Below are 56,636 nucleotides of genomic sequence, written 5' to 3'. Positions count from 1 at the left end.
CGTGGTCCTGGTCGGCCACGACGGCGCCATGGGCGACGTGCTCGTCCCCAGCCCCGCGCTGGGCGAGCGGCTCATCGAGAAGGTCAGGGACCTCGAAGCCGCCGAGTGGGACCGCGAGACCGTCGAGGCGGCGAAGATCGGGCACGCGCACCGCGTCAAGATGGGCGGCCGCGCCCGCGGCTGAGTCGAACGCCCGGCTCGGGCGGCCCTGCGGAGGGCGCGCCCGAGCCGTTCGATCCGCGTGGCGCGGCCACCCGTGACTTCGCCGAGTTCCCGCTGCTCAGCCGCGGGTGACCAGGACCCGGTCTGACCCCGGGCGCACCAGCGGGCGCTCGCGCGTCCCGTCCCACAGGCTGGCCGTGGCCGCGATGACCGCCGTGGCGCCGAGGACGTGCAGCGACACCAGCAACTCCGGGACACCGGTCCAGTACTGCACGAAGCCCAGCGCCCCCTGGGCCAGCACCACCGCGATCAGCACCGTGAACCGCCGCCACAGCACCGGGGGAGTGCCCGCGTCGGTTTTGATCATCACGCCGACGGCGATCAGGATGCCCAGGTACAGGAACAGGAACGCGGCGTGCACGTGGGCCAGCGTGTCCACCGGCAGTGCCAGCCGGGGGGTGTCGGGGTCGCCCGCGTGCGGGCCCGCGCCGGTCACCATCGTGCCGACGGCCAGCAGGCCCACCAGGACCACGACCATCACCGGGAACAGCCCGCGCAGCGCCGCTGGGCCGCGGTGCACCGCGGGGCCGTCGCCCTGTTCGATCGCGTGCAGGAGCAGCGTGGCCAGCCACACCATCACCGCCGAGGCGAGGAAGTGCACCGCGACGGTCCACCAGAGCAGGTCGAAGCGGACCGTCAGGCCGCCGATGATCGCCTGCACGACCACGCCCGCGGGCATGATGAAGCCGAGGCGCACGTAGCGGCGGCGGCGCGGGCGGTCGAGGTAGGCCAGGGCGAACGCGGCGAAGGCGATGATGCCCACCACCCCGGTCAGCAGCCGGTTGCCGAACTCGATCCACTGGTTCAGCGCGGCCAGCTCGGGGTGCTCGACCGGGACCATGCTGCCGGGCTGGCACTGCGGCCAGGTGCTGCACCCGAGGCCGGAGCCGGTGACCCGCACGACCGACCCGGTCACGGCGATCAGCGCCTGGGTGATCAGCACCCCGACCGCCACCGTGCGCTGCGTGCGCACACTCGCCCCGGGGAGCCGATCGATGCGGTTCTTCAGTGTCTCCAGCGCCACGGGCCGATGGTAAGCGCGGGTGGCTGAGAACCCGCCGATGGGCCGCTTTAGCGTGCCGTGGCTCTCATCGCCGGGTGAACCGTGAAAGTGTGTGCATCTTCGCGGAAGTGCTCCACGCAACGATCATGGCGGACTACACTGCGTCGTCGGAGGGCGAACTCCCCCATCGCCTTCCCGTGGGCTGCCGCCGGACGGGTCACTCCCCCCACGACCCGTCCGGCGGTAGCGTTCCCCCAGGCGGGGTGAACATATACTCCGCCTGCGCAGGGTTTCAACAGTAGTGCAACGACCGGTGCTTGTTTTCGACAGGTGTCGAACACCATTCGCCGTGAGGTGGGGGAGATGGACCACGGGGATCTGGGGCTGTCCGCGAAGCTGAACCGCTTGGTGGCCACGGTCCACCCGGCCGGGCGGGGCCCGTTCACCAACGAGGAGATCGCCGCCTCGATCCGCACCGAGCAGTCGGTCGACATCTCGCACAGCGCGATCTCGGCCTGGCGCCGCGGCACCAGGGACAACCCGAGCTTCCGGCACCTGTCGGCGCTGGCCCGGTTCTTCGGCGTGCCGCTGGGCTACTTCTCCGACGACGCCGAGTCCGCCCGCGTCGACGAGCAGCTCGACCTGGTCGCCGCCTGGCGCGACGCGCAGGTGCGGGCGATCGCGATGCGCGCCGGGGAGCTGTCGGAGGCCGGGCGGGCGGCGATCCTGGAGATGGCCAACCGGGTGTGCGAGATCGAGCGCGCGCACGCGCGCCCGGAGCGCAGGCCCGAGAGCGGGAAGCCCGAGCTGAGGTGAGGGCACCGCGACGGCGCGGCGGCAGCGCGGCGGTGACACCGTGAGGGGCTTGGCCGAGCACCGCAGGCTGCGCAGGCGGGTGCGGGAACTGCTGGCCGAGGTCGGCGTGCCGCGGCCGTGGGACCTGGGGGAGTTCTGCGCCAGGGTCGCCGCGCACCGCGGCAGGCCGATCCACGTGCTGCCGATGGTCATGCCCCCGGGCGCCCCGGACGGCGCCTGGCTCAGCGGCCCCACGGTCGACCTCATCGTGCACGACGCCGACAGCCCACCGCTGCGCGCCGAGCACATCGTCTGCCACGAGCTGGGCCACATCCTGCTCGGCCACGGCGGCACCGGCCTGGGCCCGGAACTCACCCCGGACGTGTCCCCGGACCTGCTGCGCCGCATGGGCGTGCTGCACCGCGCGGGCTACGACGACGTCATGGAGCAGCAGGCCGAGGTGGCCGCGTCGCTGATCTGGCGCCTGGCCGACCGCAGGCTCGTCCCCGACCGGCGGGCCCTCGACCCCACCGAGGCCGCCGTGGTCGACCGGTTCGCCGAGGTCATGGAACGCCGCGCCGACGGGGGCGGCGGTGTCGGCTGAGGCACTGCACCTGGCGGTGATCGCGGTCGTCGGCCTCGCCGTCGCCTACAAGGCCGCCGACCTGCTGCGCGCCCCGCGACCGGGCCACTGGGCGCTGTGGTCGGCCCTGCTGGCCCTGCTGCTCGCCCTGGCGGTGGGCCTGCGCACCGTGGGCGGCGTGCTCGACGCGGTCCTGCCCGGCGCGGGCTGGATCGTGCAGCACGAACTGGTGGTCGGCGGCACCTTCGCGTTGCAGGCGTTCTTCGTGCACTCCACCCACCCGCCCCACCGCGTGCCCGCCGCCCTCCGGTCCCGGGCCGCGCTGACCGGCACCGGGATGGTCGTGCTGTTCGCGGCCTGGCTGGTCGCGGCCCTGGTCGAATCCCCGGACTGGAGCCGGGTCGACTGGGGGCGGCAACCGTGGACGTCGGCGGCGAACCTGCTGTTCGTCCTGGGTGTGGCCGGGTGCCTGCTGGTCAACGCCCGGCTCACCGCCCACTGGGCCCGCATCGCCGACCGCCGCTGGCTGCGCCGGGGCCTCTGGCTGCTCACCACCGGCGGCTGGTGCTGCGTCGCCTGGGCGGGCCACCGCGCCTGCTTCATCCTCGGCGGCCGCTTCGGCACCCCACCGCCGTGGAAGCAGACCTTCCCCGAACTGACCATGCTCGCCATCGGCCTGAGCACGGCGATCGTCGGCATCACCCTCCCCGCCTGGGGGCCCCGGGTCGACGCCGCCCGCACCTGGCTCGCCCACTACCGCTCCTACCGCCGCCTCACCCCGCTCTGGCACGCCCTGCGCACCGCCACCCCCACCATCGAACTGCGCTCACCCACCCCGTGGTGGCACATGGAATACCGCCTCTACCGCCGGGTCATCGAGATCTGGGACGGCCGAGCCGCCCTGCGCCCCTACCGCGACCCGACCCCGGGTGAACTGTGCGCCACAGCCGAAGCCGAATCTCTCCGAGCCGCCCTGCGCGCCAAGCTCGACGGCGCCGACCCCCACCCCACCCCGGCCCCGGAAACCCACCGGGGCACAACAGACCTCGCCGCCGAGGTCGGCTGGCTGGAGTCGGTCGCCGCGGCGGGCGACTGGCGCTCCCCGATCTTGTCATAGTCAGTTGATCGGTATATACAACCGGTATGGCTGATGAGGCGGTGCGGGAACCGACGTTCCTGATCATGACGGCGCTCGCCGACCGGGAGCAGCACGGCTACGGAATCCTGCTCGACGTCGAGGCGATCTCCGGGGGCCGGGTGAAGCTGCGGGCGGGAACGCTCTACGCGGCGTTGGACCGGCTGGCGTCGAACGGCTGGGTGGCCGTCGACCGGGAGGAGGTCGTCGACGGGCGGTTGCGCCGCTACTACCGGCTGACCGACGAGGGGGCGACCCGGTTGCGGGCCGAGGTGGACCGGGTCCGGGCGCACACCCGCGCGGCGGCGAGCAGGCTGCGGCTGCGGCAGGCGGGGGGAACGGCGTGAGCGACCTCGAACGCCGCTACCGGCGCCTGCTCGCCCTCTACCCCCGCGACCACCGCGAACGCCGGGGCGAGGAGATGCTCGCCGTCCTCCTGGAGAGCGCCGACCCCGGGTGGCGCGAATCCGCCGACCTGGTCCGGGGCGCCCTCCGCCTGCACCTGCGCCGCGTGTTCGCCCTCGACGGCGGTGTGGACCCCCGCGACGTCCTGGCCGTCGTCAGCCTCCTCGCGCCGGTCGCCGTGCTCGCCGGGGCGACGACCGCCGTGCACGAGGTGGCCTGGTGGGTGCGCAACGACGCCCTCGGAGACCTGTCCTGGACCCAGCAGGTCCCCGACGCCCCGGTCTGGGCGATCTGGCTGCTCACCGCCGTGCTCAGCGCTTTCGGGCTCCGCCGGGCCGCCGCCGCGGGCGCCTGGCTGGGCGCGATCGGCTTCCTGGTCCTGTCCGTCAACCCGCACTGGATTCCGGCCCCCCACGCGGGCTCCACCCTCCTCGGCCTGCTGACCGCGATCTCCCTGACCTGGTCGCCCGGGCCCCGGAGCGGTCGGGAACGCGTGGGTGGGGCCGCGGTCCCGATCGTGGCCGCCGCCGTCGTCGCGCACGTCGCGGTGGGCACCCTCGCCCACGGATCGCCGTCGGTGGAGTTCGTCGAACTGGCCGTCCTCGCGGTGGGCGCGCTCTTCGCCTGTGGAGCGGGATCGCGTGTCGGCCGCCGGGCCGCGCTGGTGCTGGTGGTGCCCGTCGCGACCGCCCTGCTGACCGCCGTTGTGCAGGACGTGTCGGGCCGCCTGCCCGACATCGCCCAGTACGCGCTCCTCTACGGGCTGCCGCTGGTGGTGCTGGTGCTGCTCGGTGCGATGCCCCGCAGCGTCAAGCGGCGGACGGGGCGGTGACCACCGGAGTGCAGCCGCCGCCGTCGAGGTCGGCCTAGACCAGTTTGGTCGTGCGGGCGGCGGCGACCCCGCCCACCGCACCCCACGCCGCCAACGTCACCCACACCCACCACGACGGCGTGACCCCGTCGACCAGAGCCTGCGTGAACCCCTCCGTCAACGCCCCGGAAGGCAGCAACCGCACCACAGCGGCCATCCCGCCGGGCAACGCGTCCACCCGCAGCACGATCCCGCCGGCCAGCAGCAGCACGAACCAGATCACGTTGGCCAGCGCCAGCACGACCTCCGCCTTGAGCGCGCCCCCCAGCAGCACCCCCAGCGCCCCGAAGGTCAGCGTCCCCAGCACCACCAGCAGCACCGTCCACCCCAGACCCGCCGCCGACGGCGACCAGCCCAGCGCCAGCGCCACCGCGCCCAGCACCACGAGCTGCACCGCCACGACCGCCAGCGCCGCCGCGACCCGCCCGGCCACCAGCAGCCAGCGCGGCAGCGCCGTCGCCGCGAGCCGCTTGAGCACGCCGTAGCGGCGGTCGAAGCCCAGGGCGATGGCCTGCCCGGTGAACGCCGAGGACATGATCGCCAGGGCGAACACCCGCGGGGTCACCGAGTCGACCCGGGGGGCAGGCATGGTGATGACGTCGAGCAGGCTCAGGCCGACCAGCAGCGCCAGCGGGATGAGCAGCGTCAGCAGCACCTGCTCGCCGTTGCGCAGCGTCAGCACCGCCTCGGTGCGCGCGTGGACCAGCAGCATCCGCCCGGTCCGGCCGCGGCCGGGTGCGGGGGTGAAGGTGCCCGCGGGGAAGGTCACGACCGCAGCTCCCGTCCGGTCAGCTCCAGGAACACGTCCTCCAGGCTGCGCCGACCGACGTTCAGCTCCTCGGCCAGCACCCCCTGCTGGGCGCACCACGCGGTCACCGTCGAGACCACCTGCGGGTCGACGGTCCCGGTGACGAGGTAGCCGCCCGCGGTGGGCTCGGTGACCCGGCAGCCCTCCGGCAGCGCGGCCAGCAGCAGCGCGGTGTCCATGCCCGACTTGGCGCGGAACCGCAGCCGCTGGTCGTCGGGGCGTTCGGCGGTCAGCTCGCCGGGGGTGCCGTCGGCCACCACCCGGCCGTGGTCGATGATCACCACCCGGTCGGCCAGCGCCTCGGCCTCCTCCATCAGGTGGGTGGTGAGCAGCACGCTGACGCCGTCCGCGCGCAGCGCCGCGACCAGGTCCCACACCAGGCGCCGGGCCTGCGGGTCCATCCCCGCGGTGGGCTCGTCGAGGAACACCAGCTCCGGGCGGCCGACCAGGGCGCAGGCCAGCGACAGCCGCTGCTGCTGCCCGCCGGAGAGCCGCTTGTACGGGGTCTTCACCGCGCCGGACAGGCCCAGCACGTCGATCAGCCAGGCGGGGTCGAGCGGGTTCGCCGCGCACGCGGCGACCAGGTCCAGCATCTCCGCCGCCCGCACCCCGGGGTAGGCGCCGCCGCCCTGGGGCATCACGCCGATCCGGGGGCGCAGCGACGCCGCGTCGGCGACCGGGTCGAGGCCGAGCACCCGCACGGTGCCCGAGTCCGCCCGCAGGAAGCCCTCGCAGGTCTCCACCGTGGTCGTCTTGCCCGCGCCGTTGGGGCCGAGCAGCCCCAGGACCGCGCCGCGCTCGACCCGCAGCGACAGACCGTCCACGGCTGTGGTGGACCCGTATCTCTTGACCAGGTCGGACACCTCGACGGCGGGGGCGCTCACGACTGTGCAGCCTAGGGCGTGGTTGCCGTCACCCGCCGCCCGGGCAGCCACTCGCCGCGCGGAATCCGCCTGCGGACCACCACCACGGCGATCACCGTCACCACGACGGCGCCGATGATGGCGTAGGGCAGCACGAACACCCGGCCGTCGAAGGTCTGCCCGGTCGGCGCCAGCGCGACCGCCAGCCCGGCGCTGATGATCGTGGCCGCGGTGCGGAACTTGGTGTTGCCCGCCGCCGCGGCCAGCGGCACCGCCGCCCACAGCAGGTACCAGGGCTGCACGGTGGCGCCGAGGACCAGCACCGCGCCCATCCCGACGCCGAGGCCGGTCAGCGGGCGCAGCCGCCAGCGGAACGAGTCCAGCAGCAGCTTCGCCGCCAGCAGCGGCCCGAGGACCCCGCCGACGGCCCGGCTGACGGTGATCGCCGCCTCGATGTGGTTGCCCAGGCCCAGCAGCACGCCCAGCCCGCCCGCGCCGAAGCCGAGCGCGGTCATCGGCGCCATCCAGCTCTTGATCGTCGAGGCGGTGTTCAGGGTGGCCACCCAGCCGTAGCCCAGGCCGCTGCCGAACGAGCAGGCGCTGAGCACCACGGCGAACACCACGAACAGCCCGCCCGCCGTGGCGAACAGGTGCGACCACCGGCCGCCCACCCGCCGGGCGATCATCACCCCGAGGAAACCCAGGGCCAGCGCCGCCGGGATCTTCACCGCCGCGCCGAGGGTGATCACCGCCGCGCCGATCGCGTACCAGAGCAGTTCGCCGCGCTGCCACGGCGGGAACGGCCCGTCCGGGGTCACCCTCGGCATGTTGCGCAGCGCCAGCTCGAACCCGACGAGCATCAGCCCGATCGCCAGCGCCTCGTTGTGCACGCCGACGACCAGGTGGAACAGCACCAGCGGGTTGGCCGCGCCCAGCCACAGCGCGCTGACCGGGCTCACCCCGAACCGGCGGGCCAGCCGGGGCAGCGACCACACGATCATCGCCAGCCCGACGAGCGCGATCAGCCGGTGCGCGGCCACGCCCATCACCACGTGGTCCCCGGTGAGCCAGCTCACCGCCTTGCCCAGGGTCAGGAACAGCGGCCCGTACGGCGACGGGGTCTCCCGCCACATCGTCGGCACGCCCAGGGTCAGCGGGTTGTTCAGCCCGAGCGCCTGCGCCGGGCCGACGGTGTACGGGTCCTGGCCGAGGTTCACGATCTCGCTCTGCGCCAGGTAGCTGTAGACGTCGCGGCTGAAGCTGGGCACGGTGAACACCAGCGGGGTGATCCACATCGCCAGGGTGCGGCCCATCTGCGGCACCGACACCGCCCGCGCCCGCCCCGGCCGCGACAGCCGCCCCAGCGCCAGCCAGGCCAGCACGATCATGAACACGCCGGTGAACGCGAACGCCAGCGCCACCGTCGTCATCCGGCTGAACAGGCCCAGCACCGGCAGCCGGAACACCGGGTTGAACACCGGGGCCGCGCCCGCGCCGAGCGAACCGATGGTCAGCAGCAGCGAGCCCACCGTGCCGAACCGGCGCACCGTGTCCAGTTGCGCGCGCTCCACCCGGTCCAGCGGTGCCGATTCCCCCGGTGCGCGACCGCGCTCCGCCTGCTCCTGCGTGTCCGCTGCCACCACGTGGCGAAGGGTAGCGGGGTGGCCGCGGCGGTGAAGCCGGTCACGCGATCGGGGGGTGCCTTTGCGGGCCTCCGGGAAATAAGACACACTTGTGTTGTGAAAAAGACCGAACCAGCTCCACCAGCACCGGGGGTGACCGTCCCCGGTCCCGTCGGCGCAGGTCAGCAGGTCGACGGTCGCACCAGGCACGGTGTGGCCCGACTGCTGCTGGAGCGCGGGGAGGTCACGGCGGCCGCGATCGCCGAGGCGCTGGGGCTGAGCCCGACCGCCGTCCGCAGGCACCTGGACGCCCTGGTCGCCGACGGGGAGGCGTACACCCGTGACGCACCCCGCCGCGGTCAGCGGGGCCGCGGACGCCCGGCCAAGCTCTTCCTGCTGACCGAGTCCGGGCGCGCCCGGTTCGGCCACGCCTACGACGACCTGGCGATCTCCGCCCTCCGGTTCCTCGCCGAGTCCGGCGGGGAGCAGGCGGTGCGGGCGTTCGCCGAGCGCCGGGTAGCCACCCTGGTCGACCCGCACCGCGAGGCCGTCACCGCGATCGCCGACCCCGCGGCCCGCGCCGAGGCCTTGGCCACGGCACTGACCCGCGAGGGCTACGCCGCCTCGACGCGCAGCGTCGGCATCGGTGAGCAGCTCTGCCAGCACCACTGCCCGGTCGCGCACGTGGCTGCGGAGTTCCCGCAGCTCTGCGAGGTCGAGACGGCGGTGTTCGCGGACCTGCTCGGTACGCACGTGCAGCGGTTGGCGACCATCGCCAACGGCGACGCGGCGTGCACCACGCACGTCCCGCACGTGCCCGACCAGCAGCGCGCGCGGCGCACCACAGCTCGAGAAGTTCCGGATGGAGGGAAGTCCCTATGACTGCCGCTGCCGAGCAGCGAACCACCACAGCGACCCCGATGACCCAGGAGCAGACCCTGGACTCGCTCGGGCGCTACGAGTACGGCTGGGCCGACTCGGACTTCGCTGGCGCGAGCGCCAAGCGCGGCCTCTCGGAAGCCGTCGTGCGGGACATCTCCGCGAAGAAGAGCGAACCGGCGTGGATGCTCGAGTCGCGCCTCAAGGCGCTGCGCCTGTTCGACAAGAAGCCGATGCCGACCTGGGGTTCGGACCTCTCCGGGATCGACTTCGACAACATCAAGTACTTCGTGCGCTCCACCGAGAAGCAGGCCGCGAGCTGGGAGGACCTGCCCCAGGACATCAAGAACACCTACGACAAGCTGGGCATCCCGGAGGCGGAGAAGGCCCGCCTGGTCTCCGGTGTCGCCGCCCAGTACGAGTCCGAGGTGGTCTACCACAAGATCAACGAGGAACTCGAGAAGCAGGGTGTCATCTTCCTCGACACCGACACCGCGCTGCGCGAGCACCCGGAGCTGTTCGAGGAGTACTACGGCTCGGTGATCCCGCACGGGGACAACAAGTTCTCCGCGCTCAACGGCGCCACCTGGTCCGGCGGCTCGTTCATCTACGTCCCCAAGGGCGTGCACGTCGAGATCCCGCTGCAGGCCTACTTCCGGATCAACACCGAGAACATGGGCCAGTTCGAGCGCACGCTGATCATCGTCGACGAGGGCGCCTACGTGCACTACGTCGAGGGCTGCACCGCGCCGATCTACTCCTCGGACTCGCTGCACTCCGCGGTCGTGGAGATCATCGTCAAGAAGGGCGGCCGCTGCCGCTACACGACCATCCAGAACTGGTCGAACAACGTCTACAACCTGGTCACCAAGCGCGCCAAGGCCGAAGAGGGCGCGACCATGGAGTGGATCGACGGCAACATCGGCTCCAAGGTCACCATGAAGTACCCGGCCGTGTTCCTGATGGGCGAGCACGCCAAGGGCGAGGTCCTCTCCATCGCCTTCGCGGGCGAGGGCCAGCACCAGGACGCGGGTGCCAAGATGGTCCACATGGCACCGCACACGTCCTCGACGATCATCTCCAAGTCGGTGGCGCGCGGCGGCGGCCGGACCTCCTACCGCGGCCTGGTCCAGGTCAACAAGCGGGCGCACCACTCGAAGTCCACGGTCAAGTGCGACGCGCTGCTGGTCGACCAGATCAGCCGCTCGGACACCTACCCCTACGTCGACATCCGCGAGGACGACGTGGCGATGGGCCACGAGGCCACCGTGTCCAAGGTCAGCGACGACCAGTTGTTCTACCTGATGTCGCGCGGCCTGACCGAGGACGAGGCCATGGCGATGATCGTGCGCGGGTTCGTCGAGCCCATCGCGCGCGAACTCCCCATGGAGTACGCCCTCGAACTGAACCGTCTCATCGAGCTCCAGATGGAAGGAGCGGTCGGCTGATGTCGGCAGCACAGCCCGCGGTCATCGAGAACACCGCGGCCAAGCCCCACTCCCACGGGGCTGTTGTCCCGGAGTCCTCCCGGGCCGAGTGGTTCACCTCCTACGACGTCAACGCGTTCGAGGTGCCCACCGGCCGGGAGGAGATCTGGCGCTTCACCCCGATGAAGCGGCTCGCCGGGCTGCACACCGGTGCCGCGGCGACCGGCTCCGCGTCGATCGCGGTCGACACCCCGGCCGAGGTGACCCACGAGGTGGTCGGTCGCGACGACGCCCGCCTCGGCGCGGGCGGTGTCCCGGCCGACCGGATCGCCGCGCAGGCCTACAGCTCGTTCACCGAGGCCACCGTGCTGACCGTGACCAAGGAGGCCGTCGCCTCCGCGCCGGTCTCGGTCACGATCACCGGCCCCGGTGCGGGCCAGGTCGCCTACGGGCACCTCCAGGTGCGCGCGGAGCGGTTCGCCGAGGCCACCGTCGTGCTCGACCACCGGGGTTCCGGGGTCTACGCCGACAACGTGGAGTTCGTCCTCGCCGACGGCGCCAAGCTCACCGTGGTGTCCATCCAGGACTGGGCCGACGACGCCGTGCACGTCTCCGCGCACCACGCGACGATCGGCCGCGACGCGGTGCTCAAGCACACCGTCGTGACCCTCGGCGGCGACGTCGTGCGGGTCTCGCCGACCGCGAAGTTCGCCGACAAGGGCGCCGAGGTCGACCTGTCCGGTGTGTACTTCGCCGACGCGGGCCAGCACTTCGAGCACCGCACCTTCGTCGACCACAACCAGGCGAACTGCACGTCGAACGTGACGTACAAGGGCGCGTTGCAGGGCCGTGAGGATCAACCTGCCGCGCACGCAGTATGGATTGGCGACGTGCTCATCCGCGCGGTCGCCGAGGACACCCAGACCTACGAGCTCAACCGCAACCTGCTGCTGACCGACGGGTGCCGCGCCGACTCGGTGCCGAACCTGGAGATCGAGACCGGCGAGATCGTCTCGGCGGGCCACGCCAGCGCGACCGGCCGCTTCGACGACGAGCAGCTCTTCTACCTGCAGGCCCGCGGCATCCCCGAGGGCCAGGCCCGGCGCCTGGTCGTGCGCGGCTTCTTCCACGAGCTGATCCACAAGATCGCCGTCCCCGAGGTGCGCGAGCGCCTGGAAGCGGCGATCGAGGCGGAGCTGGAAGCCGTCGGCGCATGATCCGCGCCGACGTACTCCCCGCCGCGGAGGCGAGATGAGCAGGGCGTGTGCGTTGACCGACCTTGACGACAGCAAGCCGTTCGCCGTCGAGGTCGACGACGTGCCCGTGGTGCTGGTGCGCCGGGGCGAGCAGGTGCACGCGCTGCGCGACTCGTGCAGCCACGCCGAGGTGTCGCTGTCGGAGGGCGAGCTGACCCGCAAGGGCCTGGAGTGCTGGCTGCACGGGTCGTGCTTCGACCTGCGCACCGGCGCACCGTCCTCCCCACCGGCCACCGACCCGGTCGAGGTCTTCCCGGTCACCGTGAACGGTGACGACGTCCTGGTCGACGTGACGACCACCCTGAACTGAACCACCACTGGAGAGATGAAGAGAATGGCCACCCTGGAGATCAAGGACCTGCACGTCTCGGTCGCCACCGAGGACGGTCCCAAGGAGATCCTCAAGGGCGTCGACCTCACCGTGAAGGCGGGCGAGACGCACGCGATCATGGGCCCCAACGGGTCCGGCAAGTCGACGCTGTCCTACGCGGTCGCGGGCCACCCCAAGTACGAGGTGACCTCCGGCACGATCACCCTCGACGGCGAGGACGTGCTCGCCATGTCCGTCGACGAGCGCGCCCGCGCTGGCCTGTTCCTGGCCATGCAGTACCCGGTCGAGGTCCCCGGCGTGTCGATGTCGAACTTCCTGCGCACCGCCGCCACCGCGGTCCGCGGCGAGGCCCCCAAGCTGCGGACCTGGGTCAAGGAGGTCAAGCAGCAGATGGGCGAGCTGGAGATCGACCCGGCCTTCTCCGAGCGCTCGGTCAACGAGGGCTTCTCCGGCGGTGAGAAGAAGCGCCACGAGATCCTGCAGCTCGCGCTGCTCCAGCCGAAGATCGCCATCCTGGACGAGACCGACTCCGGCCTCGACGTCGACGCGCTGCGCGTGGTGTCCGACGGCGTGAACCGGTACAAGGCCTCCGGGGAGACCGGTGTGCTGCTGATCACGCACTACACCCGCATCCTGCGCCACATCACCCCGGACTTCGTGCACGTCTTCGCCGGTGGGCGCATCGTCGAGTCCGGCGGCGCCGAGCTGGCCGACGTCCTGGAGAACGAGGGCTACGTCAAGTACGCCGCGATCCAGGAAGCCACGACGGCCTCCTGACGTTGCACCCGAGCAGCCACCCGAACTGACAGACAAGGAGGTGCCGGTCAGGTGACCACCACAGTCTCCGCACCGCTGGACGTCGACGCCCTCCGCGCCGACTTCCCGATCCTGGGCCGCACCGTCCGCGAGGGCAAGCGCCTGGTGTACCTGGATTCCGGCGCCACCTCGCAGCGCCCGAGGCAGGTCCTCGACGCCGAGCGCGAGTTCCTCGAGCAGCACAACTCGGCGGTCCACCGCGGCGCGCACCAGCTCGCCGAGGAGGCCACCGACGCCTACGAGGCCGCCAGGGCGCGCATCGCCGCGTTCGTCGGCACCGACGCCGACGAGCTGGTGTTCACCAAGAACGCCACCGAGGGCGTCAACCTGGTCGCCTACGCCATGGGCAACGCGGCCACCTCCGGGCCGGAGGCGGCGCGGTTCGCCCTCGGCCCCGGCGACGAGATCGTCACCACCGAGATGGAGCACCACGCGAACCTGGTGCCCTGGCAGCAGCTCGCGCAGCGCACCGGGGCGACCCTGCGCTGGTTCCCGGTGACCGACGAGGGCAGGCTCGACCTGTCCGACCTCGACGGGATCGTCAACGAGCGCACGAAGCTGGTGGCGTTCACCCACCAGTCGAACGTGCTCGGCACGGTCAACCCGCCCGCGCCGATCGTCGCGCGGGCCAAGGCCGTGGGCGCGCTCACGCTGCTCGACGCCTGCCAGTCGGTGCCGCACCAGCCGGTCGACCTGCGGGCGCTGGACGTGGACTTCGCGGTCTTCTCCAGCCACAAGATGCTCGGCCCGTACGGCCTCGGCGTGCTCTACGGGCGCCGCGAGCTGCTGGCCGCGCTGCCGCCGTTCCTGACCGGCGGCTCGATGATCGAGACGGTCCGGATGGAGGCCAGCACCTTCGCCGCGCCGCCGCAGCGGTTCGAGGCGGGCACGCCGATGACCTCGCAGGCGGTGGCCCTCGGCGCGGCCGTGGACTACCTGTCCGCGCTGGGCATGGCGGAGGTCTCCCGGCACGAGCACGACCTGACCCTGGCGACCCTGGCCGGTCTGGCCGAGATCCCGGGCATCCGGGTCCTGGGCCCGGGGCTGGACCCGGCGGGTGCGGTGACCGACCGGGGCGGGGCCGTGGCGTTCGTCGTCGACGGGGTGCACCCGCACGACGTCGGGCAGGTCCTCGACGACCAGGGCGTGGCCGTGCGGGTGGGCCACCACTGCGCGTGGCCGCTGCACCGGCGCCTGGGCGTCCCGGCGTCCGTGCGGGCCAGCTTCTACGTCTACAACGACCTCGCCGACGTCGAGGCGTTCCTCGCCGGGGTGCGCGAGGTCCAGCGGTTCTTCGGGGTGGTCTAGGTGCAGTTGGAGTCGCTGTACCAGGAGATCATCCTGGACCACTACAAGAACCCGCACGGCCGCGGCCTGCGCGACCCGTTCGACGCCGAGTCCTTCCAGGTCAACCCGACCTGCGGGGACGAGGTCACGCTGCGGGTGCGGCTCGACGGCGAGCAGGTCGCCGACGTCTCCTACGACGGGCAGGGCTGCTCGATCAGCCAGGCCTCGACGTCGGTGCTGACCGACCTGGTGGTCGGCAGGCCGGTGGGGGAGGCGTTCAAGAAGCTCGACGCGTTCGTGGAACTGATGCAGGGGCGCGGCAAGGTCGAGCCGGACGAGGACGTGCTGGAGGACGGCATCGCCTTCGCCGGTGTGGCCAAGTACCCGGCGCGCGTGAAGTGCGCGCTGCTGGGCTGGATGGCGTTCAAGGACGCGGTCGTCCGCGCCGAAGGGGAGGGTCGAGCATGACCGAGCAGAGCACGCAGGACACGGACACGGTGCCCGAGGTCTCCGCCGAGGAGGTCGTGCGCGGCGCCGCCGGGATGACCGACCAGGTCGCCGCCCCGCGCGCCGACGTGGCCTCGGTGGAGGACGTCGAGGAGGCCATGCGCGACGTGGTCGACCCCGAGGTCGGCATCAACGTCGTCGACCTGGGCCTGGTGTACGACATCCGGGTCGAGGACGACAACACCGCCACCCTGGACATGACGCTGACCTCGGCCGCGTGCCCGCTCAGCGACGTGATCGAGGAGCAGACCCGGGTCGCGCTGAGCGGGTCCGGGGTCGTCGACGACTTCCGGATCAACTGGATCTGGATGCCGCCGTGGGGCCCGGAGAAGATCACCGACGACGGGCGCGAGCAGTTGCGCGCCCTCGGCTTCACCGTCTGACGGAAAAAGCCCCGGGCAGGCCCCGGGGCTTTTCTCATACCTTCAATATCGATCATAATCTATTCACTATAAAGATATCAAGATCCTCGGATCGGCGGGGAACCCCCGGGGTGGGGGCACAGTCGGAATCCACATGGGGGAGTGGGGGTGAAGCGCTGCGCGGGAAGCAAAGGAAGCGGCCGCCGCACGGATTGCCTCTTTGTGACAAAAGGTGTCCCGCCGGTGGGGTGACCCGTTCGTCGGCGGACGACAGGTTCGGACCAGTCCGGCCGACCCGGTGGCAGCCGTGATCGACTTCTGTTCCCATGGGGTCGTGCCCAGACCCACTCGTGACGAACTCGCCGCCGCCCACGACCGCACCATCCCCGACGTCCTCGCCCCCGACCTGGACGTCCTGTTCTGTGGCATCAACCCCGGCCTGTACTCCGGTTTCACCGGCCACCACTTCGCCCGGCCGGGCAACCGCTTCTGGCCCGCCCTGCACGCCTCCGGCTTCACCCCCCGGCTGCTGCGGCCCGCCGAGCAGGAGGAGCTGACCTCGTTCGGCCTGGGGCTGACCAACCTGGTGGCGCGGGCGACCGCGCGCGCCGACGAACTGTCCGACGAGGAACTGCGCGCGGGCGGGCAGCGGCTGGTCGAGGTGGTCCGGCAGTACCGGCCCGGGATGCTGGCCGTGGTCGGGATCACCGCCTACCGCACGGCCTTCGGCGTGCCCAAGGCGACGATCGGCCGCCAGGGCACCACGATCGGCGACGCGGGGGTCTGGGTGCTGCCGAACCCGAGCGGGCTCAACGCCCACTACCAGTTGGAGGCGCTGGCGGCGGAGTTCAGGCTGCTCCGCGAAGCGCTGCGCTGAACCCGCCCACCGCCATCGCCGCCCGCAACCGCCACGGCACCCCCCGGAACAGCTCGGTCATCGCCCTGGTCGTCCCCGCGACGTCCTCCCGCCCGGTCAGGTACGGCAGGCGCACCTCGGTGGGCAGCGCGAAGAAGGCGTCGAAGAACTCCGGCAGCGCGGCGGCGGGCAGCGACCGCAGCACCCGGGCGCCGTGCGCGCGCAGGGCGTGCACGGCCCGGGCCGCCGGTGTCCACACCACGTCCCGGCCCGTCCCGCCCGCGGCGATCGCGTCGGCCAGCCGGGGCGCCACCGCGAGGGAATCGGCGACGCTGTAGCCGGTGGCCGGGTGGACCATGCCCGCGGCGGCGCCGATGGCGGCGGTCCGGGGCCGGGGGAGGTCCATGGGGAAGCGGACGTTCTCCGCCGCGGTCGCGGCCCCGGGGTCCACCCCGGCGGCGCGCAGCCGGGCGATCAGCCGCTGCCGCAACCGCTCCACGGGCACACCGGGCTTGGCGACGAGGGAGGTCTCCTCCACGAGGGTCCGTCCTCCCGGGAGCGGGACGGCGTAGAGGAAGGTGGCCAGCCCGTCCTGTGTGGACCAGTCGTCCATGAAGATCGCCTGCCCCGGCGGCACCAGATCAGCGACCGCCTCGGCGGGGAACACCAGTCCGTGGGCGGTCTGCTCCGCGCGGTGGCCGCCGGGCCGTCCACCCGAGAGCACCCGCAGCGCGCCGCTGGCGTCCACCGCGACCCGGCACGCCAGGCGCCGCCCGGACGCGAGCACCACCGTGGACCCGCGCGGCCCGTGGTCGGCCGAGGCGACCCGGTCGGCGATCGGGGTCACGGACCCGCGCGCGTAAGCGGCCTGCGTGGCGGCGTTGTCGAGTACGACGTACCCCTGGTCGAGGAGCCGCCCGGCCGCGCGCACGCCGGTGGCGGCCGTCGTCGCGGCCCCGTCGGGCAGCACCGCGGCCTGCTCGGCCCACATCCCGTAGGTCGCGGGCCACAGGGTCAGCGGAGCGGGCGCCACCAGCGCCACCTCCAGCCCGCGCCTGCCGCAGGCGTCGGCCACGGCCCACCCCGCCGGACCCGATCCCACCACCACGACGTCCATGCCCCGATCCGACCACACCCCGGCCGTCGCCGCCGATCCCACCCCGACCGCCGACCGTGACCTGTGGACGGATTCCGACCCGTGTCGGTGCCGCGCCCTAAGCTCTGCGGCATGTCCGAACCAGCCGACACCCCGGCCAGGGAAGCCCGCCGCGACCGCGGCGCGGGCGCGGCCGACCTCGCCACCAGCCCGTACCGCGCCGACCGCGACCGCATCGTCGCCTCGCCGTTCTTCGCCCGGCTGGGCGGGGTGACGCAGGTGGTCAGCGTCAGCGGGTCGGGCCTGCTGCACAACCGGCTCACCCACAGCCTCAAGGTGGCCCAGGTCGCCAGGGCCATCGCCGAGCGGCTGGCCGCCGACGCGGACCTGGTCCCGCTGCTGGACAAGCTGGGCGGCTGCGACCCGGACGTGGTGGAGGCCGCCGCGCTGGCGCACGACCTGGGGCACCCGCCGTTCGGGCACCTCGGCGAGCAGGTCCTCGACCGCATCGCCCGGCACCGGTTCGCCCTCCCCGACGGTTTCGAGGGCAACGCCCAGAGCTTCCGGATCATCACCACCACCGACACCCGGGGCCCCCGCGCCGCGGGCCTCGACCTCACCGCGGCGGTGCGCGCGGCGGTGCTCAAGTACCCGTGGGCCCGCCTGGCCGGGGCTCCGCCGCACCCCAGTGCCCTGGCCGACCCGCCCCGCGGCGCCGCCGAGCCCAAGGACGCCCCGGGCACGGGGTCGAGCAAGTTCTCCGTCTACGTCACCGAACTCGACGACCACGCGGGCGCCCGCCTCCCGTTCGCCGGTCGCATCCCCGACTGGCAGCAGACCGTCGAGGCCTCGGTGATGGACAACGCCGACGACATCGCCTACGCCATCCACGACCTGGAGGACTTCCACCGCATCGGCGTCCTGCAGCACGCCCCGGTCTCCGCCGAACTGGGCCAGTGGGAGGCCGACCGCGCGGGCTTCGCCGCCCTCGACGACGCGGCCCTGCGCTCCGACGAGCGCCGCCCCGGCCGCTCCCTGGAGGTCCTGCGCAGGCGCCTGCACGCCCGCGACAGTTGGATGGTCGACGACGACGCGTTCGGCGAGGCGGTGTCCAGGGTCCGGGCCGAACTGGTCGACTCCCTCCTGGCCGTCCCCTTCGACGGCTCGGTCGACGCCGAACAGGCCTTCGGTCGCTTCTCCTCTGGTTGGACCGCGCGCCTGGTCGCCGGGATGCACGTGCTGCCCGATCCCCCGACCCGTTCCGGCCACGTCCTGCTCGGCCGCACCCAGTGGCACGAGGTCCAGGTCCTCAAGTTCGTGCACCGCCGCTTCGTCCTCCTCCGCCCCGACCTCGCCCTCTACCAGCGCGGCCAGGCCCGCCTCCTGACCAAGCTCGTCGAAGCCCTCGACCAGTGGCTCGACGACCGCTTCGAGGCCGACCGCCTCCCCCGCCGCCTCAACGACCTGGTGGAGCTGGCCCACACCGAGTACAGCGCCCTGGCCGCCGACCACCCGGAAACCCTCATCGGCGCCACCGGCGAGGGTCCTGCGGGCCGCTCCGGCGTCCTGGCCCTGGCCAGGGGCCGGGCGGTCATCGACTTCGTCGCCTCCCTCACCGACACCCAGGCGGCCTCCCTCCTGGAGGCCCTGTCCGGCCGCACCGCCCAACCCTGGTCCGACACCTTCGTCCTCTGATCCACTCGCCAACGCCCTCGATACGGAGACCACACATCCCCGAGGCGCACCATGAGACATGGCCGACACCCCGAACCCCGACCCCGAGCGGCCCGACCCCACCCCACCGCTCCCGGCCCCCACCCCCACCGAGCCCACCCCCACCCTGCCCGGCTCCAGCTCGCCCGCCGGCGCAGGCTCTGCCATGCCCGGCTCCAGCTCGCCCGGTGGTGCAGGCCCTGCCCTGCCCGGCTCTGCCGGGCGTGGCCCGGCCCAGCCGGACTCCGCTCAGCCCGATGCAGCCCGGAGCGGCACACCCAACCCCGGCTCCACCGCCCAGCAGGTGTTCCCCCCGGCCGCGGCACCGCCGATGATCGCGGCGACGGGCTCCACGCCGCCGCGCACCGTCAGCCTCCTGGTCGCCGCCCTGCTCAGCGCGACCCTGCTGCTCGTCGGCGGCATCGCGGGCTTCGCCATCGGCGCCGCGGGTGACGACCACGGCAGGCACGGCGGCCACGCCCGCCACGAGCGCGGCCAGGACAACCGGGACCCCGGCGACCGCGGCCCCGGCCGCTTCGACCGCCCGGGTGATCGCGGCGGCCAGGGCCCGCCCCGACCGCCCCGCCAGGCCAGGGCACCCCGACCGCCCCGCCCTCCACTGCCCCCAGCACCACCACCGGCTGACCCCCGCCCCGCCCGCAACGCTGCCGACTGCACCGCGAACCGCCGGCCCGGCTGCCGGCTACGCCGAACCCCACTGGCGCAGCCGCCGACCACCCCGAAACCGCCAGCCCGGTGACCGCAATGCCCGGGTGGGTGGATGTGTTTGGTCGGGGGTGGCGATCATGTGCAAGCCTGTCCGGGCGGTGGGGCATCCCTTCAGCCCCACCCTGTCACGCTGGGCCGCATGATCGCCGTAGGGGCCCCGACCAAGCACATCCACCCAGCCGGGCACCCCCACAAAAACCGGCGACCAGGAACACGGCTCAGCCGAGCGTGCCCGTGGCCAGCAGCCCGCCGTCCACCCGCACCGTCTCCCCGGTGATCCACGACGCCCGCTCCGACGCCAGGAACGCGATCAGCTCAGCCACGTCCTCCGGCGTGCCCAGGCGCTTCATCGGGTAGGCCGCCGCCGTCTGCTCCTCGCCCTCGGCGTACAGCGCTTCGGCGAACTTGGTCTTCACCACGCCCGGTGCCACGGCGTTGACCCGGATCTTGGGTCCGAGCTGCCAGGCCAGTTCCTCCGTGAGCCGGATCAGCGCCGCCTTGCTGGTGCCGTAGGCGGCGATGACGCCGGTGGAGCGGATGCCCGCGACGGAGGCGACGTTGATGACGCTGCCGCCGTGCTCGGCCATCCAGGCCTTGAACGCGAGCTGCACGTAGCCCAGGGCGGCGACGACGTTGGTGTCGTAGATCTTGCGGACCGCGGCGAGGTCGGCCTCCATCAGGGAGCCGTAGACGGGGTTGATGCCGGTGTTGTTGACCAGCACGTCCAGTGAGCCGAACTCCTCGACGGTGCGCGCGACCACCGCGGCCCGGTCGTCGTCGTTGCCGGTGTTGGCGGCGGCGGCGAGGACGCGGGCGCCGGGGACGGCGGCGCGGATCTCCTCGGCGGCGGCGTCGAGGGCGTCCTGCTTGCGGGCGGAGATGGTGACCGCGGCGCCGCCGCGGGCGAGGTGGGTGGCCACGGCCAGGCCGATGCCGCGGCTGGCGCCGGTGATCAGGGCGGTCTTCCCGGTGAACTCGGCTGAAGTCATGCGGGCACTGTAGCTAAGCGCGCGCTTAGTTTCGAGTCTGCCCACAGGTCGGTTGCGGGCGGCGCGTAGACTGGTCGCGTGGTCTCCACCGACTGACGTGCAGGAGGGCCCGCGAGTTCCGGTTCGCGGGCGGATGACCCCTGCCCATCGCCACGCTATCGACGGAGCCTTTCCTTGATCACCGCCACCGATCTCGAATTGCGCGCGGGTTCGCGCGTCCTGCTCGCCGACGCCACCCTCCGGGTGCAGGCGGGTGACCGCGTCGGCCTGGTGGGCCGCAACGGCGCGGGCAAGACCACCACCCTGCGCGTGCTGGCCGGGGAGGGCGAGCCCTACGGCGGCAAGCTCACCCGGTCCGGTGAGATGGGGTACCTCCCGCAGGACCCGCGCGAGGGCGACCTGGAGGTCACCGCGAAGGACCGGGTGCTCTCCGCGCGCGGTCTGGACGAGTTGCTGCGCGAGATGGAGAAGGCGCAGACCGCCATGGCCGAGCACGCCGACGAGGCGGTGCGCGACCGAGCGGTCGCCCGCTACGGCAGGCTGGAGGAGCGCTTCGCCGGGCTCGGCGGGTACGCCGCGGAGAGCGAGGCGGCGCGGATCTGCTCGAACCTCGGCCTGGCCGACCGCGTCCTGGCCCAGCCGGTGGGCACGCTCTCCGGCGGTCAGCGCCGCCGGGTCGAGCTGGCGCGAATCCTGTTCGCCGCCTCGGAGTCCGGCGCGGGCGGCGGGGCGGGCACGCTCCTGCTGCTCGACGAGCCGACCAACCACCTCGACGCCGACTCGATCAACTGGCTGCGCGGCTTCCTCAAGGGCCACAGCGGCGGCCTCATCGTGATCAGCCACGACGTCGACCTGCTCGCCGACGTGGTGAACAAGGTGTGGTTCCTCGACGCCACCCGCGGCGAGGTCGACATCTACAACATGGGCTGGAAGCGCTACCTCGACGCGCGCGCCGCCGACGAGAAGCGGCGCAGGCGCGAGCGGGCCAACGCCGAGAAGAAGGCGGGCGTCCTGATGGCGCAGGCCGACAAGATGCGGGCCAAGGCCACCAAGGCGGTCGCCGCGCAGAACATGATCAAGCGCGCGGAGAAGCTGGTGTCCGGTCTGGACGAGGTGCGCCAGGCCGACAAGGTGGCCAAGATCCGCTTCCCGGAGCCCGCGGCCTGCGGCAGGACGCCGCTGACCGCCGAGGGGCTGAGCAAGTCCTACGGCTCGCTGGAGATCTTCAGCGGGGTCGACCTTGCCATCGACAAGGGCTCCCGGGTGGTCATCCTCGGCCTCAACGGCGCGGGCAAGACCACGCTGCTGCGGCTGCTGGGGGCGATGGAGACCCCGGATTCCGGTCGGGTGGTCGCCGGGCACGGGCTGCGGTTGGGCTACTACGCGCAGGAGCACGAGACGCTCGACCACTCCGCGAGCGTGTGGAGCAACGTGCGGCGGGCGGCGCCGGACACCCAGGAGCAGCAACTGCGGTCGCTGCTGGGCACGTTCCTGTTCACCGGTGAGCAGTTGGACCAGCCCGCGGGCACGCTGTCCGGCGGTGAGAAGACCCGGTTGGCGCTGGCCGGGCTGGTCTCCAGCGCGGCCAACGTGCTGCTGCTCGACGAGCCGACGAACAACCTGGACCCGGCCAGCCGCGAGCAGGTCCTCGACGCGCTGCGCCGCTACACCGGGGCCGTCGTCCTGGTCACCCACGACCCCGGTGCGGTGGAGGCGTTGGAACCCGAGCGGGTGATCCTTCTCCCAGACGGCACCGAGGACCACTGGTCCGCCGACTACCTCGAACTGGTGCAGTTGGCCTGAAAACTGGCCGTTTTCCAGGGATCTTGTAATCGGGGATCACGCAGCGTCCCCGTTCCTGCATCTGCTGTGACGCCGCCTTTTGTTGACAGTTCGTCATCTCGTCTGGCATTCCTGCGTTTCGTGTTCGATCATTGCGGCGGTAGGGGTCTCACGTGACCCCACCACTTCGCGATGGAAGGCGGACAACGTGGCTGACCTCAAGAAAGGCGCGCGGATCACCGGTGCCACGCGCGACAAACTTGCCACCGACTTGAAGAAGAAGTACGAGAAGGGTGCGAGCATCCGCGCCCTGGCGGAAAGCACGGGGCGTTCGTACGGCTTCGTCCACAGAGTCCTGTCGGAGTCGGGCGTGACCCTGCGCGGCCGCGGCGGGGCCACCCGGACCAAGAAGAAGCCGTAACGCCGTTTCCCGCCCCGGCCCTGGCCGGTTCGATTCAGCGGGGCGGGATCGGTGCTGTCGGAGCGGAGTCCGGTTCCGCCGAACCGGGTCGCGCCCGGTCCTCGGGGTCGCCCGCCGCGGCGAACGCGACCACGGCACCGAGCAGCACCACCGGGTAGACCAGGTAACCCCAACGGGTGGCCGGGGCGAGCAGGATCGCCGCACCCAGACCGGCCGCGGTGCGCAGCATGGCGTCGGCCGCGGTGCGCGGCGGGCGCAGCAGCAGCCAGGCGGTGACGGCGACCGCCGCGGCCACCAGCAGCACCAGGGCGAGCACGTGCCCGACCGGGCCGGTGGCCGCGATCAGGTGACCGGGCAGCGGGCTCGACGCCGGGGAACCGGCCCGGCCCAGGCCCACCGGGAACTTGACCACGTGCTCGACGAACGAGGTCGGGTCGACCAGCAGGACCGGCAGCACGATGGCCGCGGCGCCGCCCGCGAGCCAGCCGAGGAACGCCGCGAGCCCGCGGCCGCCCCGGTGCGCCGCCACGCCCACCGCCAGCACGGCGGCGGCGGGCAGGGCGGTGAGCTTCATCGTGATCAGCACCGCGCACAGCAACCCGGCCCAGCCGGGGTGGGCGCGGTAGGCCAGCGCGCCGCCCAGCACGATGAGCGCGACGACGGCGACGTCGTCGCCCGCGACCGCCAGGGTGAGGGCGGTCAGCGGGCTGACCAGGAGCAGTTGCGCCGCACCGACCGGGACCCCGGGCCTGCCCAGGACCCGCCAGGCGAGGGCGAACGCGGCGAGGGTGACCACCAGGAAGGCGATCCGCGCGTCGGTGAGCGGGTGGTCGCCGAAGAGCGCCCTGGGCATCCCGAACACGGTCATGGAGGGTCCGTACGGCGTGTAGTCGTCCGGGTGCGGGGCCCGGTTGAGCGTGTCCAGGTCCAGGTAGGGCGTCCCGTCGGCGAACAGGGCGCGCGCCGATCGCTCGATCACCCAGACTTCCGGCTGCGCCGGGAAAGCCCACGGCCACTGCCCCCAGACGAACGCCGGGGACCGCTTGACCACCAGCACCCCGATCGGCACCAGCGTCGCGGGCACCCAGGCGACGACCGCGGGCGCCCAGCGCGAGCGCAGCCCCCGCCCCGCCCCGCCGGTGAGCGCGATCCACAGCGTCAGTGCCAGCGCGGCCAGGTAGCCCACCGAGGCGGAGTTGCCCCAGACGCGGTAGCCGTAGAACTCCGAGGCGAACGCCGTGGCGAGGGCGAAGGCCGCGCTGACCCCGTAGAAGGCGAGGTCCGGCCGCAGTGCCCGGCTCAGCGGCATCCGTGTCCCCTCCCGATTCCGTCGGCCAGGCTACCCAGCCCCCACCCCCCTGTGGACAACCGCCCGCACTTGTCGCCCGCGTGTGGGAAGTTGTGGTGGCGCAACGGTGTTGTACCGGGGCTGAGCGAGAGGGGGCACCGTGGAGAGTCCACGTCGTCTGATGGCCGGGGCGGTCCGCGCCGCCGACGCGCCCAAGGGCCTGCGGAAGGGCACCGTGCGCCGGGTGTTCGCCTTCAGCGGACGCCACCGGGGCAGGCTGCTGGTCTTCCTGCTGCTGACCGTGGTGTCGGCGGTGCTGGCGGTCAGCGCGCCGCTGCTGGCGGGCCGGGTGGTCGACCAGATCGTCGGCCGGGGCGCGGTGTCGACGGTGGTGTGGCTGGCGGTGGCCATCGCGGGCCTGGCCGTGCTGGACGCCGGGTTGGGGGTGGCGGCGCGGTGGCAGTCCAGCCGGGTCGGCGAGGGCCTGATCTACGACCTGCGGCGCGCGGTGTTCGAGCACGTCCAGCGGATGCCGGTCGCGTTCTTCACCCGAACCCGCACCGGGGCGCTGGTCTCCCGGCTCAACAACGACGTCATGGGCGCCCAGCGGGCCTTCACCTCGACGCTGTCGGGCCTGGTCACCAACGTGATCCAGTTGGTGCTGTCGCTGGCGGTGATGCTGACCCTGTCCTGGCAGGTGACCCTGCTGGCGCTGGTCATGCTGCCGGTGTTCGTCCTGCCCGCCCGCCGCGTGGGCAGGCGCATGGCCGACCTGCAACGCGAGTCCGCCACCCTCAACGCGTCGATGACCACGCAGATGACCGAGCGCTTCTCCGCCCCCGGCGCCACCCTGGTCAAGCTCTTCGGCCGCCCCGGCGCCGAGGCCGAGGAGTTCGGCGAACGCGCGGGCCGGGTCCGCGACATCGGCATCCGCACGGCCATGGCCACCCGCTGGTTCATGACGGCGCTGCAACTGGTCTCGGCCCTCGCCCAGGCCCTGGTCTACGGCCTCGGCGGCTACCTCGCGCTCACCGGGCAGCTCGCCGCGGGCACCGTCGTCTCCCTGGCCCTGCTGCTGACCCGCCTCTACAGCCCGCTGACCGCCCTGGCCAACGTCCGCGTCGACGTCATGACGGCGCTGGTGTCGTTCGAGCGCGTCTTCGAAGTCCTCGACCTGCCACCGATGATCACCGAGCGGAGCCGCACGACCCCGCTGCCCCCGGGACCGGTTTCGGTCGAGTTCACCGACGTCCGCTTCGGCTACCCCGCGGCGGAGAAGGTGTCCCTCGCCTCGCTGGAGGAGGTGGCCGTGCTCGACCGGCGCGAAGCCCGCGAGGTCCTGCACGGCGTCTCGTTCCGGGCCGAACCGGGCCAGCTCATCGCCCTGGTCGGTTCCTCCGGGGCGGGCAAGTCCACCATCGCCTCCCTGCTGCCCCGCCTCTACGACGTGGACGGCGGTTCGGTCCGGCTGTCCGGAGTGGACGTCCGCGACCTGTCCTTCAACACCCTGCGCGACACCGTCGGCGTGGTGACCCAGGACGGCCACCTCTTCCACGACACCATCCGCGCCAACCTCTCCTACGCCCGCCCGGGGGCGACGGACGACGACATCCGCGAAGCCCTCCGCGGCGCCCGCCTGGCCCCCCTCCTGGACGCCCTCCCCGACGGCTTGGACACCGTCGTGGGCGAACGCGGCTACCGCCTCTCCGGCGGTGAACGCCAACGCCTCACCATCGCCCGCCTCCTGCTGGCCCACCCCCAGGTCGTCATCCTCGACGAGGCCACGGCCCACCTCGACTCCGAATCCGAGGTCGCGGTCCAGGAAGCGCTGACCCACGCCCTGCGCGGCCGCACCGCCCTGGTGATCGCCCACCGCCTCAGCACGATCCGGGCCGCCGACCGCATCCTGGTGGTGGAGGACGGCCACGTGGTCGAGCAGGGCACCCACGACGCCCTGCTGGCCGCGAACGGCCGCTACGCCACCCTCTACCGCACCCAGTACGCCAAATCCACCACCGCCGCCTGACCACCGCCGCCGCCTGACCACCGCCGCCGCCTGGCGGCGCCGCCGCCTGACCACCGCCGCCGCCTGACCACCGCCGCCGCCTGACCACCGCCGCCGCCTGACCACCGCCGCCGCCTGGCGGCGCTGCGCCTGGCGGCGCTGCGCCTGGCGGCGCTGCGCCTGGCGGCGCTGCGCCTGGCGGCGCTGCGCCTGGCGGCGCTGCGCCTGGCGGCGCTGCGCCTGGCGGCGCTGCGCCTGGCGGCGCTGCGCCTGGCGGCGCTGCGCCTGGTCCCGTCCCTGCGTCGTATGGGCGCACCCCGGTCGGAAAGTTTCCCCCCGGTCTTGACCGTGCCGTAGCGGCATGGTTTCAACTTGGCCCCGTTCGACGTTCTGGTCCGGCTGAACGGCCGGGTTTCCGAGTGCGGCGCACCGCGGGTGCGCCGAGGGGGAGGTAATCGCGCATGCGAAGGTCGTTGTCCTTGACCGCGGTCTTGACCGCCGCGGCGGCGTTGGTGGCACCGGGGGTGTCGTCGGCGGCGCCCGCGCCGGTCACCACCGTGACGTGGGTCCAGTGCCCGGCGGAGGTGGCGGGTCGGGGCCTGGAGTGCGGGACGCTCCAGGTGCCGTTGGACTACCGGGAGCCCGGGGGGCGCAAGATCGAGGTGATGATCTCCCGGCTGGCCAGTGCGAACCCGGAGAAGCGCCGGGGCATTCTGCTGACCAACCCCGGTGGGCCGAGCCCGGGTCTGTCGTTCCCGGCCGACCTCAAGAGCTTCGGGTTGCCGCAGGGCGTGTTGGACGCCTACGACGTGATCGGCGTCGACCCGCGCGGCATGGGGCACAGCACGCCCGCGACGTGCGACCTGACGCAGGAGGAGCAGTTCGCGGGCAGCGTCCCGCCGTACGCGGTGACGCCCGCCGACGTGCGCGAGCGGGCGGTCGAGGTGCGGGAGATCGCGCGCAAGTGCGCGGCGTCGTCGACGGCGTACCTGTTGCCGCACAACACGACCGCGAACATCGCCCGGGACCTGGACCGGGTCCGCGCCGCGCTGGGGGAGCCCAAGGCGTCCTTCCTCGGCTACTCCTACGGCACGTACCTGGGCGCGGTGTACACCACGCTGTTCCCCCGGACCACCGACCGAGTCGTGATCGACAGCAACCTCGGTGCGGGCGGTTGGGACGTCGAGGGCGGTCGCATGTTCGGCCGCGGTGTGGAGGACACGTTCCCGGACTTCGCGAAGTGGGCGGCCGCCCACCCCGAGTTCGGCTTGGGCAGTACGCCCGGGCAGGTGCGCGCGAAGTACTTCGAGCTTGCCGCCCGCCTGGACAGGGCACCGGTGCAGGGCTTGACCGGGCCGCAGTTCCGCGCGCTCACCTTCGGGCGCCTCTACGGCACCGGTGACGCTGCGTTCGCGAAGATGGCCGCGGAGTGGATGGCGTTGGACACGAACACGCCGCCGCCGCCGGACGACACGCCCATTCCCCCGGGGCTCGAGAACCTGATCGCGGGCCGCTACTACGTGGTGTGCGGTGATTCCCGCTGGCCCACGTCGGTGCGGACCTATGAGCGCAACGTCGCCGTCGACCGTGTCCGCCACCCGATGTTCGGGGCGGCGGCGGCCAACATCTACCCGTGCGCCTTCTGGGCGGACCCCGTGGAGCAGCCGGTGCGGATCTCCGACCGCGGACCGCGCAACGTGCTCATGGTGCAGAACGAGCGCGACCCCGCCACGCCGCTGGCCGGTGCCCGGACGACGCGCCGCGCCTTCGGGGACCGGGCGGCGATGCTGACCATCGACCAGGGCGGGCACGGCGCCTACGCCCTGGGCGGGAACAAGTGCGCCAACGACGAGGTGACCGCGTACCTGCTCGGCGGGCAGCGCCCGGCGCACGACCTCAGGTGCGCCGCCGAGGCCCCGGCCCCGACTCCTGCCCGGGTTCCGCTCCCGACCATCGGGTAGCGCTCCCGGGCGACTCCACCACTGGCCGCGCCGCGTGTCCGCCCGCCCTTCCGGGGCGGCGGGCACGCGGCGCGGTTGTGGCCCGGTGCGTCAGGGGAGCTGGGTGCCCAGGTGCGGTACGCGGCTGCCGTAGATGTCGAGGTACTGGGCGTTGGCGGCGTCGCCGCCCTCGGCGTTGGAGCTGCGCCACAGGGGGAGGGTGACCGACTCGGCGGTGGCCAGGTCGTGCAGGCGGGCGAGGAGCTGGTTCCACAGGTAGGCGTTGCTCAGCGTCGACAGCGACGCCGTGACCGGGGCGGCCGTGGGGTAGGCGACGTCACCGGGGCCGGTGAGGGTGTCGAGGGTGACCGTGGCGTGGTCGAGCAGGCGGGAGCCCGCGCGCACCGGGGAGGCCGCCGACGTGGTCACCGAGGTGACGGCGACGACCGGGACCCCCGCTTCCCGCGCCGTGGCGGCCAGCTCCACCGGGTAGTGGTTGATGCCGGAGTTGGAGAACACGAACAGCAGGTCGTGGCCGGAGAGCGGGACCTCGGCGAAGACGCCCGCCGCGAGGCCGGGTTCGCGCTCGGCCGCCGTGGCCTGGCGGGCACCGCCGAAGACCTGGAGGCGGTCGGTGAACAGCGGGCGGACGCAGGCCAGGCCGCCCGCGCGGAAGAAGGTCTCCGCGACCGCGGCCAGCGAGTGGCCCGCCCCCGCGGTGAGCACCAGCCCACCCGCCCGGATGCCCGCGAGCATCAGCTCGGCCACCTCCCGCAGCGCCTCGTCGTTGCGTTCACCGACCGCGGTCAGGTGCCGGGACACCAGGTCGCCGTAGACGTCATCGGCCATCAGTTGTGCTCTCCTCGGTTTCCGGGCAGGTCGTGGGGGTGGTCGGCGTCGGCGCCGTTGGCGACGTCGGCGCACGGGACGTCGAGCACCGGGTGGGCGCGCAGGTACGGGCGGGCCCCGGTGTCCCCGTGGGCCGCGGCGGCCGCACCGGGCCAGTGGGCGCGGCCGAGCAGGACCGGGTGGCCGGGCTCGCCCGCGTAGGAGGCCCTGGCCAGCGCGTCGGGGTGGGCGAGCGCGGCGAGGCGGTCCACGGCCGCGTGGGTGACCCCGGGGGTGTCGACCGTCAGCACGACCACCGCGTCCGCGTCGGTGGGCAGCGCGGCCAGGCCGACCCGCAGCGAGGAACCCATGCCGGTGGCCCAGTCCGGGTTCCGCACGACGGTCGCGGCCAGCGGCGGCACCCGGTCCGCGCCGGCGCCGAGCACCACGACGACCGGGTCGCACCCGCCCAGCGCCACCAGCGCGTGCTCGACCAGCAGGCCACCGCCGAAGGGCACCAGCGCCTTGGGCATCCCGAACCGGCGCCCCCCACCCGCGGCCAGCAGGAGCCCGGCGACCCGGCTGCGGGGTGGGCCGGAGGCGTTCGCGGGCATGGCACGAGCTTAGTGGTCGGTGCCGGGGGTCCCTCAGCGGTTGATCAGGTCGGGCGGTGGGCGAGCTGCTCGATCCGACTGAGTTCCGCCGCCGGGTACGGGGTGCGTCTGCTCTCCCGTTGGAACCCGCGGTAGAAGTCCGTCATCACCTCGGCGAGCGGGGCGTGGCGGGTGAGGATCGCCGCGACCCGCGGCGGGACGCCGCTCGGGGACTCCCCCCGGGCGCAGGCGCGGATGAACGCGGTGCGTTCGTCCCCCTTGTAGCCGTACAGGGCGGTGATGAGCCAGCTCACCAGGTGCGTGACGCTGTAGCAGCGGTCATAGGTCTGGTGCCCGGCGAGGAAGTCGGTTTCCTCCTCGGACAGGGCGAACCGGGAGGAGATCGCGAGGCCGTAGTCCGCGAAGTACAGCCGCTGGCCGTCGGTCAGGATGTTCTGGAAGTGGGTGTCGAAGTGCAGCAGGCCACGGGCGTTCATGAACGAGGTCCCGGCCCGCAGTTGCGCCTCGACCACGGCGCAGGCCCGCTCGGTGGCCTCGTCGCCCGCCTCGACCTGGGCACCCAGCCAGTCGTGCAGGTTCTGCGGGATGTACTCCAGGAACACCGCGATGCTCGCCGGGGCGTCCCGCAGGGCCTCGACCCGGCGGCGCACCGCCGACCCGCCTCCCCAGTGGGCGACGGCCCGCTCCACGTCGGCCAGCTCCTCGGGGAGCGACTGCCCGGGGTGCGGCAGCACCCGCCAGTGGTACATCAGCGGGAAGCCCTCGTGGTCCTGGGCGAGCACCCAGTCCGTCGTCGTGGTGTGCACGGCCAGTTCCCGCCAGGCCCCGAAGCCCGGCGCCCCGATGACCCCGACGCCGTAGTGGCAGAAGGCGGGCAGCCCGAAGAGGTTCGCCGTGGACCGCAGGTTCTCCGGCCGCAGCTCCAGCTCGGTCAGCGGCACCCGCTTGACGAACACCGGGGTCCCGCCGACCTCCAGCAGCACCGTCGTCCCGCCGATGCCGGACCCCACCGGTTCGCCGCCCTCGACGAGGTCGCGCAGTTCGCGATCACCGCACCGGGCCAGCGCCGTGGAGACGGCACCGTGAGCGGCCAAGCGCGCACCGAGCGACATGTCAACGCCCTCGACGATGGCCCCCACCAACCTTCGACGTGAAAGTGTTGTCTGCCAACGGTTGTCGTCGACACACTGCGGTTCCCGCCCGCGACCCCTGCCCGCGGCGAGCGGCGACCCGGCTCACCCGGGCAACCCGGTGAGCCGGAACAGCGCCCGCGCGCACAGGTCGCGGGCATCGTCGCGGGTCAGCGCGCGCTCGCGCAACCAGTCCAGGCAGACCGCGACGATGAACGCCATCCAGCCGCGGACCGCCACCCGCAGCGCCACCGGTGCCTCGCCGCCGGGGTGCAGGGCGTCGACGATCCAATCCTCCTGGCGGGTGTGGTTGGCGGCGAGGATCGCGCGCACCTTCTCGTCGGCCAGCGCGGCCCCGCCGTGCAGGGCGCGGTAACCGGCCTCGTTGTCCTCGGCGTAGCGGAAGTAGGCGTCCAGGCCCGCCACCAGTTGCTCGGCGACCAGCAGCGCCGGGTCGGGCTCGGTCATCGCCGGCATCCGGTCGGCCTCGGTCTGGATGATCGCCGTGGCGAAGTCCCGCTTGGTGGGGAAGTAGTGGTAGAGCAGCCCTCGCGAGACCTGGGCCAGTTCGGCGACCTGGTCGACCCACACCTCGTCGTACGGGCGGTCGGCCAGCAGCCGGGCACCGATGCGCAGCAACTGGTCCCTGCGCTGCTCGACGGTCATCCGGCTGCGGGGGAACCGGAGGCGTTCGCGGCCATGGCCCGAGCTTAGTTGACACGGGTTCAGCAGCGTGCGAGAGTCCTATTGAACGTGGATTCAACAAGCCCTGGGCTCGAAAAATCGTTGCACGACAACGCTTTTTGTCGGTACGTCACCGTTTTCGACACGGCGCCTACCCGGGTCCGGGTGCGCGCCCGGCACGGGACGAGGCGGACATGCGCGAGCGCGACACGGTGGCCGGGCACCTGGCCGCGACCCTGGCCGACCTCGGCGTCGGGCACGTCTTCGGCGTCGGCGGCGCCAACATCGAGGACGTCACCGCCGCCGTGGCCCGCCACCCCGCGCTGACCGGCGTGCTGGCCAAGCACGAGTTCGCCGCGGTGGCCATGGCCGACGGCTGCGCCAGGAGCGGCAACCGCCTCGGCGTGGTCGTGGCGACCTCCGGCGGCGGTGCGCTGAACCTGCTCGCCGGGCTCGCCGAGGCGCACGCCGCGCGGGTGCCGGTCCTCGCGCTCGTGGGCCAGCCGCCCACCGGGCAGGAGGGCCGCGGCGCCTTCCAGGACACCAGCGGCAAGGCCGGTTCCCCCGACGCGCGGCGGGTGTTCGCGGCGGTGACCCGGTTCTGCGCCAGGGTCGACGACCCGGCGGCCCTGGGCCCGGCCCTCTCCGGCGCCGTCGCCCACCGCGGCGGGCCCGCGGCGTTGTTGCTGCCCAAGGACGTCCAGTGCGCCGTCGTCGACGCGCCGCGCGGCTGCCCACCGCCGGGCCCGCCCGACAGCGACGGCGGCCGCACCCGCGCCCGCGTGCGCGCGCTGGTCGGGCGGGTGCGCGCCGCCGGGGGAGAGGTGCTGGTGATCGCCGGGGACGGTGTCGCCCGCGCCGACGCCCGGGCGGAGTCGGCGCGGCTGGTCGACCGGCTCGACGCGTCGATCGCGGTGGCGCCGGACGCCCGCGACGTCTTCGACAACCACGACCCGCGCTTCGTCGGGGTGGTCGGGGTGATGGGCCACCCGGCGGTGCGCGGGCACGCCGAGCGGGCCGCCCTCTGCCTGCTCGTGGGCACCCGGCTGCCGCTCGTGGCCAGACGGGCATCGAGGACGCGCTCGCGGGCGTGCCGCTGGTCTGCTTCGACCGCGCGGAGCCGTTCGTCGGCCCGTGCCACCGGCTGACCGGCGACCTCCGCCGCGAACTGGCACTGCTGGCCGCCTCCCTCGCCGACGCGGGCGCCGCGCCGCGCCCCGGTCCCGCTCCCCGCGCCGCTGCCCGTCCCGCCGCACCCCGGCCGGGGAACGTCCTATTCGGACGCCGTGGCGGCCGTCGCCGCCGCCCTGCCCGACGACGCGGACGTGTTCGTGGACGCGGGCAACACCGGCGCGGGCGCCGTCCACCACCTGCCCGCGCCGCGTCGCGGCCGGTTCGTCGTCGCGCTCGGCATGGGCGGCATGGGCCACAGCTTCGGCGCGGCCATCGGCGCCGCCTTCGCCCGTGGCCGCCGCTGCTACGCCATCGCCGGGGACGGCGCGTTCTTCATGCACGGCATGGAGGTGCACACCGCCGTCGAACACCACCTGCCTGTCACCTTCATCGTCTTCGACAACAACGCCCACGGCATGTGCCCCACCCGCGAGGAGCTGTTCCTCGACGGCGTCGACACCGGCAACCGGTTCCGCAGGTCGCACCTCGGCGCGGGCATGGCCGCGATGTTCCCCGGTCTCGACGCCCGGCACGTCGACACCGCCGCCGACCTGCACCGGGCCCTGGTCGACATCGACGCGGGCCGGGCGCCCGCGTTCGTCTCGACCGAGTGCCCTCGCCGGGCGGGGCGTGTGGGTCGGTGACCTCTGGGACCTGTTCCCCGCGGGCCACCTGATGGAACTGCGCAACCTCAAGGCGATCTGCGAACACCGCCACGCCGCGGGGCACCCCGCTCACCCCGGCGTCGTGGGGCGGGCGCGTGGTCCCGGTCAGCCTCACCGACGTCTCCTCCTACCTGCCCGGGCGCCGGGTCGCCGCCGACCACTTCGCCGCCCTCGCCGGAACCGACGAACTCGCCGACAACGCCATGTTCCGCGCCCCCCGCCACCGCTACCACGTCACCGACGAGACCGCCGAGGACATGGTGGAGCGCGCCGCCGCCGGGCTCGTCGAGCGGCACGGCACCTGCGCGGTGTCCGGTGTGGACGTGCTCATCACCCACACCCAACTGCCGGACCTGCCGGTCGTCGGCTGCGGCGGCACCGTCGCCCGCAGGCTCGGCGCGCTGCTCACCGTGTCCGACGCGTCCCCGATCCTCGACGTGGAGTGCAGGCACCACCCCGAGTTCGCGGGCGACATGACCGTGGTGACCGGTGACGGCCGCCGCTACTGGGCGCCGGGCACCGGGCAGTTGCGCGTCGGCTTCACCGAGTCGGGGATCGCCGAGGTCCTCACCCGGGGCAACCGGCTGGTGCCCGAGGCCGCCGCCGCGGTCTGCGACCGCATCGGTGTGGACACCACCGACATCGACCTGCTCGTGACCAACCAACCGAACCGGGTGTTCCTGCGCACCTGGCGCGAAGCGCTGCGGTTGCCCGCCGAACGCCACCCCGACACCTTCGACGACTGCGGCAACCTCTTCGGCGCGGCCATGCCGCTGACGCTCGACCGGGAACTGCGCGCGGGCCGGGTGCCCGACGGGTCACTGGTGGTGTTCGCCGGGTTCGCGCACGCGGGCGACTTCTCGGCCGCGGCGGCGGTCTCCTGGCGGCCGTGAAGGGTGAACGCCCGACCTCGCGGCCGTTTGTGGGGTAGTGTCGGCATTGGTCGGGATCACCAGCCGCTCGCACTCGGCGGGCGCGATCCCCCACCAGTCCGATCCGGTACTGCCGGTCGGGGACGGGAGCATCGGCCTGTCCGGCCCTCCGCTCGCTCTGCCGCCTCACGGCTGTCGCGGTTCGTTCTCGCCGCCCGCGACCACCCGCGCTCCGAGGTCCGCCGCGCCACCCCGCTTCCCCGTCGCCCGCGACCACCGCGCGGCCCCGCACCGGCCCGACCGGACGGCGAAGACGGAGGTCCCGTGATCCACCCCGCACCGGGAAGACCCAGCCGCGACCCTGGCTCGTTCGCCCGGGGCCGAGCCGAGGCCGTCCGCGCAGAGGGCGTCGAACGCATGCGCGCGGGCCGCACCGTCGCCAGCTTCGCCCGCGACAGCGGCGACCGCCGCGACCTGCTGTCCATGCTCGACCTGCCGGACCCGGACGCCGAACCCGACACGGCCCCCGCCTACGACGCCCACGCCCTGTCCGCCGCGCTCGACGCCTACGTCCGCGCGGTGGCCACGACCGTCGGGGTGCCCCCGGAGGGCGTCACCTGCGAGGTCACCGACACCGCCACCGCCTACCTCGCCCTCAGCCGCCGCGTCCCCGAACACCCCGGCCGCGACCTGATGCTGCTGTGGACCGAGGGCCAGGGCTGGGCGGTCTCCGTGGAGACCCGCCCGGGCGAACCCGCCATCGTCCTCGCCCGTCTCGGCGGCGACCCCGTGCCCCCACCGCTGTCGGTGGCGGGCCTGGTCGCCCACGCCCTGCACCCCGACGGCCCACCCCCGGCGCAACCGGTCACGCCGCTGGACCGCTCGGCCCTCGTCGAGCGCCTCAGCCGCTACCTGCGCTGACCCCAGAAACCCACCCGGCACGGACACGCGCCCGCGTGCCCGTCCAACCCGTCAGGAGCAACACGATGACCCAGGGAACCGTCAAGTGGTTCAGCGGCGCGAAGGGGTTCGGCTTCATCACCCCCGCGGGCGGCGGCGCCGACCTGTTCTTCCACCACTCCGCGGTCCACGCCTACGACCCGGCGGGCCTGCCGGACTCCCAGGCCGTCGAGTTCGAGGTGGGCGAGGGCCGCAAGGGCCCCGAGGCCACCACGGTCCGCGCGGTCTGACCGCGCCCACCCGCCACCCGGCCCCGAGCACCCACCAGGTGCCCGGGGCCGGGTTCGTTTCCCAGCCCCAGCCACCGGCCCGCCCCACCGACCGCAGGCCGGCGGTCGGCCACCGCGAACCCCACCGGCGCAGCGGCCCAATCAGCCACCCCGAAAATCGCCGGCCTGACTAAGCAGATGCGTGGGTAGGTGGGTGGATGCGCTTACTCAGCCGACCACCCCACGAACCGCCGGCCCGGCCAAGCAAAGGCCCGGGTGGGCGGATGCGCTTGCCCAGCCGACCACCCCGAAAACCGCCGGCCCGGCGAGCGGACTGCCCGGGTGGGTGGATGTGTTTGGCCGGGGGTGGCGATCATGTGACAGCCTGCCTGGGCGGTGGGGCATCTTTTCAGCCCCACCTGACGCACTGGAGCACATGATCGCCATAGGGGCCCCGGCCAAACACATCCACCCAGCCGGGCACACCCACCAAAAGACCGGGCCTGAGCCGAAGCGCACGGCCGGGCACACCCACCAAAAGACCGGGCCTGAGCCGAAGCGCACGGCCGGGCACCACCACCAAAAGACCGGGCCTGAGCCGAAGCGCACGGCCGAGCACACCCACCAAAAGACCGGCGCTTCAAAGCCGGGCGACCCGAACCCCCACGCTAACGGATGTGGTCGAGGATCAACCCGGTCATCAGGTCCGGAGCCTCCTCAGGCACCCAGTGCGACACGTCCTCCACCATCTCGAACCGGTACGGCCCGCTCACCCACTTCTCGCACCCCAGCGCCGCCGTCGACCCGATCGCCGCGTCCTCGGTGCTCCACACGTACATCGTCGGCACCGCCACCCGGTCCGGGATCGGGTTGTGGTGCATCGCCCGGTACCAGTTCAGCGCGGCCGTGAGGGCCCCCGGCTCGCTCATCCGGCCCACGTACTCGTCCACCGCCGATGGCGGGATCTTCCAGTCGAAGACGCGCCGCAGCAGCGCCGCGTCGTCGGCGAGGAGCTTGCGCTCGGCGGTGCGCTCGCGGAAGACCGACATGTACTGCGAGCGCAGGTGCTGGTCCTCGTCCTCGCGCAGCGCGGCGTGCAGGGCGCCCGGGTGCGGGATGGACACCGCGGTCAGCGTGCGCACCCGCTCGGGGAAGGACGCGGCCACGTTCCACGCCACCGCCGCCCCCCAGTCGTGGCCGACCAGGTCGAACTCCGGCCAGCCGAGCGCGTCGGTCACCGCCAGCACGTCGGTGACCAGCTCTTCCATCCGGTAGTCGAGGACGTCCTCCGGGCGGACCCCGGGGGAGTAGCCGCGCTGGTCGAACGCCACCGCCCGCCTGCCCGCGTGCCCCAGCACCGCCACCTGGTGCGCCCACTCCTGCGCGGCCTGCGGGAACCCGTGCAGCAGCAGCACCGGCGGGTCGCCGGGACCCCCGGCGGAGATGCTGTCGAAGGTCCCGCTGGTCGTCTCGATCTGGCCGTACTCGCTCACCCGGGGAGGTTATCGGCACCCACCGACAGTCCCTGTGACGTGGGTCGCGGATTCCACGGCAGGCCGGGTGGGCGGACCGCGGCGAAGATTGCACCGTGGACAACGCCTCGCAACCCCGACCGCACCTGACGGTGTTCGACCCGGCGCCCGGTCGCGGCGTCCGCGCCGTGGTGCTGGTGCTGCACGGTGGCCGCGAGCGCAGCCGCGCCCCGGTCACCCGCCACCAGCTCGCCTACCTGCGCATGGTCCCGTTCGCCCGCGACCTGCACCGGCGCGGCGCCGACGCCGGGGTCGCCGTCTGGCTGCTGAAGAACCGCTACCGCGGCTGGAACGCCCCCGACCTGGACGCGGTCCGCGACGCCGAGTGGGCCCTGGAGCGGGTCCGCGCCGCCCACGGCGACGTGCCGGTCGTGCTGGTCGGGCACTCCATGGGCGGGCGGGTCGCGCTGCGCGTGGGCGGTGACCCGTCGGTGGTCGCGGTGGCCGGGCTGGCGCCCTGGTGCAAGCCGGGGGAGCCGGTCGAGCAGTTGGCGGGCCGGGCCGTGCTCATCGCGCACGGCGTGCTGGACCGGATGACCGACCCGCGCCTGTCCTACGACTTCGCCCGCCGCGCCCGCGCCGTGACCGACCGGGTGGTGCGCTTCGACGTGCCGGGGGAGGGGCACGCGATGCTCCGCAAGGCGGGGAAGTGGACCCGGCTGGTGACCGGTTTCGCGCTGGGTGCACTCGACACCCAACCGATCGACCCGGTCATAACGAATGCCTGGCGAACGCCCTCGGTGGAGGGGCTCCGGGTTCCGCTCTAGGAGGTAGCAGTGACGGTCGAGAGGCAGCGCGTTGCGGTCGTCGGGAGCGGGGTGTCCGGTCTGACCGCCGCGTACCTGCTCCAGCGTCGTCACGACGTGACCCTGTTCGAGGCCGACCACCGCCTCGGCGGGCACGCGCACACCCACGACCTGCCCACCCGCGACGGTGGCCTGGCCCAGGTGGACAGCGGGTTCATCGTGCACAACGAGCGGACCTACCCCAACCTGCTGCGCCTGTTCGGCGAGCTGGGGGTGGCCACCCGCGACTCCGAGATGTCGATGAGCGTGCGCTGCCGGGGCTGCGGCCTGGAGTACGCGGGCGCCCTCGGGGTCAGCGGCCTGTTCGCCCAGCCCAGGAACCTGGCGAACCCGCGCTACCTGCGGATGCTCGCCGAGGTCAAGCGGTTCCACGTGCACGCCCGCCGGGTGTTGCGGGAGGACCCGGGGGAGATCACCCTGCGCGCCTTCGTCGTCGTCGGCGGGTACTCCCGCTACTTCGTCGACCACTTCCTGGTCCCGCTGGTCTCGGCGGTGTGGTCGGCGGGCGCGGAGCTGTCCATGCGCTACCCGGCGCGCTACCTGTTCGAGTTCCTGCACCACCACGGGATGCTCGCGGTCACCGGGTCCCCGCGGTGGAAGACCGTCGTCGGCGGCTCCCGGACCTATGTGGAGCGCGCGGTGAAGGGCCTGACCGCCGTCGAGGTGTCCACCCCGGTGCGCGCCCTGGTCCGCCACGCCGACCACCTGGAGGTCCGCGACGACGCCGACGTGGCGCACCGGTTCGCCAAGGTCGTCCTGGCCACCCACCCCGACCAGGCGTTACGCCTGCTGGTCGACCCGACCGCGGCCGAGCGGGAGGTGCTCGGCGCGTTCGAGTACTCCCGCAACGAGACGCTGCTGCACACCGACGCCACGGTCCTGCCCACCGCGCCCGCCGCCCGCGCCTCGTGGAACCACCTCAAGCCCGCCTGCTCCTCCGACAGCGGCCCGGTCAAGGTCAGCTACCACATGAACCGCCTCATGGGGCTGTCCGAACCGGAGGACTACGTCGTCACCCTCAACGCCCCCGAGGAGGTCGACCCGGACCGGGTGCTGCGCTGGATGGCCTACGAGCACCCGATCTACACCCCGGAGTCGCTGGCCGCGCAGCGCCGCCTGCCGGAGCTGACCGACGACCGGTTGGCCTACGCGGGCGCCTACCACGGCTGGGGCTTCCACGAGGACGGTTGCGCCTCCGGTGTCCGGGCCGCCGAGGCGCTGGGCTCCCGGTGGGTGAAGTGACCGGAACGTCCACCGGGACCGCCGATCGCACCGCGGCGGTCGAACCGGTGGTGGTGCCCGCCCTCTACGACGCCACGGTCAGCCACGTGCGGCGCGAGCGGATCACCAACGACTTCTCCCACCGGGTCTACACCTGGCTGGTCGACCTGGACCGGCTGCCGCGGCTCCCGGTCTGGTTGCGACCGTTCGCCCGGTTCGAGGCCCGCGACCACCTCGGCGACCCGAACGGGTCCATCAAGGACAACCTTGTCGCCTGGTTGGGGGACCAGGGCGTGGAAGTGACCGGTCGGGTGTTGATGCTGGCCAACGCGCGGGTACTCGGGTACGTGTTCAACCCGCTGACGGTCTACTGGGTGCACGACGCGTCCGGTGCGCTGCTGTGCGTCGTCGCCGAGGTGCACAACACCTACGGCGAGCGGCACTGCTACCTGCTGCGGACCGATGCGGACGGTCGCGCCAGCACCACCAAAGAGTTCTACGTGTCACCGTTCCTGGCGATGGGCGGTCACTACCTGATGCGCCTGCCCCGGCCCGGTGCCAGGCTCGCACTGACGGTGGCCCTCCGGCAGAACGGCTCGACGCCGTTCACGGCCACCCTGTCCGGGGTCCGGACACCCGCGACACCCGCGGAGGTGCTGAGGATGGCGCTGCGGCGACCGCTCATGCCGCAGCGGGTCAGCGCCCTCATCCGCCGCCACGGCATCGCCCTGTGGGCGCGCCGCGTCCCGATCGCCCGCCGCCCGCGGCACGTCCCGCAAGGAGGAGTCCAGTGACCGAGACCCCGCTCCGGCGCGGTGAGACGGCGCCCGCCGGTCCCGCGCGGCCGCGCCCCGACGACTGGGACGGGCTGTTCACCCCACCGGTCAGCCCCTTCCGGGCCCGCGTCGCGCGGAGCCTGTTCCACAACGCCGTGCGCACGCTGCCGGTCCGGGTCGTCTTCCCCGGCGGGCGGCGGATCGGCGCGGGCGGACCCGACTCCCCGGTCATGCGCGTCCCCCGGCCCACGGCGTTCTTCCACCGGCTCGGCGCCGACGCCAAGATCGGCTTCGGCGAGGCGTACATGGTCGGCGACTGGACCAGCAACTCCCTGGCCGAACTGCTGACCGAGTTCTCCGCCCGCATGAGCACCCTCATCCCGCCGAAGTTGCAGGCGTTCCGCCGCTGGGTCGACCGCAGCCAGCCCAGCGAGGAGGAGAACACCGTCGAGGGGTCCCGGGACAACATCCACCGGCACTACGACCTGTCGAACGAGCTGTTCGAGACCTTCCTCGACCCGACCATGACCTACTCCTCGGCGTGGTTCGCCCCCGGCTCCACCGACCTGCGCCAGGGCCAGCTCCGCAAGATCGACGGCGTGCTCGACCACGCCAGGGTCGGCCCGGAGTCGCACGTGCTGGAGATCGGCACCGGCTGGGGCGCCCTGGCCATCCGGGCGGCCCAGCGCGGTGCCCGGGTCACCTCGCTGACCATCTCCACCGAGCAGAAGCGCCTCGCCGAGCAGCGCGTCCAGGAGGCGGGTGTCGCCGACCGGGTGCAGGTGCTGCTGCGCGACTACCGCGAGGCCCAGGGCAGCTACGACGCCGTGGTCAGCGTGGAGATGATCGAGGCGGTGGGCGAGCGGTACTGGCCGACCTACTTCGCCTCGGTCGACCGCCTGCTCAAGCCGGGCGGGCGCTTCGGCCTGCAGTCGATCACCATGCCGGACGACCGGATGCTGGCGACCAAGGACTCCTACACCTGGATTCACAAGTACGTCTTCCCCGGCGGGATCATCCCCTCCGCGGAGTCGATCGACCGCACCCTGGCCCGGCACACCGGGATGCGCGTGCACGCCCACCGCGACTTCGGCCACGACTACGCCGAGACGCTGCGGCAGTGGCGCCTGCGGTTCACCGACCAGTGGGCCCGGGTCGCCGCCCTGGGCTTCGACGAGACGTTCCGGCGGATGTGGGAGTTCTACCTCGCCTACTGCGAGGCCGGTTTCCGCTCCGGCTACCTCGACGTCCGGCAGTTGTCGATCGGCCGCTGAGCCGGGCCCGGGTCGGGTGATCTTGACCGGTCACCCGGCCCGTATCGTCTGCTGGCAACCTGCGGCCCGGTCGGGCGTCTTGCAGGATGAGTGGGACAGTCCCGCGACATGGCCTCCAGGAGAGCTGGGTCTCGATGAGCTACGGACACGGACAGCGGCAGCCGGGGTGGCAGCAGCCCGCACAGGGACGCCCGTCGCGCGACCCGCGCTTCCGCCCGCCTGGCCGCCCCGCACCCGGCCACGGCGGCCCGGTGGGTCCCGGTGGACCCGGCGGTCCGGCCGGTCGTGGCGGTCGCGGTGGCTACGGCCCGCCGCCCGCCCCGCCGCGGCGCAAGCGCCGCTGGCGCAAGGTGGTCCTGACGGCGCTGCTGCTGGTCGTCGCCCTGTTCGCGGGCACCTGGATCTACCTGGAGACCTCGCTCAACCGCGAGGCCGCCCTCGCCGACTACGAGGGCAGGCCCGCCGCGGGCGCGGGCACCAACTGGCTCATCGTCGGCTCCGACAGCCGCGAGGGCCTCTCCGCCGAGGACCAGGGCCGCCTGAACACCGGCGCCCCCGAGGGCCGCCGCACCGACACCATCATGCTGATGCACATCCCGGACAACGCCACCAAGCCCACGCTGGTGTCGCTGCTGCGCGATTCGTACGTGCCGATCCCGGGCAAGGGCAGCAACAAGCTCAACGCCGCCTATGCCTTCGGCGGCCCCGCCCTGCTCGCGCAGACCGTCGAACGCGTCACCGACCTGCGCATCGACCACTACATCGAAATCGGCCTCGGCGGCTTCGCCGACGTGGTCGACGCGGTCGGCGGCATCGAGATGTGCCCGCCGGAACCCCTCAAGGACCCGCTCGCGGGCATCGACCTGCCCGCGGGCTGCCAGGAACTCGACGGCGCCAACGCCCTGGGCTACGTCCGTACCCGGGTGGGCCCCCGCGCCGACCTCGACCGGGTAATCCGCCAGCGCGAGTTCATCTCCGCCCTGACCGACAAGGCCACCAGCGTCGGCACCCTCATCAACCCCTTCCGCCTCTTCCCCCTCCTCGCCGCCGCCCCCGACGCCGTCACCGTCGACGAGGGCGACCACCTGCACAACCTCCCGGGTCTGGCCCTGGCCATGGCCGACAGCGAGCTGATCACCACCACGGTCCCGTTCAGTGGCAGCAAGAAGGTCGGCGGCCAGGACGTCATCCTGTGGGACAAGCCCAAGGCCCTGGCCCTCTTCGAGGCCTTGCGCACCGACGCCGATGTCCCGGCCAACGTCATCGTCGGCCCACCCGCCTAGCCCGGCACGCGACTGCCCGCCCGCTCGTCGAGAGGGCGGGCAGTCGCGCGTCCGGGCGTCCTGGAGGTCTTCCCCGCCGCTCGGAGTGGTCTGTCCGGCGCTGTCGCGGTGACGCCACGCGCCCGTACACTCGCTCGCTGCACCCGCCCCGGCGTGCAGCGAAGGAGGACACGCGTGACCACCCTGCGCACCCGTCTGTCCCAGGCCCTGACCGCGGCAGCTTTCACCGCGGCGGGCCTCACCCTGGCAGCCCCGGCCACCGCGACCCCAGCACCCCGCCCACCAGCGGTCACCCACGGCCCCTGCCAGTTCACCGCCACCCCGGACGACCCCGCCGCCCGCCCGGTTCCGCTGCCCCCGGACCCCCGGCACACCCCCGACCGCGGCAAGGTCGACGTGAAGCTGTCCACCTCCCAGGGCCCCATCACGGTCACCCTGGACCTGGCCAAGGCCCCCTGCACGGCCCTGAGCTTCCTGCACCTCACCCTGCACCGCTTCTACGACGCCACCACCTGCCACCGGCTCACCGCCTACCCCACCCTCAAGGTCCTCCAGTGCGGCGACCCGAGCGGCACCGGCGAAGGCGGCCCCGGTTACCGGTACAAGGACGAACTGCCCACGGACCTCCCCCCGTACCCCGGCGACACCACCGGCTACCGCAAGCTCTACGCCCGCGGTGTCCTCGCCATGGCCAACGCGGGCCCCGACACCAACGGCAGCCAGTTCTTCCTGGTGTACGGCGATTCCGCCCTGCGCGCCGACTACACGGTCTTCGGCACCGTCGACGCGCCGGGTCTGACCACTCTGGACCGGGTCGCCGCCGCGGGCACCGTCCCCACCGCCGAGGACCCCGCCCCGGTCGACGGCACGCCCGCGGCCACCACCACCATCGCCAGGGCCAGGATCACCGGCTTCCGCTGGTGACCCCGCCGGTCCCGGCCGGACACCCGGCCGGGACCGCCGAGAAACAGCGCGCCGGGTGAACACCAGGGGCGCCCAAATCCCCCTGGCGGGTCGGCGGGATGACCCGTTCGGACCAATTCGCGGCAGCGGCGCGTGAGCGCTCAAGATCGAACAGGTGAACCGGGCGACTTTCGGGTTCTGCTCCCGGGGAATCTCGCTAGCGTCTGGCCTGCCCGATCCCGGGCAGCGGGAACTTCGTGCCGGAGGCGCAGCAGATGAAGTGGACACAGCGGGTCGGAGCGGTCGTCGCGGGGTGGGTGGTCGCCCTGACGGTGATCGCGCCCGTTGCGCAGGCGGAGACGGCGGCGCCGCTGTCGCCCAGGGAGTGTTCGGCCGAGCTGTACCAGGGGGACCGCAGGCTCGGGCCGGAAACGCTGCCCAGGCTGGGGTCGGTGGGCTTCCAGACCGCGCTCTACAGCCGGACCGGCCTGCGCTCGACCGAGGACTTCCTCGGCAGGTACTACGACGACGCCGCCAACAGTTGGCGCTACCCGCCGCAGGACGGTTACGTCCTCAGGGGGGACGGCACGCCGGTCAAGTGGGAGCAGACCCTGTTCCGGGGCCAGCGCATCGACCGCTACGGCAGTGAGTTCGGCGGCTTCCTGGCCCCCGAGGGACTCCCGTACACGACCCGATCCATCCCGCCGTCCAACCTGGTCGGGAACCCGGCGGCCGGTTGCAACTACCACATCTACAAGGTGCTGCGACCGTTCGACGTGAACGCCGGTCCGATCGCGCCGTGGTTCTACCAGCTCGGCGGGGGGCTCCAGTACCAGCTCAACGGGACGCTGATCCCGGGAGCACCCGGTCAGGTGAACGTGATGTGGCTGCTGGACAACGGTTACCTCGAACGGATCGTCTAAAGTGGCAGGTGTCCGGCCCACCCCCGACGTGGGCCGGACACCCCTGCCTCACGCGGCGCTCGTGCGCCCGCGCAGCACTTCCAGCGCCTTGTCCGCGTGCACCGCGAAGCGCAGCTCGCTCTTGACGGCGTCCAGGACCGTGGAGTCCGTGTCGATGACGAAGGTCTTGCGCTTGGTCAGCAGCGGGCCGAACCTGCGCCGCACCCCGAACTGGGTGGCCACCACACCGTCCGGGTCGGACAGCAGCGGGTAGTCGAACGAGTTGACGGCGGCGAACTGGGCCTGCTTGTCCACCGGGTCCGGGCTGATGCCGACCCGGTGCGCGCCCACCTCGGCGAACTCGGCGGCCAGGTCGCGGAAGTGGCAGCTCTCCGCGGTGCAGCCGCCGGTCATCGCGGCCGGGTAGAAGAACAGCACGACCGGGCCGGTGGCCAGGAACCCGCTCAGCGAGCGGTCGACCCCCTTGTCGTCCCTGAGGGTGAAATCGGTGACCTTGTCCCCGGGTTTCATCGGAGCGCTCCTCGTTCCTTCGGTGGCAGTGGGAAGAACCCGCTGGTGCGGGCCACGTAGTCGGCGTACCCGGGTCGGCTCGACGACAGGTGCTTCTCCGTCATCGGCTTGCCGGTGCCCTTGGCGAGGGTGAACGTCATGGCGATGGGGGACAGGACCGTCGCCGCGCCCGGCCAGGAGGCGCAGGCGAGCAGGTACAGACCCCACCACACGGCGGCGTCGCCGAAGTAGTTCGGGTGGCGGGTGTAGCGCCAGAGGCCGGTGTCGAGCACCTTCCCCCTGGTGGACGGGTCGTTGGCGAACGCGCTGAGCTGGCGGTCGCCGACGGTCTCGAAGACGAACCCGACCAGCCACACCGCCACCCCGACCCAGGCCAGTACGCCGAACGAGTCGGCGTACTGGGCGGCCTGCACCGGCAGGGACACGAACCACATCACCGCGGCCTGCACCAGGAACACCCGGACGAACACGTGCGACCGGGGGTCGCCCTTCGCCCGCCGCGCGATTTCCGTGTAGCGGCGGTCCTCCGGTTTGCCGTGGTTGCGGACGTGCAGGTGCACGGCGAGCCGCACACCCCACACCACGGTCAGCGCGGTCGTCACCAGCCGCAGCGCGAGGTCGCCGGTGGCCAGCGCGCAGGTGACCACGGCGACGACCGCGAAGCCCAGCCCCCACACGGTGTCCACCGTGTCGTACCGGCCCCTGGCGAGGCTGACGCCGAACGCGGCGACCATCACCACCAGCACCACACCGAGGCTGATGAGCGCGTTCGACAGCAGGGTCACCGCGAGACCTCCTCCTGCGGCCGGGCGACCTCCGCGCGGTGGGCCAGCAGCTCCGCGCGGGTGCGCGGCAGACCGGAAGACCCGACTGCGGTGGGCCGCACGGCGAGGACCTGGTCCACGCCCATCCGGTTCTCGGCGAACGCCAGCCCGCCCCCGGCCAGGTAGAGGCGCCACACGCGGGCCTGCTGCTCACCGACGATGGCGACCAGCTCGTCCCACTTCTCCTCCAGCGTCTGCGCCCACGCCCGCACCGTCCACAGGTAGTGCTCGCGGATCGACTCCACGTCGCGGACCTCCAGGCCCGCGCCCTCCAGGAGGTCGATGGTCTGCCCGACCGGGCGCATGTTCATGTCCGGGGCCACGTAGGACTCGATGAACGCGCCACCGCCCTGCGCCGTGGCGCCGCGCGACATCTGCTGCAACAGCAACCTGCCCTCGGGCTTGAGCATCCGGAACAGGGTGGCGGCGTAGACCGGGTAGTTGCCCGCCCCGACGTGCTCGCCCATCTCCAGGGTGCCGATGGCGTCGAACAGGCCGTCGTCGCCCTCGTCCAGCTCCCGGTAGTCCTGCAACCGCACCTCGACCCGGTCGGTCAGGCCCTCGCGCTCCAGGCGGTCGAGGATGAACTGCCGCTGCTCGGTCGACAGGGTGATGCCCAGGACCTCGACGCCGTAGTGCTTCGCCGCGTGCACCGACAGCGAACCCCAGCCGCAGCCGACGTCGAGCAGCCGCATCCCCGGGCGCAGCCCCAGCTTGGTGCACACCAGGTCGAGCTTGTCGCGCTGCGCGTCCTCCACGGTGTAGCCGGGCTCGCGCGAGGTCCAGTACGCGCAGGAGTACGCCATCTGCGGGTCCAGGACGCGGCGGTAGAACTCGTTCGACAGGTCGTAGTGGTGGGCGATGGCGGCGCGGTCGCGGGCCCTGGTGTGCTCGGTGCCGCTGAGCCGGGCCTCCTCGGCGGGCGCGGGCGGTCGGGGACCGACCACGCCGAGCCGCACGCCGGTGCCGAACAACCCCGCCTTCTCCCGCAGGCTCAGCCGGGGCGGGGAGATCCTGCTCTCCCGCTGCAACGCCCAGAACAGCGACAGCGCCTCGTACAGGTCGCCCTCGACGTCCAGGTCACCGGTCACGTACGCCCGCGCCAGGCCCAGCTCGTCCGGGTCCCAGAGCAGCCTGCGCAGCGCCCGCCTGCTGCGCACCACCCCGACCGGCCCACCCCGCGGCCCGGCCTCGCTGCCGTCCCAGGCGCGCAGCCGGATGGGCAGCGGGGCGCCGAGCACGCGCTCGACGACCCGGGCCAGAGTGGTCGCTACTGGTGTCGATCCGGCCACCGCGGGGCTCCGTTCGTCCGGTGGGTTGTGCTGTCCGGTGGGGGCGCCACCGCAGGGGGTTCGGGACCGCTGGCTCGCGGGATTGGCGGGTGCGGTGCGATCATCACCGGATGACCCAGGTGGTGACCCGCGACCGGCGGTTGGCCCACGCGGTGAGCGAGGTCTTCGCCCCCGCCGTCGTCGTGGTGGTGCTCCCGCTGGCCGTGGCCTGGTCGGCCACCGGCTTCGACCCGTGGTGGACGCTGGTCTGGGGGCTGGAGGTGGCGCTGTTCTCCAGCGTCATCCCGATGGCCTTCATCATCCGCGGCGCTCGGCAGGGCCGTTGGGACACCCACCACGTCCGCGACCGCGAGCACCGCTTCCTGCCGCTCATGGTCGGCCTGGTGTCCACCCTGGTCGGATTGGCGGTCCTGGTCCTCGGCGGTGCGCCGCGCGAGGTGCTGGCGTTGTCGCTGTCGATGCTGGGCACGCTGGTGGTGTGCATCGCCATCACCCGCCGCTGGAAGGTCTCGCTGCACGCCGCGGTGGCCGGGGGAGCGGTGGCGATGATCACCCTGCTGTACGGGTGGTGGTCGCTGCTGCTGCTGGTGCCGCTGGTGGCGGTCTGCTGGGCCAGGGTGGTGCTGGGGGAGCACACGGTGGCGCAGGTGGTCGTGGGCTCCCTGCTCGGGCCGGTCTTCGGCGGCGCGGTGTTCCTGCTGGTGCGGTGACGCCCTTGCGCTAGCGCGATCCGCCCGCGCCGACGCCCTCGGGTCCCAGCACGTCCAGCAGGGCCAGCGCCTCGCTGTCGCGGGAACCGGGTGGCGCGGTGTAGAGCACGACGTGCTGGTCGCGGTCGGTGAGGGCGAGGGAGTCGCAGTCGACGGTGATCTCACCGACGACCGGGTGCCGGAACGTCTTGGTGAGCACCGGCACCGCCTGGATGTCGCGCCGTTCCCAGAGCCGGGCGAACTCGGGGCTGCCGTCGAGCAGTTCCTCGACGAGCCCGGTCACCCCGGGGTCCGCCGGGTACCGGGCGAGGGCGGCGCGCAACTCCATGACGACGCGGTGCCGGAACTCGGCGAGGTCGGAAATCCCGTACAGCACCGCCTCGGGGTGCGGTGACCCGAGGAACGCCCTGCGCGCCAGGTTGCGATCGCGCGGGGCGAGCCCGGCGAAGTCCTCCATGAGCGCGGCCGCCAGGTCGTTCCACGCCAGGACCTCGAACACCGCGGACATCACGAACGCCGCCGTCCGCGGGATGCGCTCCAGGAGGGCGAGGATGCTGGGGCGGACGTCGCGGCGGTGCCTGCCGGTCCTCGCCGGGGCGGTGCCCGCCAGGACGTGGAGGTGGTCGGACTCCACGTCGGTCAGGCGCAGCGCGCCCGCGATCCCGGCCAGCACTTCGCCGGACGGACGCCGGGCCCTGGCCTGTTCGAGCCGGACGTAGTACTCGGTCGAGATGTGGGCGAGCACCGCGACCTCCTCGCGGCGCAGGCCCGGGGTCCGCCGCCGCGGACCCGACGGGAGACCGACGTCCTCCGGTCGGAGCCGCTCGCGCCTGCTGCGGAGGAACGCCCCGAGTTCCTGCTTGTCCATGTCCCCAGCTTGCGCGCCGGGTGGCCGCGGAGCCAGGCACAATCGGTACCTGTATCCGGTCCCCGAGCCGCCGGGACGCTGTCGGCATGACAACCAGCACCCCCATCGGCCTGCTCACCGACAAGGTCGTCTTCATCACCGGCGCCAGCCGCGGCATCGGCGCGGCCGCGGCCCGGCTGTTCGCCCGGGAAGGCGCGGCCGTCGTCCTCGCCGCCCGGGGCACCGACGCGCTCGACCGCCTCGTCACCGAGATCCGCGCCGACGGCGGGACCGCCGACGCCGTCGCGCTGGACCTCGCCGACCGGGCGGGCATCCGGGCCGCCGTCGACCGGGTCGAGCAGTTGCACGGCGGGCTCGACGGTGCCTTCAACAACGGTGCGGCCATCCAGCACCGACCCGGTCCGCTCGACACCACCGGCGAGGAGGACCTCGACGAGCAGTACGCCGTGAACTTCCGCGCGCACTGGACGGCCATGGTCGCCGAGGCCGCGCTCATGCGCCGCGGGGGCGGCGGGGCGATCGTCAACACCTCGAGCATCGGCAGCCGCCGCGCAAACCCCGAACTCCCCGCGTACGGCGCCATGAAGCGGGCCCTCAACAGCATCACCGAGACCGCCGCGGTGACCTGGGCCCCCACGGGCGTCCGGGTCAACGGCATCGCCCCCGGCGGCACCGCCACGGAGATGATCGATGCCTGGGAGGCGGCCACCCCGGGCGTCGTCGACCGGATCAACGCCTCGATCCCGCTCGGCCGGATGGCCGAGCCGCACGAGGTCGCCGAGGTGGCGGCGTGGCTGCTCAGCGACCGCGCCGCGATGGTGACCGGAACGATCATCCCGGTCGACGGCGGCGCGGGCGCCTGACGTCGACGGGCCCCGCTCCGCGGTGGCGAAAAGAGTGCCCCACAGCCCAGGCAGGCTTGCACATGATCGGCTCCCCCACCCAAGCAAATCCACCCACCCGGGCACATCCGTAGCCGGGCCGCCGGTTTCCGGGGTGGTCGGCGGCTGCGCCGCTGACGGCTCGGTGTGGCCGGCCGCCAGGCCTGCGGTTGGTGAGGTGGTCGCCGGCTGTCGGGGACAGGCCCTAGTAGTCCGTGCGGTCCGCCTTGGTGTCCCAGGCGGTGAACGGGGACCGCTCGGTGCCGGTGCGCCGGTGGGTGACCCGCAGCGGCCACTCGGACCGGGGCAGGGCGAACACGTCGTAGAACACGCGGTCGTCGAAGCCCGCCCGTTCGGCGTCGTGGCGGTCGGCGGCGTAGAGGACCGCGTCCACCCGGGCCCAGAGGGCGGCCGACAGGCACAGCGGGCAGGGCTCGCACGAGCTGACCAGGACGCAGCCGGTCAGCTTGAAGTCGCCGACGGCCCGGCAGGCGGCCCGGATCGCCACCACCTCGGCGTGCGCGGTGGGGTCGAGGTCGGTGGTGACGCGGTTGACGCCGCTCGCGATGACCTCGCCCTCGCCCGGGCGGACCACCAGGGCGCCGAACGGGCCGCCGCCGTCGGCGACGTTGCGCTCGGCGAGGGCCACCGCTTGGCGGAGCCAGTCGTCCGGGGCGCTCACCGCGGCGACCCGCAAGGCCCGCCGGCCATGGCGTCGGTCACGGTCACCGCCGCCTCCCCGGGTGCCGGACCCGCCGTGAGCAGGGCCGTGGCGCTCTGTTCGCCTGCCGTTGTCCTGGACACCGATTCCGGGGTCATCGCCCACCTCGCTACGGTCGGGAAGTGGTCATCCTACCGATCGGTACACCGGGCGGCCGGTTTCGCGGTACTTGCCCGTCCGATAGTAGGACGTCAAACTAATACCGGTCCGTCGACGTCGTCGGTCCACCAGTGCCAACCCGGAGGTCTCCATGCCCGCCGACCTGCACCGCCCGGCCCACCCGGTGCGGTTCGTCACCGCGGCCAGCCTGTTCGACGGGCACGACGCGGCGATCAACATCATGCGCCGAATCCTGCAGTCGCAGGGGGCCGAGGTGGTCCACCTCGGGCACAACCGGTCGGTGCGCGAGGTGGTGACCGCCGCCATCCAGGAGGACGCGCACGGTGTGGCCATCAGCGCCTACCAGGGCGGGCACGTCGAGTACTTCAGCTACCTCGTCGAGCTGCTGGAGGAGAACGGCGCGGGCCACATCAAGGTCTTCGGCGGCGGTGGCGGCGTCATCGTGCCCGAGGAGATCAGGCTGCTGCACTCGCGCGGGGTGGCCCGCATCTTCTCCCCGGAGGACGGCCAGACCCTCGGCCTGCCCGGGATGATCAACTCGATGATCGCCGCCTGCGACACCGACCCGGCCACCCTGCCCGCCCCCGCCCCGGACGCCCTGCTCGCCGGGGACCACGCCGCCCTGGCCAGGACCATCAGCGCCATCGAGGCGGGCACCGTGCCCGCGGACCTGCGCGCCGCCCTCGACCGGCCGCACCGGCGGGTGCCGGTCCTGGGCATCACCGGCACCGGCGGCTCCGGCAAGTCCTCGCTGACCGACGAGCTGGTCCGCCGACTGCGCCTGGACCAGCAGGACAAGCTGCGGGTCGCGGTCATCGCCGTGGACCCGACCCGGCGCAAGGGCGGCGGCGCGCTGCTCGGCGACCGCATCCGGATGAACTCCCTGGACGGGGATCGGGTGTTCTTCCGGTCGCTGGCCACCCGCAGCGCGGGCTCGGAGGTGCCCGACGGGCTGGCCGACACCATCGCCGCCTGCCAGGCCGCCGGTCACGACCTGGTCATCGTGGAGACCCCCGGCATCGGCCAGGGCGACGCCGCGATCGTGCCGTTCGTCGACACCTCGCTGTACGTGATGACCCCCGAGTTCGGCGCCGCCTCGCAGCTCGAGAAGATCGACATGCTGGACTTCGCCGACGTGGTGGCGATCAACAAGTTCGAGCGCCGCGGCGCCGAGGACGCCCGCCGCGACGTCGCCCGCCAGCTCGTGCGCAACCGGGAGGCGTTCGGCCGGTCCTGGGAGGACATGCCGGTCTTCGGCACCAGCGCCGCCACCTTCAACGACGACGGCGTCACCGCCCTCTACCAGGAGCTGCGCACCCTGCTGGGGGAGAAGGGCGTCGCGTTCGGCGAGGGCGCGCTCCCGCACGTCGAGGGGCGCACCTCGACCTCCGCGGCCACCGTCGTGCCGCCGCAGCGCGCCCGGTACCTCTCCGACATCGCCGAGACCGTCCGCGGCCACCACCGCCGCACCGACGCCCAGGTCGACGCCGTCCGCGAGCGCGCCGCGCTCACCTTCACCCGCGACGCCCTGGCCCGGGCGGGCACCCCGACCGACGACGTGGACCGCCTCGCCGCCGAGGCCGCCCGCCGCGTCGACCGCGACACCGAGGACCTGCTGGCCCAGTGGCCCGCGACGGTCGAGCGGTACCGCGCGGAGGAACTGGTGGTGAAGATCCGCGACAAGGAGCTGCACACCCGGCTCTGGCGCGAGACGCTGTCCGGCAACAAGGTCCCGCGCGTCGCCCTGCCCCGGTTCGACGACGACGCCACGCTGGTGCGCTTCCTGCGCAAGGAGAACCTGCCCGGCGCTTTCCCGTTCACCGCGGGCGTCTTCCCGTTCAAGCGCGAGGGCGAGGACCCGGCCCGCATGTTCGCCGGGGAGGGCGACGCGTTCCGCACGAACCGCCGCTTCAAGCTGCTCTCCGAGGGCAACCCGGCGACCCGCCTGTCCACCGCGTTCGACTCGGTGACCCTCTACGGCCGCGACCCCGACACCCCGCCGGACGTCTACGGCAAGATCGGCACCTCCGGGGTGTCGATCGCGTCCCTGGACGACATGAAGGCCCTCTACGCGGGCTTCGACCTGACCTCGCCCACCACGTCGGTGTCGATGACGATCAACGGCCCGGCCCCGACCATCCTGGCCTACTTCCTCAACACCGCCATCGACCAGCGCGTGGACGCGTTCGTGGTCGAGCACGACCGCGAACCGTCCGAAGAGGAGCGGCGCGAGATCACCGCGTGGGCGCTGGCGAACGTGCGCGGCACGGTGCAGGCCGACATCCTCAAGGAGGACCAGGGCCAGAACACCTGCATCTTCTCCACCGAGTTCAGCCTGCGGATGATGGCCGACATCCAGGAGTGGTTCATCCGCAACCGGGTGCGCAATTTCTACTCGGTGTCCATCTCCGGCTACCACATCGCCGAGGCCGGGGCGAACCCGATCAGCCAGCTCGCCTTCACCCTGGCCAACGGCTTCACCTACGTCGAGTCGTACCTGGCCCGCGGCATGGACATCGACGACTTCGCGCCGAACCTGTCGTTCTTCTTCTCCAACGGCATGGACGCCGAGTACTCGGTCATCGGCCGGGTCGCCCGCCGCATCTGGGCGGTGGCCATGCGCGACCGCTACGGCGCCGCGGAGCGCTCGCAGAAGCTCAAGTACCACGTGCAGACCTCGGGCCGCTCCCTGCACGCGCAGGAGATGAACTTCAACGACATCCGCACCACCCTGCAGGCGCTGTGCGCGCTGTACGACAACGCGAACTCCCTGCACACCAACGCCTTCGACGAGGCGATCACCACCCCCACCGAGTCCTCGGTCCGCCGGGCCATGGCGATCCAGCTCATCATCAACAAGGAGTGGGGCCTGTCGATGAACGAGAACCCGCTGCAGGGTTCCTTCGTCATCGACGAGCTGACCGACCTGGTCGAGGAGGCGGTGCTGACCGAGTTCGACCGCATCTCCGACCGCGGCGGCGTCCTCGGCGCCATGGAGACCGGCTACCAGCGCGGTCGCATCCAGGACGAGTCGATGCTCTACGAGCACCGCAAGCACGACGGGTCGCTGCCCCTGGTCGGCGTCAACACCTTCCTGCCCGCCAGGGGCGAGGAGGACGAGGTGGTGGAGATCGAGCTGGCCCGCGCCACGGAGGCGGAGAAGAAGTCCCAGGTGGACCGCGTCCGCGCCTACCAGGCCGAGCACCGCGACGAGGCGGAGGAGGCGCTGGCCCGGCTGCGCGAGGTCGCGGGCACCGACGGCAACGTCTTCGAGGTGCTGATGGACGCGGCCAGGGTCTGCACCCTCGGTCAGATCACGACGGCGTTCTTCGAGGTCGGCGGCCAGTACCGGCGAAACGTCTGACGGCGAACCCGACGGCGTAGACGCCCACGCCGGTCAGCACCGCGCCCACCGGCAGGGTCACGACCAGCACGGCGCACGCGGTGGCCCCGAGCACGAACAGCGCTCGGGGCCACCGCCGTTCGTCCTCGGGTTGGCGCAACGCCGCCAGGTTGGCGATCGCGTAGTAGACGAGCACGCCGAACGACGAGAACCCGATCACCTGCCGCAGGTCCGCGACCAGGACCAGCGCGCTCACCACCACGGCGACGGCGACCTCCGCGTGGTGCGGCACCCGGTGGCGCGGGTGCACGGCGGCCAGCCACGGCGGCAGGTCCCGCTCCCTGGCCATCGCCATCGTCGTGCGCCCCACCCCGGCCACCAGGGCGAGCAGCGCCCCCAGGCTCGCCACGGCCGCCCCGACCCGCACCACGACGTCGAGCCCGGCCACCCCCGCGGTCGCGGTGGCCAGCGGGGCGCTGCTGCCCGCCAGCCGCTCGGCCCCCACCGCCGCCAAGGCGCTGACCCCGACCACCAGGTAGATCACCACGGTGATCCCGAGGGCGATGGTGATGGCGCGCGGAATGGTCTTCTGCGGTTCGACCACCTCTTCGCCCAATGTCGCCACCCGCGCATAACCGGCGAACGCGAAGAACAGCAAACCGGCCGATTGGAGAACCCCGTACGCACTGGTGTCGACGCCGCCCGCGGCCTCGGCACCCGGCCCGAGGTGCATCCCGATCACGATGACCGCCAACGCCGCCAGGCTGAGGCAGACGAGCACCCGGGTCAGCGCGGCGGTGCGGGTGATGCCGCGGTAGTTGAGCGCCGCCAGCGCGAGGACCGCGAGCACCGCCAGCCCGCGCTGCGCCCACCACGGCCCGGGGAGGGCGTAGGTGGCGAAGGTCAGCGCCATGGCCGCGCAGGACGCGGTCTTGCCCACCACGAACCCCCACCCGGCGGCGAACCCCCACCCCGGGCCGAGCCACCGGCGGCCGTGCGCGTAGGCGCCGCCGGAGGTGGGGTTGGCGGCGGCGAGCTGCGCGGAGGCCATCGCGTTGCAGAACGCCACCAGCGCGGCGAGGAGCAGCCCGAGGACCAGCCACCGCCCGGCCGCCGCCGCGGCGGGTCCGAACACGCTGAACACCCCGGCGCCGATCATCGACCCGAGCCCGAGCACCACCGCGTCCCCCAGGCCCAGCCGCCGGACCAGGCCGCCTGGCTCCGCTGGCCCGTCCGCACGCCCGAGCAGCCCCCGGACCCATCCGACCGCACGCCCCCGCCGGGGGCCCGAGTTCTCCACGGCCCACATCGTCCCGGACCGGGGTGGCGGGTGGGCGCGCGTGGCGCGGAACCCCCGCCGTGTTCACCGGGGACCACCGCGCCGGACTCCCGGGGGCCACGTCCCGGCAACGCCCGGCGCGCCCGCCGATTCGAGGTGAATGGGCACAGGGTTATCATTCAATTCCGACGTTCAGGGGGTCCCCGATCGGCGGGAAATTGTGAATCGACTTTCGAGTAGGTTTCCGGAGCTGACACTTTAGGTGTGTCTTAAGCCTCAGGGTTGGTCGTACCGAATGGTAATTCCGCACAGTGGCGGGGTGACTCTCACCGCACCCCGCCAGCTCCTGCAATCGACCGGTTCGCCCGGTGCGCGAATCCTCGGGTTCGGCGGCTTCCGCCCCGCGACCGCGGTCGGCAGCGCGGAGATCGCCGAGCGGTTCGGCCGCACCGGCGACTGGGTCCGGGAACGGACCGGCATCGTCTCCCGCCGCTTCGCCACCACCGAGACCCGGGAGTCGATGGCCGTCGCCGCGGCCATGCGGGCGCTGGAGCGGTCCGAAGTGGACGCCGCGGGGGTGGACCTGGTCGTGGTGGCGAGCTGCTCGGCGGATTCACCGCTGGTCGGGGTGGCCGCCGGGGTCGCCGCGGGCATCGGCGCGAACGGGGCCGCCGGGTACGACCTCAACGCCGCCTGCGCGGGCTTCTGCTACGCCCTGGCCGTCGCCGCGAGCGCGATCCGCGCGGGCTCGGCGCGGCGGGTGCTGGTGGTCGGCACGGAGAAGATGACCGACCTGGTCGACGAGGCCGACCTGGGCACCTCCATCATCTTCGGCGACGGCGCGGGCGCGGCGGTGGTCGCCGCCTCCGACGACCCGGACATCGGCCCCGTCGCCTGGGGCAGCGACGGCAGCCAGTCGGAGCTGATCGACGTCCCGGAGGGCGCCTCGACCCTGCGGATGCAGGGGCAGGCGGTGTTCCGCTGGGCCACCAACAACATCCACCCGGTGGCGCTGCGGGCCTGCGAACTCGCCGGGGTCGACCCCCGCCGCCTCGACGCGATCGTGCCGCACCAGGCCAACCTGCGCATCGTGGAAGCCCTGGCCCGCAAGATCGACGCCCCGGACGCGGTGATCGCCAGGGACGTGGTGGACGCGGGCAACACCTCCGCCGCCTCCATCCCGCTGGCCCTGGACCGCCTCCTGGCCGAGGGCGAGGTCAAGCCAGGCGGGCTGGCCCTGCTGATCGGCTTCGGCGCGGGCCTGGCCTACGCCGCCCAGGTCGTGCGCATCCCCGACTCGCTGCCGCTGGAGGCCTGAGCGCCGGGTTCAGCGCGCTCGGCCGATCACGTCGCGGTACCAGTGGTAGGAGTCCTTCGGGGTGCGGGTCTGCGTCGCGTAGTCCACGTGGACCAGTCCGAAGCGCTCGCGGTACCCGGCCGCCCACTCGAAGTTGTCGGTGGCGGCCCAGGCGAAGTAGCCGCGCACGTCCGCGCCGTCGGCCATGGCGCGGGCCAGCGCGCGCAGGTGCCCGTCGTGGTAGGCGACGCGGTCCGGGTCGGGCACGCGACCGTCGACCGGGTCCGGGTCGTGGTAGGAGCAACCGGATTCGGTGATGTACAACGGCGGCAGCGCCTCGCCGTAGCGGTCGGTGAACATCGCGACCGTCTCGCGGAGGCCGTCGGGGACCACCGGCCAGCCGAAGTCGGTCCTCGGGTACCCCTCGATGGGCCGGGGTTCGAACGGCAGGCCGGGCGGCAGCATCGCGCCCTCGACCACCGGCGTGCTGCCGCCGGTCGCCGCACCCACCAGCGCGGGCTGGTAGTAGTTGATGCCGAACCAGTCCAGCGGCGTCGAGATGACCTTGAGGTCCTCGACGACCGGACCCGGCATCAGCGCCGCCAGCTCCGGGGCCGGGTACCGCCCGCGCAGCACCGGGTCGGCGAACAACCAGTTGACCAGCGTGCTGTAGGTGTCGGCGGCGGCGACGTCCTCTTCGGCGTCCGAGGCGGCCCACACCGGGCTGTGGTTGCTGGCGATGCCGATGTTCGAGCAGCCCGCGGCCCGCAGCGCCTGCACCGCCAAACCGTGACCGAGCAACTGGTGGTGCGCGGTGGGCAGCGCCTCGAAACCCAGCTCCCGGCCCGGCGCGTGCTGCCCCAGCGCGTAGCCGAACATGGTGACGACGACGGGTTCGTTCAGCGGCATCCACATCCGCACCCGGTCGTGCAGCCGGTCGCCCACGA

56 protein-coding genes (2 of these 56 only partly in view) are annotated in these 56,636 nt (G+C 73.0%); 37 read left to right on the top strand and 19 right to left on the bottom strand.

Annotation, left to right across the window (positions count from 1 at the left end):
• Positions 1-184 carry the 3' portion of a hypothetical protein gene (locus DFQ13_RS24435; protein WP_052020281.1) on the top strand. 98 nt of this gene lie to the left of the window's left edge, so only the last 184 of its 282 coding nucleotides appear in the window; its start codon lies beyond the left edge, outside the window; it ends in the stop codon at positions 182-184.
• 96 nt (positions 185-280) lie between these two features.
• Here DFQ13_RS24435 and DFQ13_RS24430 read toward each other — a convergent pair whose 3' ends face one another.
• Positions 281-1,246: a COX15/CtaA family protein gene (locus tag DFQ13_RS24430; protein WP_110081497.1), complete on the bottom strand. Its 966-nt coding sequence runs from the start codon at positions 1,244-1,246 to the stop codon at positions 281-283.
• 342 nt (positions 1,247-1,588) lie between these two features.
• Here DFQ13_RS24430 and DFQ13_RS24425 point away from each other — a divergent pair, with 342 nt between their 5' ends.
• From DFQ13_RS24425 to DFQ13_RS24405, 5 genes are read left to right on the top strand one after another with little or no spacing between them, the layout of a single operon-like run.
• Positions 1,589-2,041, top strand: a complete 453-nt coding sequence (locus DFQ13_RS24425; RefSeq protein WP_035277516.1) for a helix-turn-helix domain-containing protein — start codon at positions 1,589-1,591, stop codon at positions 2,039-2,041.
• 40 nt (positions 2,042-2,081) lie between these two features.
• A complete protein-coding gene (locus tag DFQ13_RS24420; protein ID WP_052020276.1) occupies positions 2,082-2,624 on the top strand; it encodes an ImmA/IrrE family metallo-endopeptidase in 543 nt (180 codons plus the stop codon).
• Positions 2,614-3,720: an MAB_1171c family putative transporter gene (locus DFQ13_RS24415; protein ID WP_110081496.1), complete on the top strand. Its 1,107-nt coding sequence runs from the start codon at positions 2,614-2,616 to the stop codon at positions 3,718-3,720. Before DFQ13_RS24420 ends, DFQ13_RS24415 begins: the two co-directional genes overlap by 11 nt.
• A gap of 26 nt (positions 3,721-3,746) precedes the next feature.
• A complete protein-coding gene (locus DFQ13_RS24410) occupies positions 3,747-4,085 on the top strand; it encodes a PadR family transcriptional regulator (RefSeq protein ID WP_035277517.1) in 339 nt (112 codons plus the stop codon).
• Positions 4,082-4,975 carry a hypothetical protein gene (locus tag DFQ13_RS24405; RefSeq protein ID WP_110081495.1) on the top strand — a complete coding sequence of 298 codons (894 nt, stop codon included), beginning with the start codon at positions 4,082-4,084 and terminating at the stop codon, positions 4,973-4,975. Before DFQ13_RS24410 ends, DFQ13_RS24405 begins: the two co-directional genes overlap by 4 nt.
• Positions 4,976-5,009: 34 nt before the next feature.
• Here DFQ13_RS24405 and DFQ13_RS24400 read toward each other — a convergent pair whose 3' ends face one another.
• From DFQ13_RS24400 to mptB, 3 genes are read right to left on the bottom strand one after another with little or no spacing between them, the layout of a single operon-like run.
• Entirely contained in the window at positions 5,010-5,726 is a 717-nt protein-coding gene (locus DFQ13_RS24400) for an ABC transporter permease (protein WP_110081565.1), read from the bottom strand.
• Positions 5,727-5,779: 53 nt separating this feature from the next.
• Positions 5,780-6,706: an ABC transporter ATP-binding protein gene (locus tag DFQ13_RS24395; protein WP_110081564.1), complete on the bottom strand. Its 927-nt coding sequence runs from the start codon at positions 6,704-6,706 to the stop codon at positions 5,780-5,782.
• 11 nt (positions 6,707-6,717) lie between these two features.
• Positions 6,718-8,328: a polyprenol phosphomannose-dependent alpha 1,6 mannosyltransferase MptB gene (gene mptB / locus DFQ13_RS24390; protein WP_035277523.1), complete on the bottom strand. Its 1,611-nt coding sequence runs from the start codon at positions 8,326-8,328 to the stop codon at positions 6,718-6,720.
• Between the two features lie 132 nt (positions 8,329-8,460).
• On the opposite strand from mptB, the gene DFQ13_RS24385 reads away from it, so the two are divergent.
• The 9 genes from DFQ13_RS24385 to mug all read left to right on the top strand — a co-directional run bounded on the left by DFQ13_RS24385 (position 8,461) and on the right by mug (position 16,049).
• Positions 8,461-9,189, top strand: a complete 729-nt coding sequence (locus DFQ13_RS24385; protein ID WP_233427377.1) for a helix-turn-helix transcriptional regulator — start codon at positions 8,461-8,463, stop codon at positions 9,187-9,189.
• Positions 9,186-10,634, top strand: a complete 1,449-nt coding sequence (gene sufB, locus DFQ13_RS24380) for a Fe-S cluster assembly protein SufB (protein ID WP_035277525.1) — start codon at positions 9,186-9,188, stop codon at positions 10,632-10,634. Before DFQ13_RS24385 ends, sufB begins: the two co-directional genes overlap by 4 nt.
• A complete protein-coding gene (gene sufD / locus DFQ13_RS24375) occupies positions 10,634-11,830 on the top strand; it encodes a Fe-S cluster assembly protein SufD (RefSeq protein ID WP_110081493.1) in 1,197 nt (398 codons plus the stop codon). The genes sufB and sufD overlap by 1 nt, the downstream gene beginning before the upstream one ends.
• Positions 11,831-11,864: 34 nt before the next feature.
• The gene (locus tag DFQ13_RS24370; RefSeq protein ID WP_035277529.1) at positions 11,865-12,179 is read left to right on the top strand and encodes a non-heme iron oxygenase ferredoxin subunit; all 315 of its coding nucleotides are present in this window, start codon (positions 11,865-11,867) and stop codon (positions 12,177-12,179) included.
• A 24-nt stretch (positions 12,180-12,203) separates the two neighbouring features.
• The gene (gene sufC / locus DFQ13_RS24365; RefSeq protein ID WP_035277531.1) at positions 12,204-12,977 is read left to right on the top strand and encodes a Fe-S cluster assembly ATPase SufC; all 774 of its coding nucleotides are present in this window, start codon (positions 12,204-12,206) and stop codon (positions 12,975-12,977) included.
• A gap of 51 nt (positions 12,978-13,028) precedes the next feature.
• Positions 13,029-14,324, top strand: a complete 1,296-nt coding sequence (locus DFQ13_RS24360; RefSeq protein WP_035277532.1) for a cysteine desulfurase — start codon at positions 13,029-13,031, stop codon at positions 14,322-14,324.
• Positions 14,325-14,771, top strand: a complete 447-nt coding sequence (gene sufU / locus DFQ13_RS24355) for a Fe-S cluster assembly sulfur transfer protein SufU (protein ID WP_110081492.1) — start codon at positions 14,325-14,327, stop codon at positions 14,769-14,771.
• Entirely contained in the window at positions 14,768-15,193 is a 426-nt protein-coding gene (locus tag DFQ13_RS24350; RefSeq protein ID WP_181400134.1) for a metal-sulfur cluster assembly factor, read from the top strand. Before sufU ends, DFQ13_RS24350 begins: the two co-directional genes overlap by 4 nt.
• A 313-nt stretch (positions 15,194-15,506) precedes the next feature.
• A complete protein-coding gene (gene mug, locus DFQ13_RS24345; protein WP_035277535.1) occupies positions 15,507-16,049 on the top strand; it encodes a G/U mismatch-specific DNA glycosylase in 543 nt (180 codons plus the stop codon).
• Here mug and DFQ13_RS24340 read toward each other — a convergent pair.
• Positions 16,021-17,145, bottom strand: a complete 1,125-nt coding sequence (locus tag DFQ13_RS24340) for a lycopene cyclase family protein (RefSeq protein WP_110081491.1) — start codon at positions 17,143-17,145, stop codon at positions 16,021-16,023. The two genes, mug and DFQ13_RS24340, sit on opposite strands and share 29 nt — an antisense overlap.
• A 111-nt stretch (positions 17,146-17,256) precedes the next feature.
• Between DFQ13_RS24340 and DFQ13_RS24335 the strand changes: the two genes are divergently transcribed.
• Together DFQ13_RS24335 and DFQ13_RS24330 are read left to right on the top strand one after the other, a co-directional pair.
• Positions 17,257-18,819: a deoxyguanosinetriphosphate triphosphohydrolase family protein gene (locus tag DFQ13_RS24335; protein WP_110081490.1), complete on the top strand. Its 1,563-nt coding sequence runs from the start codon at positions 17,257-17,259 to the stop codon at positions 18,817-18,819.
• 349 nt (positions 18,820-19,168) lie between these two features.
• Entirely contained in the window at positions 19,169-19,597 is a 429-nt protein-coding gene (locus DFQ13_RS24330; RefSeq protein WP_146241347.1) for a hypothetical protein, read from the top strand.
• Positions 19,598-19,784: 187 nt separating this feature from the next.
• Here the strand turns inward: DFQ13_RS24330 and DFQ13_RS24325 are convergent, their stop codons facing one another.
• Positions 19,785-20,555 (bottom strand): SDR family oxidoreductase, encoded by a 771-nt coding sequence (locus DFQ13_RS24325; RefSeq protein ID WP_110081488.1) that lies wholly within the window; start codon positions 20,553-20,555, stop codon positions 19,785-19,787.
• A gap of 174 nt (positions 20,556-20,729) precedes the next feature.
• Here DFQ13_RS24325 and DFQ13_RS24320 point away from each other — a divergent pair, with 174 nt between their 5' ends.
• Positions 20,730-22,358 (top strand): ABC-F family ATP-binding cassette domain-containing protein, encoded by a 1,629-nt coding sequence (locus DFQ13_RS24320; protein ID WP_035284055.1) that lies wholly within the window; start codon positions 20,730-20,732, stop codon positions 22,356-22,358.
• A gap of 187 nt (positions 22,359-22,545) precedes the next feature.
• On the top strand, positions 22,546-22,758 hold the full coding sequence (locus DFQ13_RS24315; protein ID WP_035284057.1) for a helix-turn-helix domain-containing protein: 213 nt from the start codon (positions 22,546-22,548) through the stop codon (positions 22,756-22,758).
• Between the two features lie 34 nt (positions 22,759-22,792).
• On the opposite strand, the gene DFQ13_RS24310 is transcribed toward DFQ13_RS24315, so the two are convergent.
• Entirely contained in the window at positions 22,793-24,067 is a 1,275-nt protein-coding gene (locus tag DFQ13_RS24310) for a glycosyltransferase family 87 protein (protein WP_052021307.1), read from the bottom strand.
• 160 nt (positions 24,068-24,227) lie between these two features.
• Here DFQ13_RS24310 and DFQ13_RS24305 point away from each other — a divergent pair, with 160 nt between their 5' ends.
• A complete protein-coding gene (locus DFQ13_RS24305) occupies positions 24,228-26,072 on the top strand; it encodes an ABC transporter ATP-binding protein (RefSeq protein ID WP_407643204.1) in 1,845 nt (614 codons plus the stop codon).
• Between the two features lie 440 nt (positions 26,073-26,512).
• Complete coding sequence (locus DFQ13_RS24295; protein ID WP_110081486.1) at positions 26,513-28,012, top strand: alpha/beta hydrolase; 1,500 nt, start codon at positions 26,513-26,515, stop codon at positions 28,010-28,012.
• 90 nt (positions 28,013-28,102) lie between these two features.
• Here DFQ13_RS24295 and DFQ13_RS24290 read toward each other — a convergent pair whose 3' ends face one another.
• From DFQ13_RS24290 to DFQ13_RS24275, 4 genes are all read right to left on the bottom strand, one after another.
• Positions 28,103-28,840 (bottom strand): sugar isomerase domain-containing protein, encoded by a 738-nt coding sequence (locus DFQ13_RS24290; RefSeq protein WP_035284064.1) that lies wholly within the window; start codon positions 28,838-28,840, stop codon positions 28,103-28,105.
• Positions 28,840-29,433, bottom strand: coding sequence for a nucleotidyltransferase family protein (locus tag DFQ13_RS24285; RefSeq protein ID WP_110081485.1), 594 nt, complete (start codon positions 29,431-29,433; stop codon positions 28,840-28,842). The genes DFQ13_RS24290 and DFQ13_RS24285 overlap by 1 nt, the downstream gene beginning before the upstream one ends.
• A gap of 44 nt (positions 29,434-29,477) precedes the next feature.
• On the bottom strand, positions 29,478-30,527 hold the full coding sequence (locus tag DFQ13_RS24280; RefSeq protein ID WP_233438558.1) for a hypothetical protein: 1,050 nt from the start codon (positions 30,525-30,527) through the stop codon (positions 29,478-29,480).
• Positions 30,528-30,668: 141 nt separating this feature from the next.
• Complete coding sequence (locus tag DFQ13_RS24275; protein ID WP_110081483.1) at positions 30,669-31,229, bottom strand: TetR/AcrR family transcriptional regulator; 561 nt, start codon at positions 31,227-31,229, stop codon at positions 30,669-30,671.
• A gap of 212 nt (positions 31,230-31,441) precedes the next feature.
• On the opposite strand from DFQ13_RS24275, the gene DFQ13_RS24270 reads away from it, so the two are divergent.
• From DFQ13_RS24270 to DFQ13_RS24250, 5 genes are all read left to right on the top strand, one after another.
• Positions 31,442-32,395, top strand: a complete 954-nt coding sequence (locus DFQ13_RS24270) for a thiamine pyrophosphate-binding protein (RefSeq protein ID WP_110081482.1) — start codon at positions 31,442-31,444, stop codon at positions 32,393-32,395.
• A 138-nt stretch (positions 32,396-32,533) separates the two neighbouring features.
• The gene (locus tag DFQ13_RS24265) at positions 32,534-33,064 is read left to right on the top strand and encodes a thiamine pyrophosphate-dependent enzyme (protein ID WP_181400133.1); all 531 of its coding nucleotides are present in this window, start codon (positions 32,534-32,536) and stop codon (positions 33,062-33,064) included.
• Between the two features lie 116 nt (positions 33,065-33,180).
• Complete coding sequence (locus tag DFQ13_RS24260) at positions 33,181-33,978, top strand: 3-oxoacyl-[acyl-carrier-protein] synthase III C-terminal domain-containing protein (RefSeq protein ID WP_110081480.1); 798 nt, start codon at positions 33,181-33,183, stop codon at positions 33,976-33,978.
• Between the two features lie 396 nt (positions 33,979-34,374).
• The gene (locus DFQ13_RS24255; RefSeq protein ID WP_233438557.1) at positions 34,375-34,878 is read left to right on the top strand and encodes a DUF6292 family protein; all 504 of its coding nucleotides are present in this window, start codon (positions 34,375-34,377) and stop codon (positions 34,876-34,878) included.
• 65 nt (positions 34,879-34,943) lie between these two features.
• Positions 34,944-35,147, top strand: coding sequence for a cold-shock protein (locus DFQ13_RS24250; protein ID WP_035284068.1), 204 nt, complete (start codon positions 34,944-34,946; stop codon positions 35,145-35,147).
• Between the two features lie 647 nt (positions 35,148-35,794).
• Here the strand turns inward: DFQ13_RS24250 and DFQ13_RS24245 are convergent.
• Positions 35,795-36,619 carry an alpha/beta fold hydrolase gene (locus DFQ13_RS24245; RefSeq protein ID WP_110081479.1) on the bottom strand — a complete coding sequence of 275 codons (825 nt, stop codon included), beginning with the start codon at positions 36,617-36,619 and terminating at the stop codon, positions 35,795-35,797.
• A 95-nt stretch (positions 36,620-36,714) separates the two neighbouring features.
• On the opposite strand from DFQ13_RS24245, the gene DFQ13_RS24240 reads away from it, so the two are divergent.
• The 7 genes from DFQ13_RS24240 to DFQ13_RS24210 all read left to right on the top strand — a co-directional run bounded on the left by DFQ13_RS24240 (position 36,715) and on the right by DFQ13_RS24210 (position 43,844).
• Entirely contained in the window at positions 36,715-37,425 is a 711-nt protein-coding gene (locus DFQ13_RS24240) for an alpha/beta hydrolase (protein ID WP_035290202.1), read from the top strand.
• 9 nt (positions 37,426-37,434) lie between these two features.
• On the top strand, positions 37,435-38,706 hold the full coding sequence (locus tag DFQ13_RS24235; protein ID WP_110081478.1) for an NAD(P)/FAD-dependent oxidoreductase: 1,272 nt from the start codon (positions 37,435-37,437) through the stop codon (positions 38,704-38,706).
• 47 nt (positions 38,707-38,753) lie between these two features.
• The gene (locus DFQ13_RS24230; protein WP_110081561.1) at positions 38,754-39,479 is read left to right on the top strand and encodes a DUF1365 domain-containing protein; all 726 of its coding nucleotides are present in this window, start codon (positions 38,754-38,756) and stop codon (positions 39,477-39,479) included.
• Positions 39,476-40,735 (top strand): SAM-dependent methyltransferase, encoded by a 1,260-nt coding sequence (locus DFQ13_RS24225; RefSeq protein WP_110081477.1) that lies wholly within the window; start codon positions 39,476-39,478, stop codon positions 40,733-40,735. The genes DFQ13_RS24230 and DFQ13_RS24225 overlap by 4 nt, the downstream gene beginning before the upstream one ends.
• Positions 40,736-40,869: 134 nt before the next feature.
• The gene (locus DFQ13_RS24220) at positions 40,870-42,018 is read left to right on the top strand and encodes an LCP family protein (RefSeq protein ID WP_110081476.1); all 1,149 of its coding nucleotides are present in this window, start codon (positions 40,870-40,872) and stop codon (positions 42,016-42,018) included.
• A 183-nt stretch (positions 42,019-42,201) separates the two neighbouring features.
• Positions 42,202-42,942: a peptidylprolyl isomerase gene (locus DFQ13_RS24215; RefSeq protein WP_407643203.1), complete on the top strand. Its 741-nt coding sequence runs from the start codon at positions 42,202-42,204 to the stop codon at positions 42,940-42,942.
• 254 nt (positions 42,943-43,196) lie between these two features.
• Complete coding sequence (locus DFQ13_RS24210; protein ID WP_110081475.1) at positions 43,197-43,844, top strand: TNT domain-containing protein; 648 nt, start codon at positions 43,197-43,199, stop codon at positions 43,842-43,844.
• Between the two features lie 48 nt (positions 43,845-43,892).
• On the opposite strand, the gene DFQ13_RS24205 is transcribed toward DFQ13_RS24210, so the two are convergent.
• Genes DFQ13_RS24205 through DFQ13_RS24195 form a run of 3 tightly spaced genes read right to left on the bottom strand, consistent with a single transcriptional unit; the run spans position 43,893 to position 46,470 of the window.
• The gene (locus DFQ13_RS24205; protein ID WP_035286131.1) at positions 43,893-44,354 is read right to left on the bottom strand and encodes a peroxiredoxin; all 462 of its coding nucleotides are present in this window, start codon (positions 44,352-44,354) and stop codon (positions 43,893-43,895) included.
• Positions 44,351-45,088: a DUF1295 domain-containing protein gene (locus DFQ13_RS24200; RefSeq protein ID WP_110081559.1), complete on the bottom strand. Its 738-nt coding sequence runs from the start codon at positions 45,086-45,088 to the stop codon at positions 44,351-44,353. Before DFQ13_RS24200 ends, DFQ13_RS24205 begins: the two co-directional genes overlap by 4 nt.
• 47 nt (positions 45,089-45,135) lie before the next feature.
• A complete protein-coding gene (locus DFQ13_RS24195) occupies positions 45,136-46,470 on the bottom strand; it encodes an SAM-dependent methyltransferase (protein WP_110081474.1) in 1,335 nt (444 codons plus the stop codon).
• A gap of 110 nt (positions 46,471-46,580) precedes the next feature.
• Here DFQ13_RS24195 and DFQ13_RS24190 point away from each other — a divergent pair, with 110 nt between their 5' ends.
• Complete coding sequence (locus DFQ13_RS24190; RefSeq protein WP_035286129.1) at positions 46,581-47,180, top strand: hypothetical protein; 600 nt, start codon at positions 46,581-46,583, stop codon at positions 47,178-47,180.
• Between the two features lie 10 nt (positions 47,181-47,190).
• Here DFQ13_RS24190 and DFQ13_RS24185 read toward each other — a convergent pair whose 3' ends face one another.
• On the bottom strand, positions 47,191-48,048 hold the full coding sequence (locus tag DFQ13_RS24185) for a helix-turn-helix transcriptional regulator (protein ID WP_110081473.1): 858 nt from the start codon (positions 48,046-48,048) through the stop codon (positions 47,191-47,193).
• 86 nt (positions 48,049-48,134) lie between these two features.
• Here DFQ13_RS24185 and DFQ13_RS24180 point away from each other — a divergent pair, with 86 nt between their 5' ends.
• Complete coding sequence (locus DFQ13_RS24180) at positions 48,135-48,911, top strand: SDR family NAD(P)-dependent oxidoreductase (protein WP_110081472.1); 777 nt, start codon at positions 48,135-48,137, stop codon at positions 48,909-48,911.
• A 223-nt stretch (positions 48,912-49,134) separates the two neighbouring features.
• Here the strand turns inward: DFQ13_RS24180 and DFQ13_RS24175 are convergent, their stop codons facing one another.
• Positions 49,135-49,611, bottom strand: a complete 477-nt coding sequence (locus DFQ13_RS24175) for a nucleoside deaminase (RefSeq protein ID WP_233438556.1) — start codon at positions 49,609-49,611, stop codon at positions 49,135-49,137.
• A gap of 289 nt (positions 49,612-49,900) precedes the next feature.
• On the opposite strand from DFQ13_RS24175, the gene icmF reads away from it, so the two are divergent.
• Positions 49,901-53,134 carry a fused isobutyryl-CoA mutase/GTPase IcmF gene (gene icmF, locus DFQ13_RS24170; RefSeq protein ID WP_110081470.1) on the top strand — a complete coding sequence of 1,078 codons (3,234 nt, stop codon included), beginning with the start codon at positions 49,901-49,903 and terminating at the stop codon, positions 53,132-53,134.
• Here icmF and DFQ13_RS24165 read toward each other — a convergent pair.
• Positions 53,085-54,362 (bottom strand): APC family permease, encoded by a 1,278-nt coding sequence (locus tag DFQ13_RS24165; RefSeq protein WP_035280483.1) that lies wholly within the window; start codon positions 54,360-54,362, stop codon positions 53,085-53,087. The two genes, icmF and DFQ13_RS24165, sit on opposite strands and share 50 nt — an antisense overlap.
• Before the next feature lie 349 nt (positions 54,363-54,711).
• On the opposite strand from DFQ13_RS24165, the gene DFQ13_RS24160 reads away from it, so the two are divergent.
• Positions 54,712-55,710, top strand: coding sequence for a beta-ketoacyl-ACP synthase 3 (locus DFQ13_RS24160; RefSeq protein ID WP_233438555.1), 999 nt, complete (start codon positions 54,712-54,714; stop codon positions 55,708-55,710).
• A gap of 9 nt (positions 55,711-55,719) precedes the next feature.
• Here the strand turns inward: DFQ13_RS24160 and DFQ13_RS24155 are convergent, their stop codons facing one another.
• Positions 55,720-56,636, bottom strand: the 3' portion of a protein-coding gene (locus DFQ13_RS24155) for a GH1 family beta-glucosidase (protein ID WP_110081468.1). It continues 451 nt past the right edge of the window; 917 of the gene's 1,368 nt are visible here — the last part of the coding sequence; its start codon lies beyond the right edge, outside the window — the gene reads right to left on this strand; it ends in the stop codon at positions 55,720-55,722.

This window comes from Actinokineospora spheciospongiae (genome assembly GCF_003182415.1).
Lineage (GTDB): Bacteria > Actinomycetota > Actinomycetes > Mycobacteriales > Pseudonocardiaceae > Actinokineospora > Actinokineospora spheciospongiae.
Note: the sequence above shows the minus strand (reverse complement) of the source record. Positions and strands in the feature narration are given on the sequence as shown.

Bases quoted from the DNA above. Each gene is read 5' to 3' on its own strand.
- DFQ13_RS24425 (WP_035277516.1), top strand. From the start codon at position 1,589: ATGGACCACGGGGATCTGGGGCTGTCCGCGAAGCTGAACCGCTTGGTG.
- DFQ13_RS24410 (WP_035277517.1), top strand. From the start codon at position 3,747: ATGGCTGATGAGGCGGTGCGGGAACCGACGTTCCTGATCATGACGGCG.
- DFQ13_RS24400 (WP_110081565.1), bottom strand. From the start codon at position 5,726: ATGCTGCTGGTCCACGCGCGCACCGAGGCGGTGCTGACGCTGCGCAAC.
- sufB (WP_035277525.1), top strand. From the start codon at position 9,186: ATGACTGCCGCTGCCGAGCAGCGAACCACCACAGCGACCCCGATGACC.
- sufD (WP_110081493.1), top strand. From the start codon at position 10,634: ATGTCGGCAGCACAGCCCGCGGTCATCGAGAACACCGCGGCCAAGCCC.
- DFQ13_RS24370 (WP_035277529.1), top strand. From the start codon at position 11,865: ATGAGCAGGGCGTGTGCGTTGACCGACCTTGACGACAGCAAGCCGTTC.
- sufC (WP_035277531.1), top strand. From the start codon at position 12,204: ATGGCCACCCTGGAGATCAAGGACCTGCACGTCTCGGTCGCCACCGAG.
- DFQ13_RS24350 (WP_181400134.1), top strand. From the start codon at position 14,768: ATGACCGAGCAGAGCACGCAGGACACGGACACGGTGCCCGAGGTCTCC.
- DFQ13_RS24340 (WP_110081491.1), bottom strand. From the start codon at position 17,145: ATGGACGTCGTGGTGGTGGGATCGGGTCCGGCGGGGTGGGCCGTGGCC.
- DFQ13_RS24335 (WP_110081490.1), top strand. From the start codon at position 17,257: ATGTCCGAACCAGCCGACACCCCGGCCAGGGAAGCCCGCCGCGACCGC.
- DFQ13_RS24330 (WP_146241347.1), top strand. From the start codon at position 19,169: ATGATCGCGGCGACGGGCTCCACGCCGCCGCGCACCGTCAGCCTCCTG.
- DFQ13_RS24325 (WP_110081488.1), bottom strand. From the start codon at position 20,555: ATGACTTCAGCCGAGTTCACCGGGAAGACCGCCCTGATCACCGGCGCC.
- DFQ13_RS24310 (WP_052021307.1), bottom strand. From the start codon at position 24,067: ATGCCGCTGAGCCGGGCACTGCGGCCGGACCTCGCCTTCTACGGGGTC.
- DFQ13_RS24305 (WP_407643204.1), top strand. From the start codon at position 24,228: ATGGCCGGGGCGGTCCGCGCCGCCGACGCGCCCAAGGGCCTGCGGAAG.
- DFQ13_RS24295 (WP_110081486.1), top strand. From the start codon at position 26,513: ATGCGAAGGTCGTTGTCCTTGACCGCGGTCTTGACCGCCGCGGCGGCG.
- DFQ13_RS24290 (WP_035284064.1), bottom strand. From the start codon at position 28,840: ATGGCCGATGACGTCTACGGCGACCTGGTGTCCCGGCACCTGACCGCG.
- DFQ13_RS24285 (WP_110081485.1), bottom strand. From the start codon at position 29,433: ATGCCCGCGAACGCCTCCGGCCCACCCCGCAGCCGGGTCGCCGGGCTC.
- DFQ13_RS24275 (WP_110081483.1), bottom strand. From the start codon at position 31,229: ATGACCGTCGAGCAGCGCAGGGACCAGTTGCTGCGCATCGGTGCCCGG.
- DFQ13_RS24270 (WP_110081482.1), top strand. From the start codon at position 31,442: ATGCGCGAGCGCGACACGGTGGCCGGGCACCTGGCCGCGACCCTGGCC.
- DFQ13_RS24255 (WP_233438557.1), top strand. From the start codon at position 34,375: ATGCGCGCGGGCCGCACCGTCGCCAGCTTCGCCCGCGACAGCGGCGAC.
- DFQ13_RS24250 (WP_035284068.1), top strand. From the start codon at position 34,944: ATGACCCAGGGAACCGTCAAGTGGTTCAGCGGCGCGAAGGGGTTCGGC.
- DFQ13_RS24220 (WP_110081476.1), top strand. From the start codon at position 40,870: ATGAGCTACGGACACGGACAGCGGCAGCCGGGGTGGCAGCAGCCCGCA.
- DFQ13_RS24210 (WP_110081475.1), top strand. From the start codon at position 43,197: ATGAAGTGGACACAGCGGGTCGGAGCGGTCGTCGCGGGGTGGGTGGTC.
- DFQ13_RS24205 (WP_035286131.1), bottom strand. From the start codon at position 44,354: ATGAAACCCGGGGACAAGGTCACCGATTTCACCCTCAGGGACGACAAG.
- DFQ13_RS24200 (WP_110081559.1), bottom strand. From the start codon at position 45,088: ATGGTCGCCGCGTTCGGCGTCAGCCTCGCCAGGGGCCGGTACGACACG.
- DFQ13_RS24190 (WP_035286129.1), top strand. From the start codon at position 46,581: ATGACCCAGGTGGTGACCCGCGACCGGCGGTTGGCCCACGCGGTGAGC.
- DFQ13_RS24185 (WP_110081473.1), bottom strand. From the start codon at position 48,048: ATGGACAAGCAGGAACTCGGGGCGTTCCTCCGCAGCAGGCGCGAGCGG.
- DFQ13_RS24180 (WP_110081472.1), top strand. From the start codon at position 48,135: ATGACAACCAGCACCCCCATCGGCCTGCTCACCGACAAGGTCGTCTTC.
- icmF (WP_110081470.1), top strand. From the start codon at position 49,901: ATGCCCGCCGACCTGCACCGCCCGGCCCACCCGGTGCGGTTCGTCACC.